Annotated in this window: 49 protein-coding genes (2 of these 49 running past the window's edge); 19 read left to right on the top strand and 30 right to left on the bottom strand. The window is 45.3% G+C overall.

The genetic code is table 11. The features are described 5' to 3' along the window. From ACQEXU_RS09025 to ACQEXU_RS09010, 4 genes are all read left to right on the top strand, one after another. A protein-coding gene (locus tag ACQEXU_RS09025; protein ID WP_367990560.1) for a YhfT family protein crosses the window boundary here: on the top strand, nt 1-1237 show its 3' portion. The gene continues 65 nt to the left of window position 1, outside the view; 1237 of the gene's 1302 nt are visible here — the last part of the coding sequence; its start codon lies beyond the left edge, outside the window; the stop codon is at nt 1235-1237. 65 nt (nt 1238-1302) lie between these two features. Beyond that, a complete protein-coding gene (locus ACQEXU_RS09020) occupies nt 1303-2463 on the top strand; it encodes a YhfX family PLP-dependent enzyme (protein WP_427010542.1) in 1161 nt (386 codons plus the stop codon). Between the two features lies 1 nt (nt 2464). Beyond that, a complete protein-coding gene (locus tag ACQEXU_RS09015) occupies nt 2465-3694 on the top strand; it encodes a phosphopentomutase (RefSeq protein ID WP_427010541.1) in 1230 nt (409 codons plus the stop codon). A gap of 120 nt (nt 3695-3814) precedes the next feature. Then, nucleotides 3815-4327: a DUF2867 domain-containing protein gene (locus tag ACQEXU_RS09010; protein WP_427010540.1), complete on the top strand. Its 513-nt coding sequence runs from the start codon at nt 3815-3817 to the stop codon at nt 4325-4327. A gap of 147 nt (nt 4328-4474) precedes the next feature. On the opposite strand, the gene ACQEXU_RS09005 is transcribed toward ACQEXU_RS09010, so the two are convergent. Continuing rightward, the gene (locus ACQEXU_RS09005) at nt 4475-5059 is read right to left on the bottom strand and encodes an isochorismatase family protein (protein WP_427010539.1); all 585 of its coding nucleotides are present in this window, start codon (nt 5057-5059) and stop codon (nt 4475-4477) included. A gap of 14 nt (nt 5060-5073) precedes the next feature. Then, nucleotides 5074-5910, bottom strand: a complete 837-nt coding sequence (locus ACQEXU_RS09000; protein ID WP_427010538.1) for a pirin family protein — start codon at nt 5908-5910, stop codon at nt 5074-5076. A gap of 107 nt (nt 5911-6017) precedes the next feature. On the opposite strand from ACQEXU_RS09000, the gene ACQEXU_RS08995 reads away from it, so the two are divergent. Continuing rightward, nucleotides 6018-6926 carry a LysR substrate-binding domain-containing protein gene (locus ACQEXU_RS08995; protein WP_427010537.1) on the top strand — a complete coding sequence of 303 codons (909 nt, stop codon included), beginning with the start codon at nt 6018-6020 and terminating at the stop codon, nt 6924-6926. A gap of 101 nt (nt 6927-7027) precedes the next feature. Here ACQEXU_RS08995 and ACQEXU_RS08990 read toward each other — a convergent pair whose 3' ends face one another. Beyond that, entirely contained in the window at nt 7028-8098 is a 1071-nt protein-coding gene (locus ACQEXU_RS08990) for a permease (RefSeq protein ID WP_427010536.1), read from the bottom strand. A 222-nt stretch (nt 8099-8320) separates the two neighbouring features. On the opposite strand from ACQEXU_RS08990, the gene ACQEXU_RS08985 reads away from it, so the two are divergent. The 3 genes from ACQEXU_RS08985 (at nt 8321) to ACQEXU_RS08975 (ending at nt 9990) form a co-directional block, all read left to right on the top strand. Beyond that, a complete protein-coding gene (locus tag ACQEXU_RS08985) occupies nt 8321-8617 on the top strand; it encodes an ArsR/SmtB family transcription factor (protein ID WP_367990574.1) in 297 nt (98 codons plus the stop codon). After that, entirely contained in the window at nt 8601-9173 is a 573-nt protein-coding gene (gene sigZ, locus ACQEXU_RS08980) for an RNA polymerase sigma factor SigZ (protein WP_427010535.1), read from the top strand. Before ACQEXU_RS08985 ends, sigZ begins: the two co-directional genes overlap by 17 nt. 127 nt (nt 9174-9300) lie before the next feature. Beyond that, complete coding sequence (locus tag ACQEXU_RS08975; protein ID WP_427010534.1) at nt 9301-9990, top strand: glutathione S-transferase family protein; 690 nt, start codon at nt 9301-9303, stop codon at nt 9988-9990. Nucleotides 9991-10090: 100 nt separating this feature from the next. Here the strand turns inward: ACQEXU_RS08975 and ACQEXU_RS08970 are convergent, their stop codons facing one another. Continuing rightward, nucleotides 10091-10978, bottom strand: coding sequence for a LysR substrate-binding domain-containing protein (locus ACQEXU_RS08970; protein WP_427010533.1), 888 nt, complete (start codon nt 10976-10978; stop codon nt 10091-10093). A 113-nt stretch (nt 10979-11091) separates the two neighbouring features. Between ACQEXU_RS08970 and ACQEXU_RS08965 the strand changes: the two genes are divergently transcribed. The 4 genes from ACQEXU_RS08965 to ACQEXU_RS08950 are packed head-to-tail and all read left to right on the top strand — an operon-like array spanning nt 11092 to nt 15576. After that, the gene (locus tag ACQEXU_RS08965) at nt 11092-12429 is read left to right on the top strand and encodes a 6-phospho-beta-glucosidase (protein WP_427010532.1); all 1338 of its coding nucleotides are present in this window, start codon (nt 11092-11094) and stop codon (nt 12427-12429) included. Between the two features lie 2 nt (nt 12430-12431). Then, complete coding sequence (locus ACQEXU_RS08960; RefSeq protein ID WP_367990584.1) at nt 12432-13199, top strand: ChbG/HpnK family deacetylase; 768 nt, start codon at nt 12432-12434, stop codon at nt 13197-13199. Nucleotides 13200-13201: 2 nt separating this feature from the next. Further along, nucleotides 13202-14656, top strand: coding sequence for an N-acetylglucosamine-specific PTS transporter subunit IIBC (nagE, locus tag ACQEXU_RS08955; RefSeq protein WP_427010602.1), 1455 nt, complete (start codon nt 13202-13204; stop codon nt 14654-14656). Nucleotides 14657-14664: 8 nt separating this feature from the next. Then, nucleotides 14665-15576, top strand: coding sequence for a hypothetical protein (locus ACQEXU_RS08950; RefSeq protein WP_427010531.1), 912 nt, complete (start codon nt 14665-14667; stop codon nt 15574-15576). Between the two features lie 69 nt (nt 15577-15645). Here ACQEXU_RS08950 and ACQEXU_RS08945 read toward each other — a convergent pair whose 3' ends face one another. Then, nucleotides 15646-16143 carry a hypothetical protein gene (locus ACQEXU_RS08945; RefSeq protein WP_427010530.1) on the bottom strand — a complete coding sequence of 166 codons (498 nt, stop codon included), beginning with the start codon at nt 16141-16143 and terminating at the stop codon, nt 15646-15648. Nucleotides 16144-16466: 323 nt separating this feature from the next. On the opposite strand from ACQEXU_RS08945, the gene ACQEXU_RS08940 reads away from it, so the two are divergent. Beyond that, nucleotides 16467-16688 (top strand): hypothetical protein, encoded by a 222-nt coding sequence (locus tag ACQEXU_RS08940; RefSeq protein ID WP_367990590.1) that lies wholly within the window; start codon nt 16467-16469, stop codon nt 16686-16688. A gap of 68 nt (nt 16689-16756) precedes the next feature. Here the strand turns inward: ACQEXU_RS08940 and ACQEXU_RS08935 are convergent, their stop codons facing one another. From ACQEXU_RS08935 to agaR (ACQEXU_RS08890), 10 genes are all read right to left on the bottom strand, one after another. Then, entirely contained in the window at nt 16757-17611 is an 855-nt protein-coding gene (locus ACQEXU_RS08935; RefSeq protein WP_427010529.1) for a tagatose bisphosphate family class II aldolase, read from the bottom strand. Next, nucleotides 17602-18795, bottom strand: a complete 1194-nt coding sequence (gene nagA / locus ACQEXU_RS08930; protein ID WP_427010528.1) for an N-acetylglucosamine-6-phosphate deacetylase — start codon at nt 18793-18795, stop codon at nt 17602-17604. The genes ACQEXU_RS08935 and nagA overlap by 10 nt, the downstream gene beginning before the upstream one ends. Further along, nucleotides 18785-19219: a PTS galactosamine/N-acetylgalactosamine transporter subunit IIA gene (agaF, locus tag ACQEXU_RS08925; protein ID WP_427010527.1), complete on the bottom strand. Its 435-nt coding sequence runs from the start codon at nt 19217-19219 to the stop codon at nt 18785-18787. Before agaF ends, nagA begins: the two co-directional genes overlap by 11 nt. Before the next feature lie 62 nt (nt 19220-19281). Continuing rightward, nucleotides 19282-20166 (bottom strand): PTS N-acetylgalactosamine transporter subunit IID, encoded by an 885-nt coding sequence (gene agaE, locus ACQEXU_RS08920; RefSeq protein WP_427010526.1) that lies wholly within the window; start codon nt 20164-20166, stop codon nt 19282-19284. Next, on the bottom strand, nt 20156-20932 hold the full coding sequence (gene agaW, locus ACQEXU_RS08915; RefSeq protein WP_427010525.1) for a PTS N-acetylgalactosamine transporter subunit IIC: 777 nt from the start codon (nt 20930-20932) through the stop codon (nt 20156-20158). Before agaW ends, agaE begins: the two co-directional genes overlap by 11 nt. Nucleotides 20933-20950: 18 nt before the next feature. Next, nucleotides 20951-21424 carry a PTS N-acetylgalactosamine transporter subunit IIB gene (gene agaV, locus ACQEXU_RS08910; protein ID WP_367990602.1) on the bottom strand — a complete coding sequence of 158 codons (474 nt, stop codon included), beginning with the start codon at nt 21422-21424 and terminating at the stop codon, nt 20951-20953. 38 nt (nt 21425-21462) lie between these two features. Further along, on the bottom strand, nt 21463-22620 hold the full coding sequence (locus tag ACQEXU_RS08905) for an SIS domain-containing protein (RefSeq protein WP_427010524.1): 1158 nt from the start codon (nt 22618-22620) through the stop codon (nt 21463-21465). Then, nucleotides 22617-23930: a D-tagatose-bisphosphate aldolase, class II, non-catalytic subunit gene (locus ACQEXU_RS08900; RefSeq protein ID WP_427010523.1), complete on the bottom strand. Its 1314-nt coding sequence runs from the start codon at nt 23928-23930 to the stop codon at nt 22617-22619. The genes ACQEXU_RS08905 and ACQEXU_RS08900 overlap by 4 nt, the downstream gene beginning before the upstream one ends. 9 nt (nt 23931-23939) lie before the next feature. Beyond that, nucleotides 23940-24716 (bottom strand): transcriptional repressor AgaR, encoded by a 777-nt coding sequence (gene agaR, locus ACQEXU_RS08895; RefSeq protein ID WP_427010522.1) that lies wholly within the window; start codon nt 24714-24716, stop codon nt 23940-23942. A gap of 432 nt (nt 24717-25148) precedes the next feature. Continuing rightward, on the bottom strand, nt 25149-25919 hold the full coding sequence (agaR, locus tag ACQEXU_RS08890) for a transcriptional repressor AgaR (protein ID WP_367990610.1): 771 nt from the start codon (nt 25917-25919) through the stop codon (nt 25149-25151). A gap of 537 nt (nt 25920-26456) precedes the next feature. On the opposite strand from agaR (ACQEXU_RS08890), the gene ACQEXU_RS08885 reads away from it, so the two are divergent. Next, nucleotides 26457-30275: a discoidin domain-containing protein gene (locus ACQEXU_RS08885; RefSeq protein ID WP_427010601.1), complete on the top strand. Its 3819-nt coding sequence runs from the start codon at nt 26457-26459 to the stop codon at nt 30273-30275. Between the two features lie 97 nt (nt 30276-30372). On the opposite strand, the gene ACQEXU_RS08880 is transcribed toward ACQEXU_RS08885, so the two are convergent. From ACQEXU_RS08880 to ACQEXU_RS08840, 9 genes are all read right to left on the bottom strand, one after another. After that, on the bottom strand, nt 30373-31773 hold the full coding sequence (locus ACQEXU_RS08880; RefSeq protein ID WP_427010521.1) for a leukocidin family pore-forming toxin: 1401 nt from the start codon (nt 31771-31773) through the stop codon (nt 30373-30375). A 2-nt stretch (nt 31774-31775) separates the two neighbouring features. Beyond that, entirely contained in the window at nt 31776-32291 is a 516-nt protein-coding gene (locus ACQEXU_RS08875) for a hypothetical protein (RefSeq protein WP_427010520.1), read from the bottom strand. A gap of 612 nt (nt 32292-32903) precedes the next feature. Continuing rightward, nucleotides 32904-34316 carry a glucuronate isomerase gene (gene uxaC / locus ACQEXU_RS08870; RefSeq protein ID WP_427010519.1) on the bottom strand — a complete coding sequence of 471 codons (1413 nt, stop codon included), beginning with the start codon at nt 34314-34316 and terminating at the stop codon, nt 32904-32906. Nucleotides 34317-34382: 66 nt separating this feature from the next. After that, nucleotides 34383-35696: a TRAP transporter large permease gene (locus ACQEXU_RS08865; RefSeq protein ID WP_427010518.1), complete on the bottom strand. Its 1314-nt coding sequence runs from the start codon at nt 35694-35696 to the stop codon at nt 34383-34385. After that, entirely contained in the window at nt 35693-36340 is a 648-nt protein-coding gene (locus ACQEXU_RS08860) for a TRAP transporter small permease (RefSeq protein ID WP_427010517.1), read from the bottom strand. Before ACQEXU_RS08860 ends, ACQEXU_RS08865 begins: the two co-directional genes overlap by 4 nt. A 22-nt stretch (nt 36341-36362) precedes the next feature. Then, nucleotides 36363-37331, bottom strand: coding sequence for a C4-dicarboxylate TRAP transporter substrate-binding protein (locus tag ACQEXU_RS08855; RefSeq protein ID WP_427010516.1), 969 nt, complete (start codon nt 37329-37331; stop codon nt 36363-36365). Nucleotides 37332-37912: 581 nt separating this feature from the next. Continuing rightward, the gene (gene agaR / locus ACQEXU_RS08850) at nt 37913-38683 is read right to left on the bottom strand and encodes a transcriptional repressor AgaR (protein WP_427010515.1); all 771 of its coding nucleotides are present in this window, start codon (nt 38681-38683) and stop codon (nt 37913-37915) included. Nucleotides 38684-38798: 115 nt separating this feature from the next. Further along, complete coding sequence (locus ACQEXU_RS08845) at nt 38799-40553, bottom strand: SgrR family transcriptional regulator (RefSeq protein WP_427010514.1); 1755 nt, start codon at nt 40551-40553, stop codon at nt 38799-38801. 406 nt (nt 40554-40959) lie between these two features. Next, nucleotides 40960-42690: an amidohydrolase gene (locus ACQEXU_RS08840; protein WP_427010513.1), complete on the bottom strand. Its 1731-nt coding sequence runs from the start codon at nt 42688-42690 to the stop codon at nt 40960-40962. 197 nt (nt 42691-42887) lie between these two features. Between ACQEXU_RS08840 and ACQEXU_RS08835 the strand changes: the two genes are divergently transcribed. Both ACQEXU_RS08835 and ACQEXU_RS08830 read left to right on the top strand, forming a co-directional pair. After that, nucleotides 42888-44324: a coniferyl aldehyde dehydrogenase gene (locus tag ACQEXU_RS08835; protein ID WP_367990632.1), complete on the top strand. Its 1437-nt coding sequence runs from the start codon at nt 42888-42890 to the stop codon at nt 44322-44324. Nucleotides 44325-44701: 377 nt separating this feature from the next. Next, nucleotides 44702-46732, top strand: coding sequence for a DUF885 domain-containing protein (locus tag ACQEXU_RS08830; protein WP_427010512.1), 2031 nt, complete (start codon nt 44702-44704; stop codon nt 46730-46732). 56 nt (nt 46733-46788) lie between these two features. On the opposite strand, the gene ACQEXU_RS08825 is transcribed toward ACQEXU_RS08830, so the two are convergent. Continuing rightward, nucleotides 46789-47013 (bottom strand): hypothetical protein, encoded by a 225-nt coding sequence (locus tag ACQEXU_RS08825; protein ID WP_367990636.1) that lies wholly within the window; start codon nt 47011-47013, stop codon nt 46789-46791. A gap of 291 nt (nt 47014-47304) precedes the next feature. On the opposite strand from ACQEXU_RS08825, the gene ACQEXU_RS08820 reads away from it, so the two are divergent. Beyond that, nucleotides 47305-47937 (top strand): SDR family NAD(P)-dependent oxidoreductase, encoded by a 633-nt coding sequence (locus ACQEXU_RS08820; protein WP_427010511.1) that lies wholly within the window; start codon nt 47305-47307, stop codon nt 47935-47937. 416 nt (nt 47938-48353) lie between these two features. Here ACQEXU_RS08820 and ACQEXU_RS08815 read toward each other — a convergent pair whose 3' ends face one another. After that, the gene (locus ACQEXU_RS08815; RefSeq protein WP_427010510.1) at nt 48354-49037 is read right to left on the bottom strand and encodes an N-acetylmannosamine-6-phosphate 2-epimerase; all 684 of its coding nucleotides are present in this window, start codon (nt 49035-49037) and stop codon (nt 48354-48356) included. Between the two features lie 236 nt (nt 49038-49273). Between ACQEXU_RS08815 and ACQEXU_RS08810 the strand changes: the two genes are divergently transcribed. Then, nucleotides 49274-50881, top strand: coding sequence for a PTS transporter subunit EIIC (locus tag ACQEXU_RS08810; protein ID WP_367989245.1), 1608 nt, complete (start codon nt 49274-49276; stop codon nt 50879-50881). A 229-nt stretch (nt 50882-51110) separates the two neighbouring features. Here ACQEXU_RS08810 and ACQEXU_RS08805 read toward each other — a convergent pair whose 3' ends face one another. After that, a complete protein-coding gene (locus ACQEXU_RS08805) occupies nt 51111-51752 on the bottom strand; it encodes an HD domain-containing protein (RefSeq protein WP_427010509.1) in 642 nt (213 codons plus the stop codon). A 1182-nt stretch (nt 51753-52934) separates the two neighbouring features. Beyond that, complete coding sequence (locus tag ACQEXU_RS08800) at nt 52935-53837, bottom strand: LysR family transcriptional regulator (protein ID WP_427010508.1); 903 nt, start codon at nt 53835-53837, stop codon at nt 52935-52937. 148 nt (nt 53838-53985) lie between these two features. Here ACQEXU_RS08800 and ACQEXU_RS08795 point away from each other — a divergent pair, with 148 nt between their 5' ends. Next, nucleotides 53986-54705 carry an SDR family oxidoreductase gene (locus tag ACQEXU_RS08795; RefSeq protein ID WP_427010507.1) on the top strand — a complete coding sequence of 240 codons (720 nt, stop codon included), beginning with the start codon at nt 53986-53988 and terminating at the stop codon, nt 54703-54705. 376 nt (nt 54706-55081) lie between these two features. Here ACQEXU_RS08795 and ACQEXU_RS08790 read toward each other — a convergent pair whose 3' ends face one another. After that, nucleotides 55082-57517 (bottom strand): molybdopterin guanine dinucleotide-containing S/N-oxide reductase, encoded by a 2436-nt coding sequence (locus tag ACQEXU_RS08790; protein WP_427010506.1) that lies wholly within the window; start codon nt 57515-57517, stop codon nt 55082-55084. A gap of 15 nt (nt 57518-57532) precedes the next feature. After that, nucleotides 57533-57671, bottom strand: partial view of a NapC/NirT family cytochrome c gene (locus ACQEXU_RS08785; protein WP_367989250.1) — the 3' end only. Its footprint extends 956 nt past the window's final position; only the last 139 of its 1095 coding nucleotides appear in the window; the start codon falls outside the window, past its right edge — the gene reads right to left on this strand; it ends in the stop codon at nt 57533-57535.

Genomic DNA, 57671 nt, shown 5'->3' with positions numbered 1-57671 from the left:
GAGTGCGGCCGTTTTCCACGATGGCATTCGCCCTATTTTACCTCAACTATTTGAGGGCAATATGACCCGCCGCGACGCAGGCTCTGTCGCTTTTGGTCTCTCCATTGGCTTTGTTGCCTCTGTCGGGATCTCATTTACCCTTTCTACCGGCCTGCTGAATCCGTGGTTGTTGTTTTTGCCCACCGACATTATCGGTGTGCTGGTTGGTAGTCGCATACTTGCTGCAGTCGGTGGTGCCATATGGGGTATTCTGGTCGTAACCTCATTGACGGCTGTGAATACAGTGCTGACAGGGCTACCGATTGACGCACTTGGTGCACTTGGTGAGCTGGGCACGCCAGTGATGTCTGCCTTTGCTCTGTTTCCTCTGCTGGCTATTTTGTACCAGTTTGGTTGGAGAGCAGGTGCAGTTGCAGCTGCCGTCGTCTTGCTATCGCGTCTACTGGTCATCAAATTTACAGGTATTTACCCTGAATCAATCCAGATCTTTGTCGGTATGTTGATGCTGATTCTTATCGCAGTGCGTAAAGATCTCAGTGATCGTAAGAATGGCATTGAGCCACCTGATATGTCAGGCATGCACAGCATTTTTGATGAGCGCACCAAACGAATTGTGAAACACTTGCCATTTTTGGCGGTAACTGGCGCTTTGATTGCCGCTGTTTCTAACGCAGGTATTTTTGCAGGCTCTGAAGTATCGATCTACTCATTGGCAGATGCGTACAAAATGACTGATCCGGCAGAACAAGATGCGGCTCTTCAACAGGTTGCTTTGTCTGAGTTTATGCGTGGCCTTGGCTTTATTCCTTTGATCGCCACTACGGCACTGGCAACCGGTGTTTATGGTGTGGTCGGAATGACGTTTGTGTTTGTCGTGGGTTACTTGTCACCAAATATCGCGGTCGCTGCAACATTGGGCGCGGTCACCATTTGTATTGAAGTCATGTTACTGCGTAGCGTAGGTCGTGTGCTGGAGCAATTCCCATCTATTCGTAATGCGTCCGACAACATTCGTAATTCAATGAATACCCTGATGGAGTTTGCTCTGTTGATTGGTGGTGTCTTGGCAGTAATGAAGATGGGTTCAACCACCGGCTTCACCATTTTTGCCATGCTCTACTTCCTCAATGAAGTGATGGGCCGCCCGGTACTTAAGATAGCAGCACCCGCTGTAGCTGCAATTTTGACCGGTATTGTGCTCAATCTACTTCATGTCGTTGGACTGTTCTCCGTTTAGATTTATCTGGCGTCGGCTTCCTCCCCCTAATTTGGAGCTGACGCCCTTTTCATTGGAATGTCGTTATGTTTGTAAACGCTTTACAAAAGCACAATCCAGCCTTGATTGATGCTGCGTTAGCTTTGCACAAGCAAGGTGAAATATTGCCAGACAGTTACGTATTGGATCTGGATGCATTTATTAACAATGCCAGAACCATTAAAGCCAAAGCCGACAAGCACGGCATTGCGCTTTATGCCATGACCAAACAAATTGGACGAAACCCATATCTGGGACGCTTGTTGGTCGATGAGCTTGGCTATGAAGGCATTGTTTGTGTGGATTTTAAAGAAGTTCGATTGTTTGCGCGTCACGGAATTAAAATCGTCCACGTTGGTCACTTAGTGCAGCCACCGCAGGCAATGCTGGACCAACTGATGAATGAAGTCCAACCTGACGTAGTAACGGTCGTAAGCATAGAAAAAGCTCAGGCACTCTCGCAAGCGGCGCAAAAGGTCGGTCGAGTTCAGAATATCTTACTGAAATTTTATGCTCCGGGAGACATGCTTTATACCAATCAGGAAACGGGCTTTCCCCTACATGATATTGAGTCAGTGGTTGCAACCATTCAAGCCTTACCGGGGGTGAAGATCACCGGTTTAACCCATTTCCCTTGCCTGCTGGCGGAGTATGATCAAGTTGTGCCCACATCCAATGCTCATACGGTGGCAAATGCGGCAAAACAATGTGAAGCATTGGGAATTGAACTGCAACAGATTAACCTGCCGTCGCTGACTTGTAGTGCATCGATGGCGACGTTGGCTCAACTCGGCGCAACCCATGTGGAGCCGGGCCACGCGCTCACAGGAACAACGCCACTGCATCAGTTTGAAACCGCCCAGCCAGAGCGTATCGCGATGCTCTATCTGAGTGAGATCTCCCATCACTATGAAGGGCAAAGCTATTGCTTTGGTGGTGGCTACTATCGGCGTGGTCATGCTGAGCACGCATTGATATGGCCAAAGTCCGGAGCTCCAGCTCAGAAATGCCATGTGCGAAATGATGAGCAGGCCAGTATTGACTACCACTTGCGCTTGACTGCACTGGCACCGGTTGGTTCGCCAGTCATCATGGCGTTTCGGACTCAGGTGTTTGTTACTCGCAGCGACATTGCCATTGTCGCGGGTATTCAAACTGGTCAGCCGCATTTAGTTGGGGTTTGGGATGCATTAGGTAACGAGGTGTAGCATGGCAAGGTTCATTGTAGTGGTTCTCGATGGTTTTGGTGTTGGAGAAATGCCAGATGTGGCAATGGTTCGTCCACAAGACCGTGGTGCCCATACCGCAGCTAAACTGCTGGAACATTTCCCGCTGAAACGGCTGCCAACGTTAGAGCGTTTAGGGTTAATGAATTTGGTACCCGGTACCAGCAATAAGATGCAACCTAACTCAAATGCCAATATCGGTATGGCGCAATTAGCCCATCATGGTGGTGATACCTTCATGGGGCATCAAGAAATCATGGGAACTCGTCCTGAAAAACCACTCGAAATGCCGTTTCAACAAGCGATTGAACCTATTGAAGAAGCGCTGACGCGAGCGGGATTTATCCACCAACGTGTATGGCGTGATGGCTTAGCAGCATTGATGGTGCAAGAAGCCGCAGTTATTGGTGATAACCTTGAAGCTGATCTAGGGCAGGTTTTTAATCTGTGCGCCAATTTTGACCAACTCAGCTTTGATAAGGTTAAACAGATCGGTGCAGTCGTACGCGGTGCCAATCCTGTTGGGCGTAATATCGTCTTTGGTGGCCATATCGGTGGTGTTGAACCCATTCTAAATGCATTGGAAACCCGCTGTGACGCGAGCGGGAATCCCGCTTTTATTGGTACCAATACGCCGGATACCGGTGTGTATGAGAATGGATTTGAAGTGGTACACCTTGGCTATGGGGTCGATCGCCTAACGCAGGTGCCGTATCTGCTCGACCAACAGAATGTGCACACTTGGTTGTATGGCAAGGTGGCTGATATCGTGCAAAACCCAGATGGCACATCATATTGTTCATTGGTGGATACCAACACCTTGTTTGATTTGCTGACTCAGGATTTAGCCAAATATCAACATGGATTTTTCTGTCTCAATGTACAAGAGACCGATCTCTCAGGGCACCAACAAGACCCAAGGCAGTATTGGAAAGTCTTGGAACGTGCAGATGCAAGGTTGGCTCAAGTGCTGGAGCAAATGAATCAAGAGGATGTTCTGGTGGTGATGGCTGACCACGGGAATGACCCATTTATTGGTCACACGCGTCATACTCGTGAACAGGTGCCCTTGTTGGTAGCTCGTCATGGCCTTAATGGGCGACGTTTAGGCCTTCGGTCAACATTGTCGGATGTTGGTGCCAGCGTCGCTGATTTCTTTGGTGCCAAATCCCCACAAAATGGCCAATCATTTATGCAACAGATCATGCCATAGCATAGGTTTAGTTGCGCGAATCTGCTTGCCATAGATACAAAAATTTAACCTTTGGTACTTCTGGCTATAGGCTGAGCTGGTTAAAAATGCCACTATGTTTCTTTTACGGAGGGCCAGTGGATGACCAAATCTGTTCAAAGTTTTCTTGCACCAGAAATTCCTAATGCATCGTTTGTTGATAGCTTTTATCGTGTGATGGAACTACCAGAAAAGGTAGAAGCGGTGGATGTGTACTTGCAATTGATGATTCGAACGCCTGAGTGGGTTGAAACACTGATGTCTTGGCGTAATAGCATCGTGTCGAAGATGGGGTTAAAGCACTTAGGAAACTTGAGCGATTTTACGCCAGATTTGACCAAGTCAGAGTATCAAACTGGCGATAAAATGGGCATCTTCACCCTGCGTCACATCTCTCCTCAAGAAGTAGTGGTCGAAGACAGAGATAAGCATTTGAATGTGTCGATATCACTTTATCTTGAACCACTTTTAGATGGAAAAACTCGCATTTACGTGACGACCGTGGTGCAGGTGAACAACTTGCTGGGTCACATTTACATGTTATTTGTCGCGCCAATGCATAAATTGATTGTGCCAGCTTCACTGCGGCAACTGCCTTATTTTCCATTGCCCTAAGAGTACTTTGTGAAACACAGACTTATAAGTATGGATCGACACTGAGCTGAGAAGCTTTATGAATAGACAATATTACGATTAGTCGCTTATCGGTGTATTAGGCCGCTAAACAATCTCTCTGTGTAGCGGCATGTCGGCTGAGTTAGGCTATGATAATACTTCTTCAAATAACACTTGTATCAGCTTTCTACCATTGTGGCTGTTCCAGTCTTGTGCAAGCTCTGCAATTAACTGATTCGTAGAGGTTAATGTAACGCCATGACTTTCCATTCGTCTTAGCGCTGTTTCATCCGCTAACGTTGTTGGAGAACCAGAACCATCGACAACAACTTGTACGTTGTAGCCGTTTTGTACCGCTGTAATTGCAGGATAAACCACACATACGTCAGTGGTGATACCCGCTATGATGAGGTTTTTTCGGCCAGTGGCCTGCACCGCTTGTGCAAAGTTGTGATCTTTCATGCTATCGACAATACCAGCACGAAGAATTCGGTTCTCATATGCTTCTGGCACAGCTTGAATTAATTCATCAAACAAAGGTCCTTGAGCTTGGTCTTCCATGCTTGAGGTCAAAATCAACGGCATTTCTGTCGCCTTAGCTGCACGCGCCAAAGCAACGGTGTTTTTTTTAATAGCTTCAAGGCTTGTCGAGCCAACCCAGCCCATCGTTCCTATTTGGTGGTCGATTAATAGCATGGCTGAGTTTTCTGGAGTAAAGGTCGTTGTATTCATAATTAACTTCTCTTTTAAGGGTGAGTGGTTTGTACTTTTTGCAAGTGCAGTTGCTTAATTCTTTGAACACCTGCGATTAAGTTCTTTGTACTGCTGTGAATGGAAGAGCCATTGCTGACGAATGCTTGTTGTAACGGTGTGCCAGAGATAAAGAGGAACTCCGCTTTTTGCTGTGTTGCTTTGATATCGATTGGTTCCATATTTTTTTCGAAAATACCGAGTTCACCTGCTGATATTTGTTTATTGCCTATTTCTATAGAGCCATGGAGTACAAAAACAAATGCAGTCGTTTGTGAATTGTTTTCGTTATGTTGCCATGTGTCTTCTGCATCACTGTTGATGTGTAAATACGTCATATCGACAGGCGCTTGAGCGGTACTGTGTACCCCGTTATGTGTTCCAACTAATACCTTGGTTGTGGAAGTTGGTGTTTCAACAATAGGGATGCCATTTTGGGGTAGTGTCGAATAAGTCACTGGCCCCATCTCTTGTTTTTCTGCTGGAAGAGCAACCCATAGCTGAAATGCGTCAGCTACATGGTGAGTGGGATGAATGATCTCTTTATGGAGTACGCCTGCACCAGCCGACATAATTTGAATTCCCCCCGCTTCTAGAAAGCCAGAGTGCCCCCCTGTATCTTCATGGGCAATCCCCCCCTTTTGTGGATAGCTGATGGTCGCTACCCCTGAATGACCGTGAAAACCGAAGCCAGTAGCTTGTTCAATATGCGGAATATAGAAATGATCCCAAAGGACGAAAGGGTTGAGATCTGCAACATTAGCAGAGGTCATATAACTATGTACGGGGCCATGCTTAAGCCCATCTCTTATTGCTTGGATTTGTCTACTCATATCATACATTCAGAATTTAAATATCTTAGATGCATGGTATGACAGAGCCTATTATTTGATTAGATGGTATATTTAATTTTCTTAATCCCATTTTTGTAAGCAATGAAATGAACCTGAATGACATTAAGGTGTTTATCTATGTTGTTGAAGCCGGTAGTTTTGCCGCTGCTAGTAAAACTTTGGAGATGCCCTCGACAACAGTAAGTCGAAAGGTACAGATGCTTGAAGCTGCACTCGGTGTAAAACTGCTCCATAGAAGTACTCGAAAGCTATCATTGACTGAAGAGGGGCAGCTTTACTTTCAGCGTTGCCGCCAACATTTTGCTGCGTTAGAAGAGGCGAATGAATGGATACAAGACACTCAACAGGAGCCTAAAGGAAAAATTCGTATCACGTCGCCAGTGGATTTTGCCATCAAATATGTTCATCCGTGGATTGTCGATTTTATCGATAGGTATCCGAATGTCGCTGTTGAGCTGGATACATCGGATGAATATGTAAACATGATTGAGGATCGAGTAGATATTGCATTTCGTTCGGGAACACTGTCTGACTCATCACTAATTGCGCGAAGACTTGGACCAAAACAAAATGTGTGTTGTGCAAGTCCGGAATTTCTCAAAACGATAGGAAACATTGTTGTACCAGAAGATCTTGAGCAGGTTGGCTGTATCGTTTACGGAAAGTCTTTAGCTCAGGCTCGCTGGCATTTCATCAAAGGTGGGCAATCCATTCATATACCAGTATCAGGTAAGTATGCGACGAATAGTATGAAATTAGTGGTAGAAGCTGCGTTAGAAGGGGTGGGGATAGCTTACGTACCGATTACATTAATAAATGCTTATCTGAAAAGTGGTCAATTAGTTCAGGTGTTAGCAGATTACGATACACCTAAATCCAACATGTTTATTATTTATCAATCCCATCGATATATGGCTAAACCAGTTCGGCTCTTCATTGACCATGTAATGAATAAAGTTACTCAAGCAGACTTTATGGAAATACCGAATTCATAGTGAATATTCTTCATGATGTTTGATTGGAGATTGCCATTACTGGAAAACAAAAAGAGCGCATCATAGTGATGCGCTCTTTTTGTTAGTTAAGCGAATGTGTTTTAGCCGAAGATAAAGCTATACAAGAAACCAGCACCAATCGCCATGCTTAGGATGACAGTGACAAAAGCAATGATCATTTGGTTTTTGAAAATTGACTTCAATAAAATGACTTCCGTTAAGCTCGCGCCAGCACTACCAATGATGAGCGCCATGACAGAGCCAAGTGCCATGCCTTTTTTCACCAATGCCGCACTCAGTGGGATCACTGCTTCTGCACGAATATACAGAGGAATACCAATCACCGCGGCCACTGGAATGGCATACCACTTACCTGCGCCTGCGTATTGAGCAATGAGGTCCGTAGGGACAAAACCGTAGATAAAGGCACCAATTGCAATACCCAGCATGAGATATGGGAATACTTGTTTAAAATCTTTCCATGTAGATAGCCAGATCTTCATCCAACGAGAAGGTGCTTTTGGTGTTGCGACCAAGGTGGCCTCCCCAGCCGTTGAGCAACAAGATACTTCAACTGTCGGCTCTGGTTTTGCTGAGCAGCAACTGGTTTGAGGCGCAGGTTTAGTGTCGCCACAGCCAGTTGGCGCGCAAGAAGATGTTTGTTTTGGTTTGCTGTCACCGCATGATGATGTTCCGCAACTGCTGGCGGAAGCCGCTTCATAGGCTTCTGGTTTAACGTAGCGCTCAAAGCCCAGCTTTTCTAGCAAGATTCCCGCAGAAATAGAAACGCCTAGTGCAACCAAGAAGTAGAATAGGGCGACTTGCCAGCCAAATGTGACCACAAAGAGCCCGATGATCACTGGGTTGAGTAGTGGGCTGGCAAACAAAAACACCATCATTGGGCCAAAGCCAGCTCTGGCACGCAATAGTCCTTTAAGGAATGGAATCGTTGAGCAAGAACAAAATGGGGTAATTGCCCCCAAAAGTGCAGCCACGAAATAGCCTTTGCCGTTACGCGAGCTCAGGATAGATTGGATTTTCTCAGCGGTCAGAAACTCCTGCAATACGCCCACAATATAGCTAATGGCTAGAAACAAAATGATCAGTTCAGTGGCAAGGAATGCGAACATGCCTGCCGCTTCTTTTGCCATCAGAATGAATTCGTTACTCATAACATAACTCCAAAACTTGAGGTTCAGAATGAGCATGTTGCTCATTTCTATTATTCTCGAATTATAGAAATTATAAGATAATGATCAACTAATATTTCGACTTTTTTCGAAATGATTTTGTTTTTATATAAGTTTCAAATGCTTAACTATGAATAAAGTGGCAATTGAAAATATATTATATTTCCACTATTATCGAATTATTCTTTGTTGAGGATTTTCACTATGGAATTAGAAGCCGTTGCAAAAGCGCTGAAAGAGTTAGGGCACCCAACCCGGCTCTCCATTTATAAAAGTGTGGTGAAGGCAGGTTATCAAGGTATTGCTGTGGGGGGGTTACAAGATAGCCTTAGCATTCCAGGGTCTACGCTATCACATCATATTTCGAGCTTGGCATCGGCGGGTTTGATCACCCAGCGTCGTGAAGGGCGAACCTTATATTGTGTTGCTGAATATCAGTGTCTCGATAACGTGATTGGTTTCCTACAAGATGAGTGTTGTAGCGATGAAAAATGTCAATGAATCTGTCGATTTTGATTCGATCTGGAAACAGTATCAGAACAACCTAAAACGATTTCTTCATTCTAAAGTCAGTAACAGCAGTGATGTGGATGATCTGTTTCAAGACATCATGCTCAAAACCCACCAGAACTTGGCAACGGTGAAAGACACAACCAGCATCAAACCTTGGCTGTACCAGATCGCCAACCGTGCCATTATTGATTTTTACCGTAAGAATGCGAGGCAACAGCGTCTTGCAGATGTTGATGCATCAGAGCTGTGGTTTGAGCAAGAGCCCGAAAGCATAGAACAAGCGATGTCAGAATGTGTTGCGCCGTTTGTTCAGGCATTACCGACCCAAAGCCGTGAGTTAATGAAAGCCATAGAACTGAAAGGGCAGAGTCAAAAGCAGCTGGCAGACAGCCAAGGTATTCGCTATTCCACATTGAAATCACGGGTACAAAAAAGCCGCAATGAACTTAAGCAGCTGTTTGAGGATTGCTGCTCGTTCTCGTTTGATCGCCAAGGAAATATGATTGAATGTAACGAGAAATCAAAGGGTTGCTCAAAGTGCTAAATTTATTCTTAAAAAATTGATGCTTTTTTTCGTCTTTCTTTTTTGTTGTTCGTCTTAAGAGATGTAACCAAAGTAAAGTTGCCGAGCGGCCTTTACTGTATTCACAGAATAACGATGAGAAACCGTCATGATTAAAATTGTAAGTTTTAAAATTTGCCCATTTGTCCAACGCGTTACTGCTGCATTAGAAAGCAAACAGATCCCGTATGAAATCGAATACATTAGCCTGAGCGATAAACCGCAATGGTTCCTTGATGTGTCACCCAATGGGCAAGTGCCTCTGCTACTGACAGAGTCTGGACAAGCGCTTTTCGAATCGGATGCCATTATTGAATACATTGATGATGAATTTGGACCGCTAGAGCAGCTCAGTAACGAGCAAAAAGCGTTGGATAGAGCTTGGGCTTACTTGGGTGCTAAGCAGTATATGCCTCAATGTGGCACCATGCGTTCTAAAACCAAAAACACATTGACTGAAAAGGTCGCCAATCTTGGTAAAGCTTTTGCGAAAGCCGAAGCTCAATTAACAACTGGCCCTTTCTTTAAAGGTGAGCAGTTAAGTAAAGTGGATATCGCTTGGTTACCTGTACTACACCGCGCACACATTATTAAAGCGCATACTTGTTTTGACATGTTAGCGGGTTTCCCTAAGGTGCAGGCGTGGCAACAAGCGTTACTTGCAACTGGACTTGTTGAGAAGTCGGTAGCAGACGATTTTGAAGCGGCGTTTACGGGTTTTTATTTGTCAGATGAAACCTACCTAGGCAAAGGTGAGGACTGCAAAGAAAATCAAAGCTGTGGCACCAACTGCTGCTAATTGATGGTGATGACATAAAGTAACCAAGTGCTCCCTTTTCTCTGTGTTCTGATAATGAAGGCGTGAGGAGAGGGAGTTTTTGTCTGGCACATTCACCAAGTTACGGCTGTTTGTCCGTAAATATCTCGGTGTTTAGCCAATTCGCAAACAGCTTGTATGTTGATCGATGCTCCATCCCTTTGACTGAGACTAACCAATAGTATTTATTCGTCAGAACGGCGTTAAACGGAGCAACCAACACGCCGGACTGGATTAAATCTTTCACTAACGTCCATCGACAAATCGCCAGCCCAATCCCTGAAGTCGCCGCAGAAATCACGCTATGAAAATCATCAACCAGAAAGTTGGTATTGTTGGTTGCAACGTGCTCTCCGTCATCTAACCACTGTATCCAATTAGATGAATTTACGTCATCGATAAGGGTTAACCCAGAAAACTCCTTCGAATCTGAGCTCAGTCTTTTCTGTTTGGCATACTCAGGACTACAAACAGGAATGATACTTTCTCGTTTCACCTGTTGGCTGTGGAACTGATGAATTCTATCGGCATAGACAATCGCCAAATCCATCGACTCATCATTAAATGTTTGAGGCACGGTAGATGTCACCACTCGCACATTTAGCTGTGGGTATTGCTCAAGAAAACGAGGGAGAGCGGGAATTAACACTCGCGATGCGAAGGAAGGGAAAGTTCCAATACGTAATTCTCCGGAAGGGGTGGGATCTTTTAAGTCGGAGATCACATTATCAATCTCTTGATATGACTGAGTGACCGCGTTGAATAGAAGTTTCCCTTCCGGTGTTAAGGCAATTCTACGGATATGACGAATGAACAATTTACAACCAATTTCATCTTCCAGCTGCTTGATGCGGTAGCTTACCGCGCCTTGAGTGATACCAAATCTGCGTCCTGCTTCCGTGAAACTCAAGGTTTCTGCTATCGCCAAAAATAGATAGATATTGTTGTGATTTGCACTGGTTCTTAACATATCGTCCTCCTTTCATGAATTAACTGTGTTAATTCATGAGGCTCAAAATACAATTTGATGGTTTGTTATGCAATCATAAAATTAATTCATGTCACCGAAATAGGTATTTCAACATGAATAAATTATTAAAAGTTGCTGTCATTGGCGCAGGCTCAAGCTACACCCCTGAACTGGTCGAAGGATTACTAAAGCGCCAAGATACGTTGCCGATTGGTGAGCTGTGGCTGGTTGATATCGAAGAAAGCTGGTGGAAAGCGGAGATCATCTATGGCTTAACCAAACGCATGGTTGAAAAAGTGGGTAGTCAGATGAAAGTGCATTTGACGAGTAACCGGGAAGATGCGCTAACCAATGCGGATTATGTATGTTCTCAGTTCCGTGCAGGTTGCCTTGAAAGCCGAGTTAGAGATGAAAATATTGCTGCTACTCACGGCATGATTGCGCAAGAAACTAATGGCATTGTCGGTTTGGTTAATGCTTTCCGCACGATTCCAGTGGCTCTGGATATTGCTCGTGAAATGGAAGAACTGTGCCCTGATGCGTGGCTGCTCAACTTCACCAATCCATCGGGCATGGTGACCGAAGCTATTTTGCAAAACAGCACAACCAAGACCATTGGCTTATGTAATGTTCCAGTAAACATGGAACGCGGTGCAATGGAGTTACTTGACGCTGAAAGTGATGACTTCTTTATTCAGATCGCCGGGTTGAACCACCTAGTGTGGGCACGGCAGATTATCCATCACAATCAAGACAAAATGCAGTTCATCATTGATCAAGTGCTCGCAGGTAATGACAAAATGCGCCCTCAGAACATTGCGCAGTTTACATGGTCTAGCGCTTTACTGAAAAACATGAACATGCTGCCTTGTTCATACCTTCGTTATTACTACGCCAGTGAAGATATCTTGGAAAAAGAGAGTGCCACAAACAGCCAAACAAAAAATAGGGCTGATGTGGTGAAAGAGATCGAGCAAAAGCTCTTTGATGTTTATCGCAATGAAGCATTGAACGAGAAGCCGAAAGAGCTTGAACTTCGTGGTGGCCAATACTACTCAGAATCTGCCTGCAAGATCATGAATGCGATTCACAACAATACTGGCGAAATCATGCACGTGAATACCGTCAATAACGGCACGATTGCTGGTTTGCCTGATGATTGTGTGGTGGAAGTCAGTTCGATAATCCGCAGCTCAGGCGCGCATCCACTGAATGTTGCTCCCTTCCCGCAAGACACCTTGCGTCTATTGCAAACAATGAAAACATTCGAGCAGCTCACCGTTCAATCTGCGATTGCGGGGGATGTCTCATTGGCGCTTCGTGCGCTGACCATTAATCCGATTGTAGGAACTGGCCTCAAACTGGAAAGGGCGCTGAAAGATATACTGACGCAAAATGCCCCTCAACTTCCTCAATTCAACCCCTCTGATTTTGACGTTCTTCAAGGGTAAACATGAAATTGATCATTAATGCCGATGATTTTGGATTAACCAAAAGCGTCAACAAAGCGATCGTGGAGGCAATGACCCATGGCGTGGTCTCCTCCACGACATTGATGGTGAATCAATCAGGGACGTTAGATGCTGTGGACTTAATTGCAACCCACCAACTGAAAGGCGTCGGATTGCACGTTAATTTAACGTTAGGCAAACCTGTTTCAGATCCGAGTGATATCCCAACCTTGGTTGATGACTCTGGGCACTTTCATTGCCGACAGTATCTACTGGACAATGCGGAGCGAGTTAACTCTGAACACGTCTTTCTTGAAGCGATGAATCAATACACCAAAGCGATTGAACTGGGTGTGGCGGTTGATCATGTTGATTCACATCACTTCTCTGCGTTTCTGCCGAATGTCAGAGAGGGTTTTATCAAGTTCGTTAATGCGATTAATTTGCCAACAAGAAGAGCAGATTACTATGTACGTGATCTTTCCTTGTTGAAGGTAAAAACCACAGACCGATTTAGTGCTGAGTTCTTTGATGAGAAAGCCACTCTGCATGATTTAAAGCAAATCATTTCCGAATCGAAAAACGAAGGTGGAATGGAGGTGTTAGAAGTAATGGCCCATCCGGGCTATTCCGATGCTTCGCTTGCAGCGCTTTCATCATATACAGAGCGCCGTGAGCAAGAGCTTGAAATCTTACTATCCGGCGCACTGAAAGACTGGCTGTATCGAGAGCAAATAGAGTTAATCAACTTTGAAGGATTACAACAATGAAAATCAATCTGTTTGGATATCTACAAAAAGTTGGACAAGCATTGATGATCCCCATTGCAGCGCTACCCGCAGCTGCAATTTTAATGGGGATTGGATACTGGATTGATCCAACTGGGTGGGGACACGACAATCAAATCGCAGCTTTCCTGATTAAGTCAGGAGGCGCGATCCTTAAGAACATACCCATTTTGTTTGCGGTCGGCATTGCCTTTGGTATGTCGAAAGACAGAGACGGCTCTGCGGCATTGTCAGGATTGCTGTGCTGGTTGGTAGTGATGGCGCTGTTACAACCGTCGAACATGGCAATGATCAAGGGCATCAATGTTGAAGAGGTACCGGCTTCATTTAATAAGGTGAACAACCAATTTCTCGCTATTGTTGTTGGTATTGTCGTTGCTGCTATTTATAACCGTTTCTCAGAGACTCAACTTCCTAAAGCGCTTTCCTTTTTTAGTGGCAAACGACTGGTTCCAATCCTGTCTTCAATTGCTGGCATCTTTATCTCGGGCTTGTTTATGGAAATTTGGGACGGTATGTTCAGTGGTATCACCAGTTTTGGTACTTGGATGTACGCCCAAGACTCCATAGGTGCGGGGCTGTTTGGTTTCTTCAACCGAATATTGATACCGACAGGACTGCATCATGCACTTAACCCCGTCTTTTGGTATGACGTTGCTGGTATCAATGACTTACCGACTTTCCTTGGCGGCGCTCAATCCATCGCAGACGGAGCTGGGCAACCCGGTGTGACCGGTCGTTATATGGCAGGCTTTTTCCCAGTAATGATGTTCGGCTTACCTGCTGCTGGTCTTGCGATGTATGTTACGGCGCATAAAAAGAACAAAACTCGTGTTGCTTCATTGGTTGTTGCAGCGTCATTTGCTTCCTTTTTTACTGGAGTGACTGAGCCCTTAGAGTTCGCATTTATGTTTGCGGCACCTGTGTTGTTTGTTCTTCATGCGGTATTGATGGGATTGTCGATGTATATCGCGTCTTCAATTGAGTGGATCTCGGGGTTCGGTTTTTCCGCGGGTTTAGTGGATTTAGTTCTCCAAGCACGCAATCCATTAGCTACAAACTGGTACATGTTGATCCCACAAGGACTTGTTTTTGCCGTCATTTACTTTGTTACTTTCCGTTTCGCGATTCTTAAGTTTGACCTTAAAACCTTGGGTCGTGAGAGTGAATCTAAAACCACCGCAGAACCTGCGCCGCAATCTAGCCTATCTGACTTAGCTGATGGATATATTCAGGCGTGTGGCGGTAAAGACAACTTAACGGAAATCAATGCATGCATTACCCGTTTGCGCCTTTCTGTTACGGACAAGTCATTAGTGAACGATGACGCGATTCGAGCGCTTGGTGCAATGGGCATCGTGCATGTTGGTGAGCAAAACCTGCAGATTATTGTTGGGCCTCAGGCCGAACCGATCAGCTTACTTATGAAAAAAGCGTAGGGGCGTCTATGTCTGGCAACACTTTTCTTCGGCTACCTGTAACACTGATGTCCACTGTGATGAGTGTTGCTGGACTGGCGCTTGCGATAAAAAAATCAGAAATTGACTTGCTTAACTCCGCATCGACAATGATTGCTGCGGTTGCAGTAATCCTTCTGTTATGTGTCACTCTGAGTGTTTTGATTCGTTATGTTGTTAAATCCAAACACCATATTGAAGAGATGGAAAACCTCATTAGCCGGAACTTCATGTGTTGCGGCACGATCAGCTTATTTCTAATTTCAGGTCTGCTACACAGTTCACTGATATGGCTGTGTGGGGCGGCAATTCAACTGCCGTTGCTCATGTTTATTGTTATTCGTTGGATATACAACGACAAAAAACTGATGCCAAGTATCAATCCCACCTTTCTGATCCCGCCGCTGGCCAATGTTGTGTGCTCTGTTTTTGCGCCTGTAGAGTATCGGGAGTTTGGTTTTTTTATGTTTTCTTCCGGAGTCATGATAGGGGCTTCTGTTTATCTGGTGGTGCTTCATCGGATGATGACAGGAAGCGCGATCCCCAAATTGCTTTATCCGACCTATTTTATTTTGCTTGCAACACCTTCGATGTTTTTCTTGGGGTATCAAAACCTGACTTATGGCGTAACGATCTTGGGGATGGTGTTCTATGGTTGGGCGTTGGCGGCGTTATTCGGTTTAGTGCTAAATGTCAGTGCGTTTAAACAGCTTGATTTTAGTTTGGCGTTTTGGGCGTATGCATTCCCATTGGCGGCTTTCACCTCTGCCACGTATCAGTTTTTAAGCTTGGTCTCTGGTCCGAAATGGGTAGGGCATAGCGCGTTGTTGGCCACTTTTGTGGTTTATTGTTTCGTGCTGATTAAAACCAGCCAGAATAGAAAGGTATTGTTGTTGCACTAGGAACAACAATACCGAGAAGTTTGATGGAGCGAAAGATTTGTAAAAAGGTCAGTGTGTTTAACTCTTACCTTAAAAACCGCCTGCCCATTGATCAAATGTGCAGATATTATCAAGCTCTTGCTGGCTTCTTGGAGCTGGGTAGTACGGCAGTCTCAATAACTCGTCACTTGGCAGTAATTGCCAGTCTGGGCTAATTTTCATTCGTTTTAGTTTGTTGTCGATCTTTAAATACATATAGTAGCCATCAGTGTTGGTGTTGGCGTAGCTTGCAATAGTTGCAGTGTTGCCACAAGGCAGTTTTACACGACGCCCTAGCGGAAAAAGTTGATGGAGGGCGAAGCTGACTTGTGCATCTTCCAATAAGCCTTGTTTGAATCTTGCCAACCCAATCGCGGTTGAGGTCGCTCTTGGTGACCAACCCGTTATGGCTAACCCTTTTAGTGAATCTTGAAACGGCTTCCCTTTGGCAATGCCTTCATTGCTAATGAATTGGACGGTGACAACATCGTCAGTTTGTTCAAGGATTTGCAAAAATTGTTCGCCAGTTTTGTCAGCCAGTAGACGCATAATAAGAGTTTGAGTTATCTGATGGTTGGGCTTAGTGAAACGGATTTTTATACTGAGGGGATTGATCTTCGTTAACTTGCCCTGAGATCGCAGAATCAATATTAGGTCAATCGCAACAATGAATCACTTACATTCATAGATGTCTCACTAAAACTTGCAGTCGAATTGTGAGCGAATCACATTTTGACAACTTACTCAGAATCCATGCTGTGGTGGGCTAGCGGATAGTTCATTGGCTGCTAGATTGAAACAATAACGTTTGTTGGAGCAAATCAAAGGAAGGATTTGTGAGTCAGCGATGACGTTCGGGCAAGGAGAATACAATGAACGATTTCTTTAAACAGGCACGCGGTAAGCGAAAGAAGCATCAACAACAAGAAAAGCCAATCAATCTTCAGCTACAAGCGGATTGCCAAGAGCTTGATTCAACATTTGAGGCCACTCTAACAGGGCGACAGCTTGAGAAAGAGCTAAAAACCAAACGGCGTCAAATTGAACAACTTAAACAGAGCCACCAAGAGCGAGAGCAAAAGTATTTTAAGTAGTGGCAATAAAAAAGGGGCTGCTCGGACAGCCCCATTGGGTAACACCTATAGGGGGTTGGTGTTAAAAACTAAAGCTTGCCTTCACTGCCACACATATTGATTTTGTCGATCACCACTTGTTTCATCGCGGCTTTTCCTGGTGTGATGTACTTACGTGGGTCGTTGGCACTTGGGTGCTCGGCAAAGTGTTGCTTCACCGCATCAGAAAATGCGATTTTGAGCTCGGTGGCGACATTCACTTTACACACACCCAAATCAATACAACGTTTGACCATATCATCGGGAACGCCAGATGCTCCGTGCAACACCAATGGAATATCCACCACCTGACGAATTTTTTCTAAGCGATCAAAGTCGAGTCTAGGTTCTGCTTTGTAGAGCCCATGCGCAGTACCAATAGCAACAGCAAGTGAATCAATGTTGGTGCGACGAACAAACTCAGCCGCCGAGGCAGGGTCTGTTAAAAGTGCATCGGCAGCATCGACAATCAAATCATCCTCTTGCCCGCCAAGACGACCTAACTCAGCTTCAACGCTCACATCAAAACGGTGACAGAAGTCCGTCACAGAGCGAACGATTTCAATATTTTGCTTAAAGGCATGATGTGAGCCATCAATCATGACTGAGCGAATGCCGTGCTCTACCTTATTTTGAATATCGTTAAGCTCTTCGTGGTGATCTAAATGTAGCACTAGCGGCATGGAATGTTTGTGAGCCGCCTCTTTACAGATACTGACCAGATAGTCAGTGCCGGCATAGTCGTAAGTGCCCGGTGTGCCAGCCAAAATGACAGGAGAGCCCATTTCAGATGCGGTTTCGACAATAACTTGAACCGTTTCAAGATTATGGATGTTAAAAGCAGGAACAGCGTAACCGCCTACCTGAGCACGTTTAAGCATTTCACGAGAAGAAATCAGATACATACAGCCTCCTGGCTTAGCGTATGGTCAGCGTCGAATACAAGATTGCCGCCCACCCAAGTTTTTAAAACAGAAAATTCAGAATTCAAGGCCACCATGGAAGCGTGTTTACCCACTTCCAAAGTACCGTATTGATGCTCTAGCCCAAGAGATTGAGCTGGTGTCAACGATGCCAGTAACCATGCATCTTTAAGCGATAAACGCAGCCAGTCACGAACATTGGTCACTGCGTTGTTTAGGGTAAGGGTGCTGCCTGCTAGGCTACCCGTGTCGGTCCGGGCAATACCGTCGTGTACCTTGACCATATATTCGCCGAGAGGGTACTCGCCATCTGGCATATGAGTGGCACACATGGAATCGGTAATGAGCGTTAAGCGATCTTGGCAGCAGCGATAAGCCACGTCGATTGCCGCTGGATGGACGTGATGACCGTCCGCAATCATTTCGACGTAACTATTGGGGTGGCATAATCCCGCGCCCACCACACCGGGATCGCGATGGTGTAATCCGCGCATGCCGTTATAGCAATGCACAATGCCATCAGCGCCAGCATCCAGTGCTTGCGTGACTTGGTTGTAGCTGGCATCACTGTGGCCGAGCATGACCTTTATACCGCGTTGCTTTAGGTGTGAAATAGCTTCGAGCGCTCCGGGCTTTTCAGGTGCGAGTGCGACAGTAAGCAATTGGCCATCACAATAAGAAATCCAGTTATCCAGCTCTTCTGCAGACAGCTCTCTAAACCACTCTGTTGGATGTGCGCCACGATTTTTTTCGGTGAAGTAAGGGCCTTCTAAGTAAGCGCCGAGTAACTCAGCGCCATCAACGCCCTCTGCTTTGCTTTTCGCCACTTGTTGAAGTGCCGCTTTGATCTTCGCAACCGGTGCGGTAACGGTTGTTGCAACAAACGCCGTTACTCCTCGGGTTGCAAAAAAGCACGACATGGCATTGAGGCTTTGATGGCTGGCATCCATCACATCACAACCGACAGCACCGTGGACGTGGGTATCAATCATACCGGGTAGTAGTGATACGTCGCCAAGATCAATGATGTGCTGGTGGCGAGAAGTACAATAGGGCTCTATCGCAGCGATGACGCCATTACTTCCCACGCTCAAGATGGCATCTTGCAACCAGCGTCTACCGTGTAAGATGCGAGAAGCCCGATAGTGTTTCATGTTAGATGCCATCGTCGCAGGTTTCCTGTGTCTTGCTTTGCTGCAATTCGTCGGCGAGCGAGGTCATCCCTCGGTGGCCACATTCGAGGGCTTGCTGACGAAACTCAAATAAGTTGAGCTCATCGCGTTCAAGCAGCATTTCAGCAACCATTTGTAAATTTGTACCAGTTACGACTTCGATATCATTTCGCTCTTGGCTGAGCAAAGAAGCGGTGCGAAAAGGCGTACCACCGAGCAGATCGGTTAAAAATACGATTCCTTCACCGTTATCATGCAGTGAAATGGCATCACGCATTGCACTCTCTAACTGTGGTGTGGTCATGTCGACCGGAAAATCGATGGCCTGAAATTGCGGTTGCTCACCGATGACTTGATGAATTGCCTTTTCGATGCCAGATGCAAACCCACCGTGGCCTGAAAGAATGACTGCAATCATATGTTTTCTCCCAAATACGGGGCCGACATTCCGGCCCCAGAATCTTGCTGTTTAATTAGGCGTTAAAGGAAGCCAGCAAAGCGGCCAACAATGCCTAACGCCACAGTGATACCGATGAGACGAAGTGGGCTCCAGCCACGCTTAACTAGTGCATACATGCACAAGGTGTAAACCAGTGGTAAGAAGGCTGGCATCAGCTTGTCGATCACGTCAGCTTGCAACTTAACCACGGCATCACCTGCGGTGATTTCAGCGGTGGTGGATAGGCGAACATAGGTCGCGACCAAAGCGCCAATGACCGTCATACCTACCATTGAAGCGGCATGGCCGACTTTTTTGGTATTGGCTTTAATGACCGGGATGGCAGCCACACCCATACGGTAGGCGTAATGGGCTAAACCAAAACGCAAACCAAAGTGCACCACGTTAAACAGCACAATAAAGAACACTGCGCCCATGATGGAGCCTTGTAAGGCGAGGTCAGCACCAATACCACCACAAATCGGCAGCAGCGTGAGCCAGAACATCGCGTCACCAATACCACCCATTGGGGCACCAACGGCGATTTTGGTACTCTGGATACTGTTGATGTTCTGTTTAGAACGCTCCATCGCCAATACGATACCCATGACGAAAGTTACCAAGAATGGGTGGGTATTGAAGAAGCCCATGTGGCCCTGCATCGCTTTGGAAAGGTCCGCTTTATTGGTATGGATCTTTTTCAGTGATGGTAGTAGGCCGTACAGCCAACCGGAAGCCTGCATACGCTCAAAGTTAAAAGAGGCTTGCAGCAACAGTGAGCGCCACGCCATGCGGTTGATGTCTGATTTAGTGAGCTCAGCACCAATCTCTTTATTTTCATATTCGTCTGCGGCTACACCCGGCGCTGGTTTTACTGTTGCGTCGTTGGCCGATACTTTTAGTGCATTACTTACATTAGATTCCATCTTCTAAGTCCTCTGCTTGAGTGGCCGCTGGGGTTGGTTCTGATTTACGCATAAAGTCGATGATTGCCATGGCAGTTGCTGCTGCCGCAATCGCAAGGATTGGAAGTTCTATCCATGCCGCTGCAACAAAGCCAAGGATGAAATATGGGATGTAGGCATTCTTCATCATGATTTTCATCAGCACAGCGAAACCGATAGCAGGCATAATGCCGCCGGCAACGCCAAGGCCATCAATCAACTCTTTTGGTAGCGCTGCCACCATGGTGCCGGCGTGCTCGGCACCCAGATAAATTGGGAGGAAAGCGCAAAGGAAGTAGAAAGTGCCGAGTACTGCCAATGCCATGTAGTTCACGCGTTCAATACCATCGGTATCGGCGGCTTGTGCATACTCGTCACACTTGGACATGACCGCAGACATCAAGGAGAACAATAGGGTGATGCCCATTTGTACGGCAACGGCAAACGGAACGGCAACCCCGACCGCCACATTCGGCTCAACCTTGGTGGTGATGGCGAACGTGGTACCAACAATGGTTCCGATGATCACGTTTGGTGGCTGAGCACCTGCCAGCGGTGCCAGACCCATCCAGATGAGTTCAAGCGTACCACCGACCAAAATGCCGGTTTCTAGATCGCCCAGTATCAGTCCGACTAACGGACCCAATACCACCGGACGGTGGAAGTGGGTCAGACCGTTAAACAGATCTAAACCAGCGAAGAAGGCAAGGATGCCAAGCATTAATGCTTGTAATAGTCCTATTTCCATAGCGGTTGTCCTTATAAATTAAATGAGTGTATAGAGGTCAGTTGCACTTTCTGTTGGCACGCCCTGAACAGAACAAGTCACGCCGAGTGCTTTTAGTTTTTCAAATTCCGCCACGTCTTCGTTGTCGACCGAAACGGTTTTGGAAATTTGCTTTTTGCCGTCTGTGTAGTGCATGTTGCCAACGTTAATCTTGTCGATTGGCACGCCTGCTTCTACCAGCTTGCGAAAGTCTTCTGGGGTGCGTGCAACCAACAAGATGCGTTGTCGGTCTGCCGCCTTATGAATAGTGTCGATGGTTTTTTGTACTGACCAAAAACGGATCGCTATCCCATCAGCCAAAACCATTTCCATTAGGTGTTGTTGCATGTCGTCTTCGGCGACTTCATCGTTCACCACCACAATGATGTTGGCATCGGCAAAGCCGACCCATTGCACACCAACTTGGCCGTGAACAAGACGCTCATCAATTCGACTCAGTACAATATTTGGCATAATCGTGTTCCTTCAATTCATTCTGAAATTTGTAATGGTTATGGTTGATAAGGGTGAATGGTGACGCCTTGCACCACGCGGTTAACTTCGCCCGTAGGGCAGGGGTTATCTGGCCCGAGTCCAAGTACTAGCGATTTTTCAAAGGCCAGCATTTGGCTAAATAAGATGTATGGGAAGCACAACCAAGAATCGCCTAAATTCAGTTGGCTGAGTTCAAAGACCAATTCACCTTCCATCGCCCCCTCGCTTAAAGCGACGTGCTGAAGGGCTTGGTTGTCGCGGCGAATTTCGTGGTATAAATCGAGATCATATTGACGGGTATAGGCTTCACTCGACAGATACTGGACAACCAAAGCTCGGTTGTTGATGGCGAATTTTGGTCCATGACGAAACCCTAATGAGGAATCAAAACTGGTCATGACTTGTCCAGCGCTGAGTTCCAGAGATTTCAAGGAAGCCTCGCGAGCCAGCCCCGCAAACCCGCCACTTCCTAGTGTGATTAAGCGTGAATAGGGCATTTGAGCCAGTTGCTTGGTGGCTTCATTCCATGGCAGCAACTTCTCTTCACAAAGTGCAGCAATGGTTTCAATGCTGTGTGTTGCTTCTCGGATGGGCATCTTCCCAAATAACACCAAGGTAGACATCAGCATGCAGGTAAAGCTGGATGTCATTGCAAAGCTCTTGTCATTAGACTTGGTTGGCATCAATTGGCAAAACGCGTTTTCTGCCACGTTGGCATGTTGAGATAATGCGCCTTCACCATTACAGGTCAAAAATAGGTGGTAGCTCTCATCAACCAGTTGATCGACCAGCTCCACGGCAGCCACACTTTCTGGGCTATTTCCTGAACGTGCAAAAGAGACGAGTAAGGTTGGTTGTCCCGGATAAAGGAATTGCGATGGATTAGAGACCAAATCCGTTGTTGGAATTGACTCGACGCGAAAGCCGCTGTCAATTTGGATAAAGGGTTTCGCAGCATCACCGACAAATGCAGATGTGCCTGCGCCAGTGAGAATAATGCGAAGATTACGTTTATTCAGTAATGGTGCTAAAAAGGCATTCAAATCAGATTCTGCTGAGGCCAGAATATTCGCCAGTTCGCGCCAAAGCTTCGGCTGACGTGAAATTTCTTGCGCGGTATGAATTGCATTGTGCTCTTCAAGCCAAGAGAGGGTATAGCCAAGAAATGTGCTCATTTGGTGGGCTCCTTAGAGGCAACGGTATTATTGGAATAACAGGCATGGGCATAGACGTCCGTCACTTCCATCACTTTGTGGATCACAATGTCAGTCGGAGTATTACGAATCTCTTGTTGTGTGATTGCTTTTGCTTGGTTGGGCAAAAACTGACTGAGTATGGTCACAGGGACGGGTTGGTCTCGTAAATTATCAAAGAGTGTCTGTTGGGCTCGTTGTACTTCAGGGTGAGTCCAGTAGTAGCGGATGCGATCGCTTAAGCTGTATGCGCAATCAAGATAGTGCTGGTGGCCACGACTTAGATAATGTTTTTGCCAATGCTCCGGTTCTTCGTGCATGATTTGCTCAATCGTGCCGCGAAGGTGAGAAGAATGGTGTGAGCCAAGCCATTCAAGTTCTGCTCGGTCAAGCCCAAATAGTGCTTCACGCAGGGCAAAGGTTAAGGCTGGGCCAACCTTTAAGATGGCGAAATGATCGCGTACTAACTCATGATATGCGTTGTTTTTTTGGTAATCGGTTGAGTGGGCTTCAAATACCAAATAAGGTTGCATCTCGACCATTTTGGCAAGGGGTTGAGCCAACTCACTTTGATAATGATGAATTGTGTGGTGATCAAACTCGACACCGGGTTGAACAACCAGACCGATGACACGCTCCCAAACGTACCCGAGTCCCATGTCACTAAAGGCTAAATGATGGGCGTTCAATGTTTCCTGTGCTTGGCTTGGGGTAGTGACTTCAACGCCTTCTTCTTCCAAGGATTCCAGTGCGCCGCCCGGAGTCGGTACTTCTGTGCCTATTACGTATACTGGCGCTTCACCACCGATGTCCTTCCATGTCGTTTCTGCAATGGCGCATAGGCGTGCAGCACGTTCAGCCATCAGAGTTTCACTCAAAGGTAGCTCATCATCGGCGCATGGCATGGAGCAATCGAGGTGAATTTTCTTAAATCCAGCAGCGACATAATCCATGATGAGACGTTCAGACAGTTGCATCGCTTCTTCTGCTGAGAACTGTTGCCAGCAGTTTGGACCTAAATGATCACCACCAAGCACCACGTTTTGTTGTGGAAAGTCATGCTTATCGGCCAGTTTAAAAACTTGTTCTGCAAAGCGCTCTGGTGTCATTCCGGTATAGCCACCAAACTGATTGACCTGATTGGATGTGGCTTCAATCAGCACTAATTGCTGGTCTTTTTTTGCTTGAAGAATCGCTGCTTCCAGTACGATGGGGTGCGCAGAACAAACGGAGTAAATCCCGACGTTCTGTCCTTGCTTATGGGCTTGAATAAGAGAAAGTAACAAATTCATTTTGTTGTCCTAGTTAATGATCTGATCAGCCAGCACCACGTCAACACCAAGCGATAGAAGTGCTTGATGGATATGATGAGGAATGTGGCTGTCGGTAATTAGGGTGTTGATCTGGCTGGCGGCTCGGATCATGCAAAAACTTTTACGGCCAAACTTACTTGAGTCGGTTACCGCAATGATCTGACGGGAAACGTCGCACATAACTCGGTTAATCTGCGCTTCATTTGGATCGGGTGTCGTGATCCCCGCTTCCAGATCGAAACCATCAACACCAAGGAACACTTTGTCGAATAGGTAAGCGCGCAGTTGGCCCTCACCATGTGAGCCGGTAAGCGAACAGGAAGCGGCGCGTAAACGCCCTCCGAGTACATGCAGGTCAATGTTATCCAGTAGGCTCAATTGATAGGCGGTGTTGAGTGCATTGGTCATCACCACCAAATTACGTTTGTCTGCAAGGTATTCAGGCATTGCGGTAATGGTGGAACCGGAGTCCAGTAAAATGGCTTCGCCATCGTTAATCATGCTGGCGGCAACTTGAGCAATACTTTGCTTGATATCTCGATTGAGCTGGCCTTTACAGTGTAAAGGCTGATCGAAAGCGAAGTTTGGGTTCAGGGTTGCGCCGCCGTAACAGCGAAAAACACACCCTTGTTTCTCCAGTACATTGAGGTCGTGACGAATGGTGACGGTCGATACGTTAAACCACTTGGCAAACTCATCAACCTTACCCATCTGCTTTTGGCGTATGTGAGTCATGATCATTTGTCTACGCTCTGAACTGGTCATAAAACCCTCGCTTTAACTACAAGAAAGTTTTCTTTCGTTTTCTTTCTTTTGTTGGTTGAAGGTATTTAATCAGGCGCAGAAAAATAAAAATGAAAGGCAGATCACGGAAGGTCGACTTTCGCTTTTAAGGCCAAAAACCTTTCACTTTGAGAAAAGTGAAAGGTTTTACAGCGAGTTTTATCAAGAGAAATGACAATAATATCCCGTAGCAAAAGTAATTTCGTCTTTGAAAGTGAAAGATTGAATAAAAACGCTGTGAAAGGTAGCTTTTGCTTTTGGTGTTGATAAAGATCACAAAAACAAAAGTTGCCTGCACAAAGCGATATAAAGCGAAAGACAAGGAGAAGCTGATTAAGAGAGGGAAATAACAATTAGCGATCCATCCATCTGGATGAATCGCAAATAAACGGGAGTTTGAAGGGGGTTAGGTGTTCACACTAAGATGACAGGAATTCCAAGCTTCTTTAAGCCCTGTAAATAGTTATCGGGAATGCCACTGTCTGTAATGAGTTTGTCGATACGAGAGGACTCAATGATTTTGTGCAAGCTGACTTTGCCGAACTTGGATGAGTCAGTCACCACGATGATTTCATCGGCTATTTCACACATTTTACGGTTTAACCGAGCTTCTTTCTCATTGTGTGTGGTAATGCCACGCTCTAGGTTAAAGCCGTCGACACCGAGGAATAGCTTATTAAAGTGGTAGTTGTCTAATAAGGTTTCAGCTTGAGCACCAAAGAAAGACATCGATTTACGCCTTAACTCACCACCGACTAACATGACTTCGACCCCTTCTGCTGGGAACAGTGTATTGGCAATATTTAAGCCATTGGTCATAACAACCAGATCGGTAAAGTCTTGCATCGCCTCGGCTATCTGGCAGGTTGTGGTGCCAGAATCGAGGATCACCGTATCACCACTGTCGATAAACTCGATCGCTGCCTGAGCGATTTTTTGCTTGATGTTTTGGTGGTGCAGATTTTTGTCAGTAACAGAATGTTCGGTAGGTCGGACAACGTTGTCTTGCAGGTAAGCACCACCGTATGCGCGGGTGACAATGCCCTGCTTTTCAAGGGCAGCTAAGTCGTTTCGAATCGTCACGGCAGATACAGAAAAGCGCTGTGACAAATCGCTGACTTGGACACTACCATGGCTTTTTAGCAAAGCGATAGTTTGCTCACGTCTTTCACTTGTGTTTTTCACGCATTACAGTCTCTCGTTCTTTTATCTTGTTGAATTATATCGTTATAAATAATAAATGAAAGTTAATTTCTTTCGTTACGTTTTGAAATGCTGTTTCTTTTTATATTTTAGCTATTCTTTATTTACGATTGCTTTCTGTTTTGTTCTGCGTCTGGTCGTTTATGAAGCATTTGGTACTTACATTTCGTTATTATTGGTACTTTTCATTCTAGTGAATGTATGTTCAGAATCTATTGTTACCACTACTTAAATCATAATTAAGTACCATTATTGGTTATTTTTAGTTTTCTTTTGCTTTATTTTTAATCAGTTTGGTTTTGTTGTGTGATCTTTGTGCTTTCTTGTTCTTTCGTTTCGTTTTATTTGTGTTTTTGTACTCACAAAATACAACGGAGTGAAACCGTGAAACAAAAAATACATAAACCCTTACTACTAGCTTCTTTGATCTCAGCGGCTTTATTCAGTGGCTCGATATCCGCAGCACCGTTGGCGGCTTTGGATGTTGCTTCCTTAGAGCATGAGGGAAAGCAGTTACGAATGGTGACTGAGAGTGGTCAGCATGTCCGAATTGATATGGTTAGTTCGGCAGTATTTCGTATTCAGGCCAGTAATAATGATCAGTTCCAAAGTATCAAAGTTGATGCCCTGAGAGATCAGTGCCACAAACATGCCTTCCACTGTGATGCGAAAGGTGAGCCACAAAACTTACCCGATATTGTTATTGGTGATGAACAAGGGGATATTGACTATACCGTAAGCAACCAGGGTGATTACCACTTAATACAAACCAGTAAGTTAGCGCTGCGTATTTATCATTCTCCGCTGACTTTTGCACTCTACAAGGCTGACAATCAGACCCAACTATGGCAGGAGGTGAAACCGATTGAGATTGGGGCTGCTGTCGATGGATTTGAACGTGGAGAGCTAAAACTTACTGAAGACGATAAAAAAACAGTTCAGACACTAACCAGTGATCCTAAAGAACATTTCTATGGTGGTGGCCAGCAAAATGGTGAGTTTGAGTTTAACGGCAAAATACTCAAAGCTTCTTACTCGGGCGGTTGGGAAGAATTTGATCGACCAAGCCCAGCACCGTTTTATATGTCAGATAAAGGTTATGGTGTTATGCACCATACTTGGCGTAATGGTGCTCATGACTTTCGAGCCCTTGATCAACTGGTTTCCAGTTACAATGAAGACCGTTTCGATGCCTATTACTTCGTCGGTGATTCCTTGGGTGACATCGTCAACGAATACACTAAACTTACTGGACGACCACACTTGCTCTCTCGTTGGGCTTACTACCTTGGTGATGCCGACTGTTACGAAAATAAAGTGGGTTCATACCCTGAAGGGTGGCCTGCCGACCCGGGCAGCACCATTGATGTAGTGAAGCAAGTGGGGGTTCCATATAAAACTCACGATATGCCGGTAGGTTGGATTTTGCCAAATGATGGCTACGGCTGTGGTTACTCCGACTTAAAAGGCACAATTGACGAGCTAGACGAGCTTGGAATTAAAACGGGCTTATGGACTGAAAAGTCACTAAATAAAATTGATCAAGAAGTCACTGATGGTATCGGTGTTTATAAGTTAGACGTGGCATGGACTGGCTCTGGGAAATTATATGCCCTAGCCGCCAATGATAGTGCTCATGACGGTTTAATGAGGAACTCCGAGACTCGCGGTATGATTTGGACCGTAAGGGGCTGGGCTGGGATTCAACGCTATGCCGTGACTTGGACTGGTGATCAAGCCGCGAGTTGGGATTACATTCGTTGGCATATTCCAACCTTTATTGGCTCGGGCTTATCTGGGCAAGCCTATGCGTCTTCCGATGTGAACGGTATCTTTGGCCATGGGATAGAAACCTTTACTCGTGATGTTCAATTCAAAGCCTTTACCCCGGTATTGATCTCGATGTCTGGTTGGGATGATAAAGAGCGTAAACATGCTTGGTGGCATGATGGTGAATACAACGGTAAAAAGTATCGTGATATCAACCGTAAGTTTCTTATGCTGAAATCACAGTTGATGCCTTATATGTACACCTACGCTTATGAAGCAGACCAGACAGGTGCACCATTGATGCGCGCGATGATTTGGGAGTTCCCTGATGACCCACGTCTAAAGAGCGAAGAGTTCAAGTACCAGTATATGTATGGTGAGTCACTGTTGGTGGCACCTGTGTATCAACCGATGGCTCAAAATAATGGCTGGTATAAAGGACTTTATTTACCAGAAGGTGAATGGGTCGATTTCTGGGATGGTACTCGTACAACTTCACCTGAAGGCGGTATGGAGTTAGCGCATTACCCAATTACCATTGATAAAATTCCAGTATTGGTCAGAGCGGGAGCGATTATCCCAATGTATCAAGGGGCTCGCTCTGATGCGCTGCAAGCGAAAGATCATCTGATTGTTCAGCTTTATCCTCACGGCGAATCTTCATTTACCCTATTTGAAGATGATGGTGAAACCCGTGCCTACAAAGAGAATAATGCCTACGCCGAAACACAAATTACTGCAACTGCTCCAGTGACTGGTGAAAATGGTGACATTTCTATCACCATAAACCCAGCAACAGTTCACAAAGATTATGATGGGTTAGTGACAGAACGTAGCTATCACTTCCAAGTGTTCTCTTTAGTAAAACCATTGGGCGTTGATGCGGGAGGTGCGACGTTAACAGAGCTTGACTCATTGGAAGCATTAGAATCAGCGCAAGAAGGCTGGTATTTCGATGCCACCGACCGTCATGGTCTAGTGCACGTTAAAGTGGGTAAGCAATCGGTTTATCAAACCTATTCAGTCACGCTTGATATTGATGAAGGCGCTGATGTTCCACAGACTGCTGGGTACCCAGAACCTAGCTATGTGACGGAGTTTGATAAGAGCCAAGTGACGGTAGTGAAGCCGTTACCTGATCAGGAAAATCATGAGTTTACTCATGCACTGGATGGTGATGTTGAGAGCTTATACCACTCACCTTGGGAGCAAGAAGGTGATGAAGATAAAGTTCCAATGGATTTTGTTCTTCAATTAGGCGGGTCATTTAATGTTAGCGGGCTGACTTACTTACCACGTGAAAATGCAGGTAATGGCACCATCACCGAATATCGTGTTTACCTCTCTTCTACCAATGGTGATTGGGGAGAGCCAGTTGCTGAAGGTGAGTGGCCGAAGAATAAAGAGCTCAAAATTGCCCAGTTTGCTGAGCAGGAAGCGAGCTTCGTCAAATTTGAGGTGGTCAAAGCGGTTGGCGATTTTGTGTCTGCCAGAGAATTTGACCTCATTGCGACTAAGAAACGAACACCAACCAAAAAAGTGGTGCTGACAGAGGACAGAGTTAATACTCAAGGCGATGTGGTCTTCGGGAGTGCTGTCAATGGCGGTGAGATGACCATGAATGGTGTGACATTCGAGTCCGGTATTGGTATGGAAGCGCCAGCTACGGCTGAGTTTAGCCTTGATGGATCTTGGACTCGATTAAACGCGGACGTTGGCATTGATGATAGCTGTAAGGTTGCTGACAACAAGGTCAAGGCTCTTATTTACGCTGATGGCGCAAAAATTTGGGAGTTTGAACTAAGTGGCCCTGCGGTGGTGAAACCAGATATTGACCTATTTAATATCAGAAAAGTGTCGTTACAGGTTGTAAATAGCGATGACAGTGATGTTGGGGATTGTGTCAACTGGGCCAACTTAAAACTCACTGGGCCAGAAACTGCATCATTCAATGATTTTGATCGCTATCTGATTACATTTGTTGAAAAACCAAAAGCACAGCCGAGTGAGGAAATAGAAAAAGCCTTTGATGGTGATGTGAATACTATGTATCACTCTCCTTGGAAGCCTAAAGATGATTCTGAAAAGGCGCCGCAACACTTTGTCATTGAACTTGGCCAGGACTACATGGTGAATGGTTTTACCTATCAAGCACGACCTGGAGCTGGTAATGGTGCTATTGGCGACTACCGTTTATCGCTTTCTGAAGATGGTGATAATTTCAGTGAAGTCGCTTCGGGCGAGTTTGAAAAACGTGATGGTGTACAAGCAGTTCAGTTTGAAAAGACTAAAGCACGCTACCTGAAATTTGAAGCACTAAATGGTACGGGTGGTTTTATTTCCGCTGCTGAGTTTGGAGTGATTGCTGAGCGTGTTATATCAGTTGAGCCGGATCTTCCAACCAACCCTGAAACTCCGACCAACCCAGATGCGCCAAGTGCGCCGGTATCTCCAGTGAAACCAATCAGCGGGGATACCAGTACCATAACACAAGCAGATGGCGGTAGTGCGGGTGGTTTTGGCATTCTTGCACTGGCAGTGATGGGATGGTTGCGTCGTCGTCGTTAAACATGCTTCACTCATACTTGGCGCCCGCAAGGGCGTCCTTTTTAACTTAGAGCTAAGCCCACCGCAGACAGCGGTGGGCTTGTTCGTTATTAAGGAATTACAGTGAAATATTGGTGAGGCGAGGTTGGATTCTGCTATCGCTCTCTTCACCTGCTGCTTTCACCGTCAGGACTTCACCGTTGGCAGGCACGTTCATCACGTATTTGGTTTTGCTGCCATCTTGATAGCGGCTGACCAGTTTGTCACCTTCCCAGAACCACTTCTGGTTCAGTGACTGGTTACATGATTCGACCGCAACGATCAGATCGCCACGCACTGCCATACACTGGTTGGGACCAACACGGCTACGGTAACGCTCGTCGGTGTCTAACCCCCAAATCTGTGACCAGTTTCGTTCTAGGCAGCCTTGCGCCGTGACGGTAGGACCGCTTGCTGTTGCACAGGTGTTGTTGGCGTCAAGCGACTGAAGAACTACGTGTGCTTGTGCTTCAAAAGAAGGGTGCGACCAATCAATTTCAACATTTTCGACAAAGCGATAGGGTATCCAGCGTTGGCCATTTGCCATCCCAGCTTGCAGTAAGCCTGGTGGGATCACTTTTCCGTACAATACTTGTGGTTCAAACGCGGCTTCTAGTTTGAAAACAGTGGTTCCTGTTTGCTCTACTGGTGCCTCATACAGCGCTTCACCATTGGGTGTAAAGTTGGCGTAGGCAATCGGGTTGATCTTTTGTTTGTCATACACAAAACTGTTGCCCCAAAGTGCATCGTTCCAACCACAGCCATAGACGCCAGAAGCACCAATTCCCGAATTACAAGGATTGCGGTCAAACTCAAAGGAAACGTCGAAATCTGGACCAGAAGTTCGGTTCACGATCTTGTAGTCTTTTGTGTCATACACCAGAGTACGAGAGCGGGTATAAGTATAGGAAGCACTGACTTCTGCTTTTCCCTTTGGCCCTTTGTCTCCACTCTCAACACCCGCAGTGCCGGAGACACCAATATCAAATCCATCGGTATCTCGGTGTTGGTATTCACGGTTTTCGTTGTGCGGCAAGTTACGTAGCATCACAGGTTTATACCCAGCGATGGGTGAGATTTTAATTTGATAGCTTCTGGCAAAACCACCTAAATAATCGTAACGATTTGCCCAGCTTTGAAACCAAGAATGCCCTTGTTTAAGGTTATCGCTTAAGTGAAAACCTGCACCGGGCTGGTCGTTGTCTATTGTAAAGTGAACGTATTTTTTGTTTCCGGTAACTTTACCGCCAGATGAAGACGGAACGGAACGCATCTGAGCCAGATTAAAACGAATATCAACGGAACCTTTACCATCGCAAAAATCGAGTTTTTCTGAATCTTCTTCGTATGCTTTTTGGATATTACAGGTTAAACCTGATCGGGTAATATAAATGCCTTTGGTGACGATAGGAACATACTGTTCGGCGACAGCTTGAGAGGTGATCAAAGCTAAGGCTAGTGGGAGTAGTGTTGTTTTCATGATTATTTATCTCCAAAACCAAAACGTTTGAGTACATAGATAAACGAACGAAGCGTACTTTCTTTGATCTGTTCTTCACCCATATTTTCGCTTTCCACTTGGGTTAAAATGACATTCACGACGGATTCGCCATTTAACTGACCAGAAACTAAATATTCTGACGTCATACCCACTCCGGTAAGCTGTTTGCTCAATTCAGTTCGTTGTTCCTCTGCCGGAATTGAAGAGAAATCAAGTACGGCCAGTTTGTTTGTTACGAGTGCTTGTCGAAGCGTGGCGATGTCGTCATCATTCATTAAGCCGATATTGGCGTAAATGAGATCACCCTGATTAGATTGTTTTCTGTAAACCTCAATATCCTGATTTAAATAAGTGGCAAGTTCAGTAGAAATTGTATTTTCACCACCCATAATTAGTATTTGAGAATGAACAGACATAGAGAATAAACATAGTCCAATAGAGATGGTTTTTATTGTTTTAGGAAAATGTAAAAATTGACTTTTATTAAAAATATGCATAAGGGTACCTTCCCAACTGATAGGTTATTTTTAGAATAAATAAACCCTATAAGTAATATGAGAATATAAATGTTAAATTGTTTTTAATATAAAACTCACCTTGATATACAGGGAGCCTGACGTTTAATAACAAGGATCTATTTGAGTTGCGATTCCTTCTAGTTGGTTGATTTGAAAGCAGTCTATCGGATTGGATAATAATGAATTGAGATTCGTGTCACATAAAAATGTCGCATAAGCTATTGGTTAAACAATAAAATTTAATTTAGATCTTGTTAATATTTCATGAAGCATTGCTACTCTTAGATAAATCTCGGTGTTTTTATTTTCTTAGACAAAAATAAATTTATTAAACAGTTTCTATTTCTTGGACTAAGTTCAACTTTTTAGTCTTAGATATATCCTTATATATATTAAGTATTTAATTGAAGGTTCATAACAAGCTAACGCTAATATTAGCTGCTATTAACTAGGCCATTATTTTAGATTTAAAGTGGCTGGATTATATTCTAGATTATGGTTGGCTATTGATTTGGGGGAAGTGAACGAGGAATGATTACGTGGGATTGGGAGGAAGCGCTGAGTGCCTAACACTCAGCACAAGTCATGTGGTTAAGCCCTTTGTTCAAAGTAACGCTTAGCATTGTTGAAACAGATATTTTCAATCAGCGGACCGAGAAGAGACATATCATTGGGGACTTCTCCATTTTCAGCCCAATGACCGACCATGTCACACAGAATACGGCGGAAATATTCATGACGGGTGTAAGACAAGAAGCTTCTAGAGTCGGTCAACATGCCGATAAATTGGCTCAGTAATCCTAACTGAGAAAGCTGTAGTAACTGTCGTTGCATGCCGTCTTTCTGATCGTTAAACCACCAACCCGATCCGAATTGGATTTTACCTGCGATTCCACCACCTTGAAAATTACCAATCATGGTCGCGATCATCTCATTATCACGAGGATTCAGGCAGTAAAGGATAGTACGAGGCAGTTGGTTGGACTGATCCATTTCATCGAGCAGGTGGGCAAGCTCAAAGGCAAACGAGCGGTCATCAATTGAATCAAATCCGGTGTTGGGTCCTGTGAGCCGATGCATGCGAGTGTTGTTATCTCGTAGCGCACCAATATGTAGCTGCATTACCCATCCAAGCTGAGCATAACGTTGACCTAACCATACTTGTACAGCGGTTGAAAACTGGGCTTGCTCATATTCTGTGAGCGGTTGATGGTTTAAACGGCGGGAGAGAATCGCATCTAAATCTTCGTCTGAGGGTATGGGTGCGTAGCGCACGACCTCAATACCATGGTCTGCGCAGCGGCAACCATGTAGATTGAAGTGCAGCAGGCGTTTATCTAAGGCCTGCCGTAAATCGTCAAACTGACGGATCTCAATATCAGCGAGTTCACCAAGCTTGTGCAGGTACTCGACAAAGCCAGCTAACTCTATCTTAAATGCGTTATCGGGCCGCCAACTTGGCAATACCTGTATGTCAAAGGTGTCATCTTGAGCAATGGCACGATGGTGTTCGAGTGAGTCCAATGGATCATCGGTTGTGCCAGCCATCACCACATTCATCTGCTGCATGATGCCGCGCGCACTAAATTCTGATGTGGCGAGTTGTTCATTGCACTGGTGCCAAATGTGCTCGGCAGTTTGTGGATTGAGCAAGGTGTTTGTGATGCCAAACGGTCTGCGCAGCTCTAGGTGCGTCCAGTGGTATAACGGATTTCCTAATGTCTGAGGGACGGTTTTCGCCCACGCGCAGAACTTGTCGTAATCACTTGCTTTGCCTGTTATGAAATGTTCCTCAATCCCGGCAGAACGCATACCACGCCATTTATAGTGATCCCCTTCGAGCCAGATCTGTGTCAGGTTGCCAAATTGTCGATTTTGCGCCACATCAGCAGGGTTTAGATGGCAATGGTAGTCGTAAATGGGTTGGTGACTGGCATGCTCATGGTATAAGCGTTGAGCTGTTTTCGTTGAAAGCAAAAAATCTTCGCATAAAAACCGTTTCATTCTATTTTCCTTTTGCCTGTGCCAAACAAAGCGTGTTGTTTTGATGGATGTATTCAGTGCTCATTGTTAGCCATATGCCAAATTAGGGAGGAATAGCACCACATCCGGTAGGAGGATCAGCACCAGAATCAGTAAGAAAATGGCTAATAAGAAAGGCACAGACTCTTTGATATAGCTTTTTGTCGGGCAATCTAAAATTGAACAGGCGGTAAACATGGCCACACCGACCGGCGGAGTCATGCCACCAAGGGTGACGATGGTCATCATCAGAATACCGAAATGCACCGGATCGACTCCCACACCCTGAACGATTGGCAGGAAAATTGGCGTTAGAAGTAATACGTTGACGGTGGCTTCCATAAACATGCCGATGATCGCTAAGAAGGTTAATATCACGATCAGGAGAAAATACTTGTGTGTGGTGATACTCAAGATTTCTTGCGACAGATATTGGGGGATTTGATTGTTGACGATGATGTAGCCGAAAATGCCAGAAAAGGAAATGATCAACATGATCACGGCATTGTCGACAACGGTTTGTTGCAGCACTTCAACGATTTTTTGATAATTCAGTTCCTTGTAAACAAATAACCCAATGAAAAAGGCGTAAAAAACAGCAAAAGAGCCAGCTTCTGACGGTGTGAAAATGCCAAAACGAATCGTGATGATCAGTAAGACAGGAAAGAGCAGCGCCCAGAAGCATTGAATGAAGGTTTCGAAGATTTTTTTCGGTGGTGTTCTTTCTTCCTGCTCACGGGCGTAGCCTCGTTTGTTGGCCACAATACTCACGGTGACCATCAGAAAGATGGTCATCAGAATGCCGGGAACAATGCCAGCTAAAAATAGACGGCCAATGGAGACTTCACCGACAAACCCGTACAGAATGAGTCCAATACTTGGGGGAATGGTTGCGGTGATAAGGCCACTTAGGCCGATGGATGCCGCAACAAACCCTTTTGAGTATTTGCGCTTGAGCATGGCGGGGCCAAGGATTTTGGATTGCATCGCGACGTCAGCAACGGCTGAGCCGGACACGCCACCCATGATGGCACTCAACAACACCGTGACATGGGCAAGTCCACCAACAAGGTGAGCGGTGAGTGTGGAGCAAAACGCAATAAGGCGTCGGGTAATGCCTGCCGCATTCATTAAGTTGCCGGCTAGCACAAAAAATGGCACGGCGAGTAACGCAGGGTTTTGCGAAGCCAGTACCATCTTTTGTACCGGAATGATCAACGAGGAACGGCCATCCATCACGAAAAACAGCAGGCTGGCAATCGCAATGGCAAATGCCAAAGGCATTCTGAGGATCAGAAATAACGCAAAGCTGATAACCAAGGCACCCATAGGAGAGATGATTGAGCTGATGAAATCCATCATTGTTTGTTACTCCACTTAGCGATCATATGGGTCAGTTCAGTTCGAATCATCAATAGACAACCAACGGGAACGGAGGCGATTAAAAAGGCATAACTTAACGGCTCTGACGTTCTGCTTAGCTCTACGTTAAGTAAGGTAAAAATAAATGTGAGGATGATGAAGAGTGCTAAAGTCAGATAAGTCCAAATATGCTGTTTGCCGTGACGAAGAAAATCAAACAGGATAAATAGAAGTGCCACTAGGGTTAGGCCGATAGTGAGGTTGAATTCGCTGACGATGAGGGAATCAAATTCTCTTCGGCTTCGTTGCATTAAATACCAACCATAGTAGGTAATGAAGCCTAAAAACCCAACGATAACCACTGACCAAATGTCGGCGATAGCACGTCGCCAAGCATCCGGTAATTTCTCTTCAAAAAATTCGACGCCAATGTGACGTTTGTAACTGAGCGCTAAATCGCTACCCAGAAAAATAACCCAGCCAAATAGCAGTTGGCTTAAATCGGACATCCACGCCTGTGGATGCCCGACAACACGTAGTAACGCAGCAGAGAAGACTAGGAAGGCAATCAAGAGCAGCGCTAGACAAGCAATGTTTCCCTCCCATCTCAGTACTTTTTGATTGAGTTTTTTTAGATACCACATACTTCCTAACCTTCTACTGGTACTACTTCAGTGCTTCTTGAAGCTGCTGATACTCTTTTTCATAGCCTAGTTTTTTAAACACGGACTTTGCGTTGTTGATAAATGGTGTTTTGTCCACGGCAATGAACTTCACTTTGTAGTCTTGTTGCAGTGTGCGTTTGTAGTTTTCAATCTGTTCATTCACCATGTTCGAAGCGTAAGCCCCGGCTTTGACAGACTCTTCTTTTAAGATCATTTGGTAGTCTTTTGGCAGCGATTTGTACCACTCTTCACTGACTACAAGGGCCGTCATCAACTGAAAGTGTTCGGTTTCAGCGACATACTTAATGGTTTCTTGCAGGCTGCTGGAAATCACTGCAGGTAACTGCGCTTCGAAACCATCTACCGTACCTTGCTGCATGGCTGGGTAGGTTTCTGCCCATGGCAATGCTGTCGGAGTGGCGCCGAGTGAGCGAATGGATTCTGACCAAACAGCTGCGCCGGGAGTTCGGATGAGTAGGCCGTTTAGGTCTTCAGGTTTGTTCACTTCCTTATTAGTAAAGAAGCTGCGGCTGCCTTGGAACCAGTTAAATGAAAGAACGTGTAGGCCTTCTTTTTCCAGTTTCTTTTCCCAGCTCTTGAAGAGATCTGTTTCAACAATGCGCTTCATTTGTTCATAGTCTTTGGCGGCATAAGCAATACCAATGACGCCAATTTCCTTAGAAAAGACACTTAAACGACCGCTATCTGTAATAGCTGCAACGTTTTCACCGAACATAGCCTGTTCTTGAACGTCTTCCATCGAACCAAGCTGACCACTTGGGTAAATTTCAATTTTGAGCTTGCCATCGGTTCTGGATTCAACGGCTTTTTTGAGTTCGACGCTTCCAGCATAAAGGGGATCTTTTTCACCCACTGACATCGAAATTTTTAACGTATAGTCTTTTGCCATCGTGGAGAATGGCATAGCGGCAGCAAGCAAAAAGATGCCGAGTTTCTTATTTAATCTCATGGTCCAATACCCTTTGTTTCACTTTTATTTGTGGAGCTCTGCTCATTGAGCCTACCCATGAGCCAAATGACTTCTGGGATGTACCGAATGCAGAACGTTTCCATTGGTTCTGAATTGATTGAAAACACCGCAGGCGGTGACTAGCCTTTCGATGCTTGATAGAGCCAAGGTGCTTCAACCAACTCATTCACTCTTTAGTCTTCTTATAATGAGTTGATGATATTTTAATCAGAGTGTTGGTTTGGTTCTAAGATCGAGATCTCATACCAAAAAATAATATTGGTATGGTCAATTTTTTGTGAAAGAGAATAATTGGTGTGAATCGAAACAAGATGCTGTTCTTAAATAAGGTGAATACTCGTTTGTTCTGTATTTTTTGTCTTTAAAATCAATTTATTACTATTGATGCGTTATGAAGATTTGAAGGTTTTACACTAGATATATCAGTGTTATTGAAAGGAATAGTGTTGGGTTTTGGCTGTGAGAAAGCACTCTCTATATATCTACTAATTTATCATTAGTGATGTTTGCTGAGTTGTAAAATGAATTGGATGTTAAATTGGTCTGTACAATATTTATAGTTAAGCATCAACTAAATGGATGTCGATGCCTGCTTGTGTTAACGCGTGATAGTAATCTTGAGGAATGCCACTGTCGGTGATCAGAATGTCGATTTCCTGAGTGCCAGCAATGACGCAAAAGCTCTGGCGATTAAATTTTGATGAGTCGGTAACGGCAATTACCTGTTGCGCAGCTTGTACCATCTTCCGGTTGATTGCGGCTTCACTGGCATGTGGCGTCGTGATGCCTGCAAGTTTGTCAAAACCATCCACGCCAAGAAACAGTTTCTGATAGCGGTAGTTACCGAGGAAGTGCTCACCTGTTTGGCCATTTAAGGAGTACGAGTTTTCACGAATGGTGCCGCCGGAAACCATGACTTGTATATCTGGTTGATTGGCAAGTTGATAAGCAATGTGGATACCATTGGTCATCACAACCAGATTCTTTTTCCCTTTTAGATTTAAAGCAATTTGCTCTGTGGTTGAGCCTGAATCGAGAATTAGGGCGTCACCCGTTTCAATGAGGCTGGCTGCGTAGCGGCCAATGGCAGCTTTAATATCTGTGTTTAATTGTTTCTTATCTTTAAGTGGTTGCTCAAAGGCAAATTTATGGTTGAGCCTTGCCCCTCCGTAGCAGCGCGTGACGCAACCTTGCTTTTCTAGATGGTTGAGATCACTGCGAATGGTCACCGCTGAGATCTGAAACTTTCTGGCAAACGCTGTGACTTCGCCAACACCGTGCGTTTGAATGTATTTGAGAATGGCGGCACGGCGTTGTTTGGTCGGGTTCATGATGACAACTCTGAATCGTGATAGATAACTGAACTAATAATTACTTATAAAATAGACTGATTTTATAAGATGAAAAGCGGTTCTGGTTGAAAATCATGGTGTGGTAACAAAAGGATTAATCGGTAGACCAAACATTGCGGATGTCGGGCCAACCCCAGTTAGTGAGGGCGACATCTTTCAGCACATCGTGAAAGCGTAGGGTCTGACGGTGATGAAACAGTGGAATTAACCAATGATGGCTAACCATGGCTGTTGCGATGGGCTCTAGAGTGTCTAAATACTGTTCGAGTTCGGTTGTGCTGCGTAACTGTTCTAAGCTTTTACGTAGCCATTGATGTGCCGATGCGCCAATACAATGATGGAGCACTGGGTTATTGTACAAACTATTAAATGCAGAAGCCTGCCGAGTATCGTCTAGATTGATATTGGTGATCACCAAGTCCTGTTCCAACTCACCATTTCTTGCGAGTTCGGTGAGCTCTCGGTAGCTGTAATTGTGGATAGTAACGGAGACACCTAAGCCCTGCAGGAGTGCTTGAATCGCAGTGGCGCAATGTACCAGTGCAGAATAGTCATACACTGCAATTGAAAGCTTTGCGGGTAATGGCACGGGTTCAATATCCGGCATTCTAATGGGGCTCCAACCAGGTAGTAGGTTATTGGCATCGACACAACTAAACAGGTTGTGTTGTTTTGTTAGCAACACGCGCACGTTACTGGGGGACAGAAGCTGAGTCATCGAGTGGCGTTGACTGGCCGTTAATGCGTTAGTTTTGCTTTGGTTAAATAGCGCAAACAGGCATCCTTCCTCAACACGACATTGCTGGATGGCACTATTGGGATTGTCGCCCCCAGATTGTGACAAGTAATAATTGCACTCATTGCTGGGTTGGCCATGTGGATGATTGGTTTCGATCTTTTTTGACAGTGAATCGGGTTGTTGTAAGTGCCAGATGGTGACTTTGTCGGTGAGTGCGCGGCAAGCGTAGTATCGTTCAAAAGCCTGTAGACACAAACGCGCTTCGGAGTGCTCAATCACTTCAAACACACCGCTGCCGATAACATTCTGAGCGCTGTCTTGCTCAATGACTTGGGTACTGGGTTGAATGGAGTATTTTACGCTCGTGAGCAGCCCGCCAAATCCTTTGTCTGGCATTGATAAGTGAAATACCACTTGATTAGGGCTAGGAGCACTGATTGTGGCTAAATGGGCCAGCTCATCACAATAGTTGGGTAGATCTTTCAGTTTATTAAATAGTGCGACGATGCTTTGAGCGTCTATCAAAGTGCCGTCGTGAAAGGTGAGCCCCGGCTTGAGATAAAAGCTCCATTGCCAGTTTTCGTTATCGTAAAACCAATGGTGTGCCAATTCTGGTTGTAATTGCCCCTGTTCATTGCAGCTGATGAGACAACAGTAGACTTGACGCAGCAAGTAACGCTCACTGGAGCGGTGCCATAAGTGCGGTACCAAACGCTCAAATGGGCGTTTATAAGTGAGCTGTATATGCAGCTGTCCTTCTCGTATTGATGCACCTGATGTGCTTTGCAACAGACGGCCAAAAATGCGTTTGTCTTGATCAAGGAGAATCAGTGCTTTCTCGTATTGTCCCGCGCGAATTCGTTCGGAAGCTAACTGCTCTTTTAAACGGGCCAGTTCAACATGCAATACCAATGTGGAGCGTTGATTTCGGCCTACTTTGGGTTGCCAGCTTAACCAGTTAAGGTGCTGCATTTCATGTAACAGGTTTCGTGCGTGGCGTGGGCTGGTAAATAATGTCTCGGCTAATTCAGATAGCGCGGTTCTGATCTCTTGATCTACGCCTAATGGACTGAGTCTGGCGTAGTAACGCAGCAGTTTGAGATCAGACATATCAGGGCTCCATAAACGGTCAATCTTTGATTTTATAATAAGTCATGAAGCGTAACGGAGAAAAATGTCATAAATTTTGTTCCTGTTTTACTGGATTTTATGCATATATCGGTGCTATTTGGATAAGAACAGCTTAAATAGGGTTAAGAACTGTAAAAATCTGACTGTTTTTCGCTTCCGGTTTTGACGAGATACTATGGTTACCAGCTCTTAAAATGCATTTTGATTTGATATTGAAGTGGTTGTTTTAAGAATGGTGCTAAGACAGCAGCATCTTTCTGGTTCATGCTCCATAACACCCCCGCGAACATTCCTGTTAGATGCTGCTTTTCAAATAAAAAAAAGCCAACCCGAAGGTTGGCAAAAGTAACTATGTAGCAAGTATTGTACAAAGTTAAGGACTAATTTATTTATGCTCAGTTCGTTGCCACACTGGGTGGCCATCTTTAATGGTTGTCATGACCTGAATATTTTTAATTTCCATCGGGTCAACTTTCAGTGGATTTCTATTAAGAATGACCAAATCAGCATCTTTTCCTGTGGATATACTGCCTTTATGGTTTTCTTCAAAATTCTGGTATGCCGCATTGGTGGTGATCGCTTGTAGCGCCTGATAAGGCGTAACTTTTTGTTCTTCGCCAATGGTTTTGCCATTGCGAGTCACTCGGTTTACACCAGCCCAAACCGTCATCATCATATCGGGGATAACAACAGGCGAATCCGTATGGAACGTAAATGGCATTTGACGACGTGCCGCTGAGCCTGCCGGGTTATTGCGTTCGCCTCGCGCTTTACCCAATACCGAGCCGATGTAATAGTCACCAAATAGGTATGGGTGTGTCATTTCAAACGATGGAATGACATTGAGCTTTTTCATCTCATCCAATTGATCTTCACGAACTGTTTGCGCGTGGATCATCACTGGGCGCCAGTCTTTAGAAGAGATATCGCCAAGTTGCTCAATCGCATTCAACATCTGATCGCCTGCAGCATCACCGTTACAATGCACAAGCAACTGCCAGTCGTTCTCCCATGCCACTTGAACCAAGTGGTTGACGGTTTTATCGTCGAATGCTGGGTATCCAGTAAACTTGCTGTCATGACCGTGAGGCGGCACATAGTAATGCTCTGAAAGATGCGCCGTTTTCCCTGGTAATGAACCATCTAAGCTTAGTTTTACCCCACCAATACGTAGGTGGTTCTGGTAACGACTGTATTGCTCAAATTTAGGTAGCCACTCACGGTTAACCATTTCAATTGCAGGGTAGGCGACTACATCGAGATACAAACGCTCATTTTCCTGCGCAAGGTGCAGTAACTCAAAGTCCATCGGCGTGGTACGGCCATCCTGAGTTGTAGTAACTCCGAAACTAGCGTAAGAGCGCTGAGCTTCATCTAACTGCTTCAGGCGTTCCATATTGTCTGGTTGCGGCAATTTAAGCATGACTGGCCACATAGCTGACTCTTCCAAAACGCCGTTTGGTTCGCCGCGAACACCACGTTGAATTACGCCGCCTTTAGGATTTTTACTGGCGTTAGTAATGCCAGCTAATGCCATCGCTTTCGAGTTAACGACACCAATATGACCCGAAGAATGAATGATCAAAATTGGGTTTTCAGTCGAGACTTCATCCAACAACTCTTTATGTGGATGGTTAGGCAAAATCGAGGTGTCATAACCTGTGCCCACCACCCATTCACCCGGTTTGATGTGGTTGTTTTTGATGTAGTCTTTGAGTGTTTGTTTTAAGTTTTCAAAAGTGTCAGACGTACCATAAGGTGGCGCAGCAAGGTTAGCGTTTGATAATGACACCGCTAACTGCGAGATATGTCCGTGTGCGTCAATGAACCCTGGCATCAGGGTCTGACCTTTTAAGTTGACCAGATTTGTTTGGCCAAATTTATAAGGCATGACGTCATCTTTCGAACCAGCAAAGAGGATCTTGCCATTTAAGGTGGCTACCGCTTCAACATAGTTTGGAGTTTCTCCATCCATGGTTAAAATATCACCACCGAAGTAAATGGTATCGGCTGCCGTTACCTGTGCAGGCGCTGCTATCGGTTTTACTGGTGGCTCGGCGTTACATCCAGCCAACAAGCCGGTAGCAATGCTTAATGCAATGATTTTTTTGTGCATTGGGTATGGCTCCTCTCTACTTTCGGGAGGCATACTTTAGGAAACAGGATGTAATTTCACCTAGTTCAAAAGTGAGACACCTTCTGGCTCAGACATAAATCTGACAATACTGACGTTGTTCGGACGGTTTGTAGGACAGCGACTACAATAACTGTTAAGTTGCTTTAGATATTATAAAAATTATCACGGAAACCGATATGGAAAGAGTCATTGATTTGAACCGTTGGCAAAGGGAACACGTAAAGAGTGAGCAAGAGCTACAACAAGTCTTTTTCGATGTTCGTTCACTGTACTATTCAGAACCATATTCAGATTATTCCTCACGGGTAAAACGTCTCAATCGATTGAAAAAGGCATTACTGGAGTATCAAGATGATCTGGTGGAGGCGCTGACGTTAGATTACGGTTTCCGTAGTGAGTTTGACTCGCTGATTTGCGATATTCTTCCTGCCGTTAGCCACATTAACTACACCCTCAAACATTTGCGGAAGTGGATGAAGCCAAACCGTCGCCATGCCGGGTTACTGCTTGCACCATCACGCGTTAAGGTAGAGTTCCAGCCACTGGGGGTCGTTGGGGTGATTGTCCCGTGGAATTTTCCCATCGTGCTGAGCATTGCCCCGGTTGTGACGGCGATTGCGGCAGGTAATCGGGTCATGGTGAAGTTAAGTGAGTACACCCCTCGGACAAACCAAGTATTAAGTCAGATCTTTAAAGTGATTGAGCAGCATGTTCATACCATTGAAGGAGAAACTGAAATTGCGGAGTATTTTAGCCGCCTGCCGTTCAATCATCTTATTTTTACAGGGTCAACCAAAGTCGGGCGTTTGGTTGCCCAAGCCGCCGCAAATAACCTAACTCCAGTCACCTTAGAATTAGGTGGTAAATCTCCCGTTATTGTCGGGAATGATGCGGAAATTGATAAAGCCGTGGATGCTGTGATGCTCGGCAAAGCGGTGAATGCAGGGCAGATTTGTGTGGCGCCGGATTACGTGATGGTGCCCCAAGGTAAAGAACTGACATTTATTCATACTTACCTGCGCCGCTATAAGGAGCACTTTATCAAACACGACAAAGCCCATGGTGTTACCCATATCATCAATGATATCCAGTGGGCTCGGCTGCAAAACTTATTGCAAGATGCCAGAAGCAAAGGTGCCAGTATTCATACCTTGGATGATGTGATTGTTGAAGGGCGCCAAATGATGCCTCACCTTGTCACTGGCGTAACAGAAGACATGTTAGTGATGCAGGAAGAAATATTCGGCCCAATTTTGCCTGTGATGGGATATCGACAGCTAAATGAGGCGTACAACTACATCAATTTACGTCCGCATCCTTTGGCGCTTTACCTGATCAGTGATGACAAAATTACTCAGCGCCAAATCATCGAGCAAACGCACAGTGGCGGCGTGGCGATCAATGACACCTTGCTGCATGTGGCGGCAGAAGACGCTCCGTTTGGTGGGGTCGGTGAATCGGGTATTGGTCGTTACCATGGCATTGAGGGTTTCCAAACCTTTTCTCATGCAAAGACGGTGCTGGTGACACCAAGTTGGTTGCCCCGTTCAAAATGGCTGCTGCGCTTTAAAGAGTGGGCAGTTAAGGCGCTCGATATCTTTTTTATTCGTTAATGCCTTGCATAAATAGCCAGAGAATCGCTCCTCTGGCTATTTTTTTGTGAGCTCGTTTAAATATCTGATAAATGGTTGTTTGAAGTCAGATGAAGCGCTAGCGTTATCTATTCATCTTTACAGCAAGGTTACGCCATAAAATCAAATCGTGATCGTCTTGAAGTTGAGAGCGAGCAGCAAGGAACGCCGGTTGTAACGGCAAAGCGAAAGCGCAGTATTGCGCCAGTCGATAATCATTCAGGGTGTGAATCTATGATGAGGGATTGGTTAAATATCCATGACGACGTTATGTGATCATCTGCGCAACAGCTGATAGGCGCATTGGTTAACCTCTTGATGTTACTTAGGTATGGTCAATTTGACAGAAAGGAAGCCTTATGAAAACACGATTTACCTTAACGCCTTTAGCTCTCATCACTCTCAGTCTTTCTGGATGTGGTGCATTGCAACCCTTCGACTCCAATCATGAACGGCTGTATGGCTTGTTTGACTCTTATCAACAAGAGCTCAGTACGCTTGATGGCAGCGAGTTTGGTTTGATTAATGATCAAATGGCGCTGGCGATCCAAACGCTCGATCGTGTTTATCTTGGCAAATTGGAAGAGATTAATCGCAATGCTTTGAATGATGAAGAAAAAGTGTATTACGATATTTTCCGCTTTGACCGTAAATTAGGCATCCAGGGCGCAGCTTTCCCCAATGCACGTTTCGGCAATTTTGATGTTCCGGTGACGCATTTCTATAACTACTTGGAATGGAACGCAGAAGAGGCAGGGAAGAAAATTGAGCCTAAAGAAGGTGAAGAACGAAGCCTTGCTGAGCTATATCAGTCGCAGTTGGACATTGTGCAAGAATATACGTCTTGGACGCGTAACTTACATACCCAGTACATGCAAGGGGCGCAAGAGGGGATCGAGCTGCCGAAAGTACTCATTGCTCGTTTTGTCGATAGTAGCCGAGATACCATTGCAGCAAATGATTATGCGCTGCTAAAACACGGGTTGAAGGACGTTCAGTCACACGCGGATCTTCCTGCTCAATTGGTAACCGATTACCAACAAGCGGTAGAGCAAGCGCAAGCTGCAACGCAATCGTTGCTCGAATATGTTGCAGGTGCGTACATGAAAACGGCTCGAGGTAGCGGTGAAAAAGGACAATTGACCGATACCCACATTGGTTGGGGAGATTTACCCAACGGTAAAAACTGGTACCAATGGCACCTTGACCGAAACAGTACCACAGGTAAGTCTGCGGCAGAGCTCAGTGCAATGGGCGAGCAATTAGTGGCAGATGCGAAAGCGGAGATGATCCGTGTGGCAGAGCTGGTGGTTAGCAAGCGTGGCTCTACAGTCACTGCGGATTATCGCGATCCTGTGACACGTAAAGTTGCGCCGCGCACATTCAAACTAACCCATGTGAATGGCAATATTAATCTCAATGAGTTTTTTGCTTTCCTCAATAGTGAAGCCTTCTTCTATGGCCGTGATGGGGCAAACATAACCGGAACTCAATATGAAGAGACGTGTAAAGCGGCGTCGAATCCTTCTGCCTGCGAGGCGGCACTTGGTGATTACTACTTGTTTAAAGACAATGCGAATCAGGTCGTTGGGCAATATTTTAAAGCCATAAAAACAGATTACCGCATTGAGCCATCGCCAGCGGGACGGGAAAAATACGATGGGGTAGCGTCCTATGATGACAACGTCTTCACACTCAATACCCATCCAGATTACAGCCTACAGAAATGGAATGTCTCCACGCTACTCTTGCATGAAGCGGCTCCGGGCCATCATTTCCAAAATGCCTACGCATTAGAGTACCCACCAGAGAACAAGCCAGCTTACATCGAAGATGTATGGTACACCGCTTATGGAGAAGGCTGGGCACTGTATACAGAATGGCTTGGTAATGAGATGGGGATTTATGGTGAATTAGATGCTCATGGTCGCCCAACCTTTAAGCAAGGCACGGGCATGTGTCTAGAAAGTAATGATTACCATACGTTTCAAGGTGGGATCTACATGGATGCAGAAGAATGTAATGCCTTACAGTACTTTGGTAGTCTAAATGAAGCGCAGCTAAGGAACATGCGTTTGGCGGTTGATACGGGCATTCATGCCAAAGGTTGGAGTATTCAGCAAGCGCGTGATTACATGAAAGCCAACTCCGCGTTAGGTGAAGGAGACATCGAGTCTGAAAGTTATCGTTACGCGGCCCATGTCGGGCAGGCGGTTTCTTATAAATCAGGCTATCTGGTGATTAAAGAGATGCTGCACAAAGCGCAACAAGAACTGGGTGATGACTTTGACTACGCGGAATTTCATGATCAACTACTGAAATATGGTCAGCAACCGATGGAAGTGGTGCGAGAAAACGTCAGTAATTGGATTGCATCGAAGCAATTGTAACTTAGCCCATCTATTTGTTTTCAGGATAAGGAGGAGCGCTTGCTCCTCCTTTGTCATTAGAAAGCGACCGCTTTTGCACTTGGTAAGCCGACAGGCCACCACTCCCGTGGCTCAGTCATGGTGGATACGCCTTCGTGATCCGTTTTAAACAAGGTGATTTTGTTTTTATAATGGCAAACAAATCGATATTGATGGCCGAGTATAAAGTGTTTTCTATCCTGATATACCTTGTGTTTGATGCCGCAACAATCACATGGGACGATAAAAATATAATATAGCATTCCTAATTAACCATTTAATAAATAAAGGGAAATCCTATTGGCTACATTTAGTGAAAATGTCACGAAATCATCATAAGACGATTGGTTAAGTTAGTTTGAGAGTAGTTTGGCATTATTTATTGCTTTTATACTTAACTTTCACTGTAATTCATTCTGTTTATAGTAAATGTAATTGAGTGAGTTTTGATTTAGTCGGTGAAGTCTCTAACAAGTTTCAAAGTTCTGGATAAAAATGATGGCAAACCGATCGTATTAAATACAAACTGTTATCATTAACAATAAGGAGAAATAATGAAAACAGTCGTTATTTGGGGAGCTGCGAGTGGGCTAGGCGCGGCGATGGTTGAGCATTTTTACTCCTGTGGTTTTAACGTGATTGGCGTTGCTCGAAATCCAGATATTAACCCACGTTTGAAAGCGTTAGGGATTGAGACATTGAGTTGTGATGCGACCAACTTAGTGCAAGTTAACCAAGTGGTTCAGACGCTATCCACGGAGTCTTATGTGATATCAACGATGGGCAGCTATCAAGCCGATGTGCCTGTTGATTATATTGGTCATCGTTATCTCATTGATGCGCTTGAAGCGCGCAATATAAAACGCTTTTTACTCGTGACGTCATTGGGGTGTGGTGATTCATGGCAATACCTTTCACCACGTGCCAAGCAAGGTTTTGGTGCAGCGGTAAGAGAAAAGTCTCTTGCGGAAACTTGGCTTCAAAGCAGTACGTTAGATTACACTATTTTGCGTCCTGGAGGTTTGAAGGATGGTGAAGTAACTCAGCAAGGTGAGCTCTCCCAGCACAAGGAAGTTCATGGGCTGATTTATCGTGAGGAAGTTGCTCGGCTTGCCTATGAATTGTTGCAAGATGAGGCTTCTATTGGTCAGATTTTTCAGTGTGTTGATCCATCAATAAATTATTAGGGTCTGTTGATCTTTCGCGGTTAAATTTTGTTCGAATTCTATGTCTTTTAATCGCGACGCAAGGTGTGATGCCTAGCATTCTAAGCAAATACCTTGCAACAAAGAGTAAAAGGCATAGAAACGAACCCTTTGGGCAGCATTTGTGGCTTATTTCTACTGCGTTATCGCTCATTGATGTAGAGCGACTACACCGAATAAGCTCTGCCTTGCATAAAGAACCCACAAATTTGCTTGAGTTTGTTGTGATCAAGCTCGGGTTTATAGTCAATAGCACAATCTTATTTAGTCTATTACCTGCTTACGAGCGCTAGTGAGATAAACCTCTAGGGACATCACAGTCTTGATACACAAAAAAAGAGAGACAAAACATAGGGGGCGTTTTGTCTCTCTGGCAGCGCACGAAGGTGCGAAACTGATTAGTTTTTTGTTGTGGCGTCGATAAACCAGCGAGTGGCAACTTCTAAACGAGTCAATGCGGAACCGACAGTCACACACAGAGCACCACAGTCGATGGCTTCTTTGCACAGCTGTGGTGTATTAAATCGTCCCTCTGCCATGGTGTTGAAACCAAGATTGACAAAGGCTTTGAGCAATGAGAAATCGGGTTCAATGGGAGTCTCAGCACTGGTATAGCCGGACAGTGTTGTTCCAATCAACTCAATACCATGGTGGTTAGCCCAAATACCATCTTCTAAGGTGGCGCAGTCTGCCATGCCAATGCATCGAGAGTTTTTGATTGCGTGAGCGATAGCATTGCGTTCTTCTGGCCGAACTCTGTCTGTTGCGTCGAAGGCAATGACGGTAGCACCTGCCTCTTCAAGTGCTTGGACATCTGTGACATAAGGAGTGATCCTGACGGGGCTGTCTTCTAGGTCGCGTTTTACAATACCAATAACGGGAATACGTACTGCTTGGCACACTTTGGTTACGCGTTCTACACCTTCTATACGCAGGGCGGGTGCGCCTGCATTTTCTGCCGCTTTTGCCATAGCGACGATGATGTTGTCGTCATCAAGCGGGCTTCCTACCACAGGTTGTATGGAAACGACGATGTTATTTGCCAACTGTTTTTTGAGCTCAGAAAGATCCCACTTTTTCATGTTTCGCCTCTATACGCTATACACGTTATTAGATGTTTTTATCTCTGAGGCTAGTTATACATATAAAAATTAGCTTCATCTATTTTGAAAATAATTTTTTAGCCATTGATCACAGATTTTCTCCATCTGATTTGAAGGAAATTTTTATTTGTGGTGATAATTAAATCAACAAAGGGACGTATTCATCTGTGAATGCAAATTAACACTATAAAAAACATAAGGTTATAGGGGGATACATGAACGGTATCTTTTCTGTGTTACAAAAAATTGGGCGCGCGTTTATGTTGCCAATCGCCGTCCTTCCAATGGCTGGTATTTTGCTCGGTGTAGGCGGAGCTTTTACCAGTGGACCATTAATTGAGACGTACAATCTCACCTTCCTTGCTCCGGGGACTCTCGCTAATCAATTTTTAATTCTCTGTTTTAAAGCGGGTCTGTTTGTTTTCTTGAACTTGCCGTTGCTGTTTGCCGTCGGGGTGGCGATTGGTATGGCAAACCAAAATAAAGAAACCGCAGCACTTTCGGCAGTACTGGGCTTTTTGCTGTTTCATACCGTGATTGGCGCAGTGTTGGGCTTTCAAGGACTTACGCCAGATACAACAACAGTAGAGGCGTTGATTGCTGCGGGCGCGCAAGCCGATGAAGCGGTTGGTTTAGCTTCCTTATACACCAAAGAATTGGGTATCTTTACCCTGCAAACTGGGGTATTTGGTGGTATCGCTTGTGGTTTGTTGTCTGCATTTGTGACCAACCGCTATTCCAATGTTCAGTTGCCTGACTACTTAGCGTTTTTTAGTGGTAACCGCCTAGTTCCTGTGATGACGATGCTATTCTTCATCCCACTGGCGTTTGCATTTCCATTCTTCTGGCCACCGGTATTCAAATCGATTGTATTTGCAGGTGAAGCTTTCTCTGCAATGGGCTACATCGGTACGTTTTTCTACGGCTCTTTGATGCGCTTGCTGAACGTTTTCGGTCTGCACCATGCGATTTATCCGCTATTCTGGTACACCGAGTTGGGTGGTGTTCAGGAAGTGGCAGGTCAAATGGTGTCTGGTGGACAAAAAATCTTCTTTGCTCAACTGGCGGATCCAACCACAACACACTTCAGTTCTGAAGCAACGCGTACCATGACGGGTGGCTTCTTACCTATGATGTTTGGTTTACCAGCGGCGGCATTGGCGATGTATCGTTGTGCGGATGACAAGAACAAAGCGAAAGTGAAAGGGATTCTATTCTCGGCAGCATTGACCTCTTTCTTAACTGGGATCACGGAACCGCTAGAGTTTACTTTCCTATTTGTTGCTCCTGTCTTGTACGCGATTCATGCAGTCCTTGAAGGTGTTGCTTATATGCTGATGCATATGTTGGATGTGGCAGTTGGGATCACGTTCTCACGCGGTATTATCGACTTTACATTCTTCGGTTTACTGCAAGGAACTGCGAAAACGTCGTATCAATGGATTCTGATTCTAGGTCCTGTTTATGCAGTGGTGTACTACTTCGTATTCAGCTTTATGATCCGCAAGTTTAACTACTCAACACCGGGTCGTAATGACGCTGAAAGCAAACTGTACACACGTAAGGATTATGACGGAAAAGAAAATCCATTAATCGATGAGATTGTGCAGAACTTAGGTGGTAAAGAGAACATCGCTTCGATTGATGCCTGCATTACTCGCCTAAGAATTACCGTAGTTGATGAGGCAAAACCAGCAGCAGATGACGTTTGGAAGTCACTGGGTGCCAAAGGCGTGATTCGCTCCGGTACGGGTATTCAGCTTATCTACGGTACACAAGCTGAAATTTACAAAAACCAGATTATAGAAAAATATCAATTATAGTTAGGGTACTTGTATCACTCTTCTGTTTGGGGCCTGTCCGGCCCCTTTTTTACATTGTAAATTAGGGACTGTTGATCTTTTGTGGTTAAATTTTGTTCGAATTTAAGCTCTGCCTTGTATAAAGAGCCCACAAATGGCTGCAAAAATCATCTCGAAAGATCAACAGAGCCTAGTCAATACTTGAGCACTTTCCGCTTCATTTTGACGGAAAAGCGTCTCTGTTTTGGTTTTACGTATCACTGACTTCGGATTTTAGCTGACGCAAGTAGTGATACATAAAATCAGTGCGATGGTCTGCTTCTTCGCGCGCCGATTTCGTATTCATGGCTAACGCAAGTTTAAGTAGCTTGGTGTACATATGGTCGAGAATAAATGTGCTGTCGTCGGGCTCGCGCTCGGCGCAGAAGGTATCCTCTGTGTTATACAGAGCGCGGTTTAGGGTTGCACCTACTTGAACACAGCGTGCAATACCGATGGCGCCTAAAGCATCAAGCCGATCAGCGTCTTGTACGATTTTAGCTTCCAAAGTGCGTGTCGGGACCTGTGCACTGTAGCTGTGGGCAACAATCGCATGACGAATACCATCAAGGTACTCTTCTGGGTAGTTGATTTTTTGCAAAAACTGAATGGCTTTATTTGCGGCGATGGTTGAACTTTGGTTTCTTTCTGGATGATCTTTTTCATAGGAAAAGCAGTCATGAAGATAAGCGGCTGGCACTACGACTTCCTCAATTGCGCCTTCTTTTTCGCAGAGAATTTTAGCGGCTTTAACCACTCTCAGTACATGGTTGATGTCATGGGCTAAATCTTGAGCCATCTCGGCTTGAATGAATTCGATAAATTGGGCTTCAAACTGTTCAGTTATTTTCACTCGCATCTCCTCAGGGGGTTGCCGTTTTGAACATCTTTTACTTGATACTACTGAGGCAAATCAGGCGCTTCAATGCCTAAAATCAGGGGATGTGGATACATTCAAAATTTGAAAAATAAACGATGACTCATGCTATATGTTGGTTTTATTAACCAAAAAGATCATGGTTTAGTGTGGAGTTATATTGGCTTGGATAGTGATAATTTGTGAGTTTTTGATGTTATTGAATTCAACCAAAAGTCGCCATCCAGTGAAGTCATCATCAGGCGCTTTAGCTATCTGATTTGTGGCATTTTTCTGCGATAAACCTTTTTAAGTTAGCTTAATCCCAATTCAATAGATCTTGCCTCTTGTCAGCAAGAGAGAGCGTCAATGTTGATGACTTTTTAAGTCGTCATTGGGCTATTTTCCAAGATTATTGGAAAAGGAATACAAGTTTGAATGGGGAAAGTGACTGCATTAATGAATGCAGTTCGCTTGGCAGGTAGTGGCTGGTTAGGTCTTTGAACCAGAGCTGCTTTGTGATGTGTCAGCCAGTTGAGAGTAGAGGTGTTATTACCGTTCTTGATTTAACTGACGAGTTAAGGGAACTGCTTTAACTTGTTGTAAATAGTGGGTATTTTTCTTTTGTTGCGGAGGGTTATCTCACTGTGGACGGCGTTTGGATAAGTGCGCTTGGCTCTATCTTTGCGGTTAGAGCTTTGCCAGTATCGATTTCCGCAATTGGCGCTTAGCAAATATGATCGCTTGTCTAGATTTGTCCGAACTTAACATGGAGCCAAGATTGAAGTGACGATACGTGCTCGAACGTGATGGCTGACATCGTCGTATCATCAACGTATTAATAGTGCTTGTTTTAGGTGGCTCGCATGGTCGCTTGAGGCGGTTTGGTGTTGTAAAGGTTGAGTACTGTTGCACGTCTTTTATTCCAAGCCTCGATGGTAGCTCAAACAAACCAGTTTTTGCTGAATGAATATCACGCAATTTTGATGGTGTTTTGTGTTGAAAAAGTAACCAGCATCACTCTTGTCGGCAAATCTAAGGGTATATTCAATTCTGTTGTTAAACTTTGGTCAGAGACTGTGTTCAGCATTGATGATTCTATAGTTTGGATGACAACTAACGCTTCCAAAGGCAGAAGCGTTAGTTATCTGGGTTGTTCTATTGAGAGCAGTGTTTCAATCAATGTGATTTCAGTTTATCGAACTGAGCTTTGGCAAAATCAATAAATGCTCTGAGTCGTTTTGGTTGGTAGCGGTCTTTATGGTAAATGGCAGAAAACTCGACGTGAGGGATATGCCACTGCGTAAAGACTTCTTCAAGTTGTCCTTGAGCCATTTCTTCGGTGCAATAAATGGTAGGAACACGGATGATACCGTTATTGGTTAACGCTCCTTTGACCAGAACACGCCCATTTTTACACTGTAAGCGACCTTTGATAGGCACATCGACTTTCTCTCCATTGTCATTGCTGACAAAACTCCATCGGGTGACAGAGCCAGTAAGACAGTGGTGCTGAGTTAAATCTCTAGGATGGGTGGGGCGACCTTGTTGTTTAAGGTAGGTTGGGCTGGCCAGTGTACTGATTTGGACATCCATGATCTTACGAGCAACAAACCCTGCGTCCTCTAACTTGCCCATGCGAAAGGCGATATCGAAATCGTCTTCGATCAGATCGATGCGGTGGCTGCTAAAGTCGAGGAAAATCGAGACATCAGGATGCAGCTCCATAAAGTCTGTTGCAATTTGCGCGATGAGCTCTTCACCCAAATACCCACCGACGCAGTTAATGCGAATTTCTCCGCGGATCGCTTCGATATCATCAACCGCTGCCAACAATGCTTGATCAATACTATGAAGCGCTTGCTCGCACTGCTGGTAAAATGCTTTGCCAGCTTCTGTAAGCTTCAATGTCCTTGTGGTCCGGATAAGTAATGTGACCCCCATTTGTGCTTCTAAACTGCTTATCTGGCGTGAAACGTGTGATCGAGAAACACTGAGTGCTTCTGCAGCCTTAGTGAAGTTGCCCAGTTGTGCAATAAAAACAAATGAGCGGATGTCAGACAAATTGACTTGATTAAGCATAGCGATGGCCCCGAGGATAACTTTCTTTATTGTTGCACCATGACAACAGTGTTTCAACTCAAGTGATATATATCAACAAAATGGATGGGAGTAATATCTTCTCCATCGCAGCAATGGCTGCTCTAACTGAATATTGAGGAATGAAAAGATGAAAAAACTGATTGTGATTACTGGTGCAAGTTCGGGTATTGGTGAAGCGATTGCTCGTCGTCTGAGCGATGAAGGGCACCCTCTACTTCTTTTAGCGCGCCGTGTTGAACGTTTGGAAGCATTGAACCTGCCAAACACAATGTGCGAAAAAGTTGATGTGACAGACAAAGCGACTTTTGAAGCCGCCATTGCCAAAGCAGAAGAAAAATTTGGTCCAGCTGATGCGCTAGTAAACAATGCGGGTGTAATGTTACTGGGTCAAATTGATACTCAAGATGCGGCAGAGTGGAAGTCGATGTTTGATGTTAACGTACTTGGCCTGCTAAATGGCATGCAGTCGGTACTGGCACCAATGAAAACTCGTAATTCCGGCACCATCATCAATATCAGCTCGATTGCAGGTAAGAAAACCTTCCCTGACCATGCGGCTTACTGTGGCACTAAGTTCGCTGTTCATGCGATTTCAGAGAATGTTCGTGAAGAAGTGGCGGCATCCAATGTACGCGTCACCACGATTGCGCCGGGTGCCGTTGAAACTGAATTGCTGTCTCACACCACATCACAAGCGATCAAAGATGGTTACGATTCGTGGAAAACAGACATGGGTGGCGTTTTAGCTGCGGATGATGTTGCACGTGCGGTTGTGTTTGCTTACCAACAGCCACAAAACGTCTGCATTCGTGAAATTGCCCTCGCACCGACGAAGCAACAACCATAAGCTCCAAATTACGTTCCGCGTAATAAAACCAGTCACTTGTGGCTGGTTTTACTCTTTAATGGTAAGAGATTATTGAACGGCAGTGGCATTAACATGTAACCGTCTAAATTGGCTCAGTATTATATGGACTACAAATCTAAGTATTCGACTTTTGCGGTACTCACCGTATCCGTTATCGGCAAGAATGCGGGGTAGTGGAAGGCGTCTTGATTTCAGACCTGAAGTTTGGTGCTTCCCCTTTAATCTATACTGTATTTGACCCTACGTCTCCTTAGGTCGTTTGCCAATCAGTTTGCGCTGGTTGGCTTTTTATTGTGGGCTTAAAAACAAAAAAGCGGTGCCTTAGCACCGCTTTGTATCGTGATATTAAACGGGGTTAACCGTTTTTAGGTGGAACAAATGCCGTTAGCTCTAGCTCAGGGCCTTGGTACTTTTCAATGCGTACTAGCGCTGAGTTAGCGGCACAGCCATTGGCAAGGCGTGAGGTTGGAATGTCCAGCGTTAAGACGTTAGCACCGCCGTTTTTACACAAGCCAGTCGCTTTATCTAGATCTGGCCAGCCACCTTCGTGGATACAAACAGAACCCTGTTTGATACGGTCTGTGACTTCAGCGCCAACCAGTACTTGACCACGTTGGTTGAATGCACGAACCAAATCACCACTCTTAATGCCACGTGCTTTAGCGTCTTCTGGGTGGATCCAAATAGGTTCACGATTGGCCACAGCATATTGCTCACGCAATTTCGCGTAGTTGAACTGGCTATGCAGGCGATGAGCCGCGTGAGCCGTCATCAATTGCAATTCGCCTTCTTTTGCACTTCCGGTGTATTCCGTTGGTGTCATCCACGTTGGGTGCGCAGGGCAATCTTCCAGTGCGTAGCCTTCGATGGTTTTCGAGAAGATTTCAATTTTGCCACTTGGTGTGCCTAGTGGGTTCATCACTGGATTTTCACGGAAGTCTGCGTAACGAACAAACTGGGCGTTTTTCTCGTTCCACTTCATTTCGATAAGCTGATTGTCTTCCCAGAACTTGCTGAAGTTTGGCATTGCAACGCGGGCAGCACGGCCACTCTTTTGTGCTGCTTTGTAGAAGCTGTAAAGCCACTCCATCTCTGTTTTGCTTTCGGTGTACACCTCACGGCCACCTTCGCCAAGTAAGCCCGCCATATCAGCGAAAACATCAAAGTCGCTGCGTGCTTCACCTTGCGGCTCGACCACTTGTTTCATTGGCACTAAGTGCTGATTACTGTAGTCGCCAGTCATGGTCAAATCGTTACGCTCAAACGAGGTGGTGATTGGCAACACGATATCCGCGTGTTTTGCAGCGGCTGTCCAGTACGGTTCTGAAATGACAACCAACTCTGGTTTTTGCCATGCTTTGATCAAGCGGTTAGTGTCTTGGTGGTGGGTAAAGTTACCGCCACCAGCCCACCAGATCATTTTAATGTCTGGGAAGGTCAGGTCATGGCCGTTGTGGTGGTATGACTGACCTGGGTTTTCCAGTGCTTCAACGATACGTGCAACCGGGAAGTTTTGCGTCGCCCCGGAAACCGACCAGTTACTGTCTGCGGCGATAGAGGCAGACATAGCAGGAAGTACGCCCGCATCACGTGCAGGGTTACCGCCGTTAGAGTAATGGTATGAGAAACCAAAACCACCGCCCGGTAGGCCAATTTGACCCAGCATGGCAGCGAGCACCACTAGCATCCAGTGACGTTGCTCACCATATTGCTGGCGCTGCATACCCCAGCCCGCCATCAGCATGGTGCGGTTTTTACTGAAGATGTCAGCCAGCAGCTCAATTTGTTTTGTTGGAACGCCACAAATGTCAGAGGCCCATTGTGCTGTTTTTTCTACGCCATCTTCTTTACCCAGTAGGTAAGCTTCAAACTTTTCGTAGCCAATGGTGTACTTGTTGATGAACTCAACATCGTGTTTGCCTTGCTTGATTAAGGTATGCGCAATACCCATCATCATAGCAACGTCAGTCATTGGGTGTGGTGCAATCCACTGGGCATTGTCACCAAAGAACTCGATGGTTTCTGAGCGAATCGGGTCGATAGCAATAACCGTCTTGCCAGATTTCTTCAATTCATGGAAGAACTCTAAGCCCTTAGTATCGCTCGAACTCCACGCAATTTTTAGCGTGTTAATTGGGTTTAGACCCCAAAGAACAACGACATCACTGTGCTCTAGCACCATAGGGTAGGTGGTTTGTTGCTCATACACTTCGATAGAGCCAACCACGTGCGGCATGATGATCTGCGCCGCACCAGTCGAGTAATCCCCAAGGTGACCAGAATAGCCGCCCGCCATACCCATATAGCGTTGCAATAGCGTTTGTGCTTTGTGAAGCACACCACTAGAGCGCCAACCGTAAGAGCCAGCAAATACAGACGCTGGGCCGTTTTCTTTACGGATGCGCATATGCTGCTCGTGGATCAGTTGATACGCTTGATCCCAACTTACGCGAACAAACTCGTCACTGCCACGCACGCCTTCAGGCGCGGTAGGATTGTTCAAAAAGCCTTTACGCACCATTGGGTATTTTACGCGAGCTTGAGTATGAACCTGATCAGGGCCGGTACTTTGCAGGCTGTTTGGAACCGTTTGTGCCAATGCATTGGTGGTCGAAACCAGTTTTCCATCTTGCACTTCACACAATAGCGGGCCCATACGACCAGCGGTAAGAATGCCTTTGCCACGTTTGTCTGAACTTGCGACAGACATCGGTGAGAAAGAGGTAAATGCCATTGCGCCAGCAGCCATGCCTGAGCCTTTCAGGAATCCACGACGTGTTAATTGAGTCATAATTATTTCTCTCTCTTAGTGACCAACCACATCTTTTGCGTGGTGCTGGAAGAACTTGGTAAGAATCTCTAGGTTCTCATCGGCAATATCGGTGCGTTCACCCATAGCTTTCGCAACCGGGCCCCATGCATTCACTGTGAAGTGATTGGCTGGG

This window comes from Vibrio sp. TRT 21S02, assembly GCF_050113675.1.
Taxonomy (GTDB): domain Bacteria; phylum Pseudomonadota; class Gammaproteobacteria; order Enterobacterales; family Vibrionaceae; genus Vibrio.
The sequence above is the reverse complement of the archived record's forward strand: the minus strand, read 5'-3'. Positions and strand labels throughout refer to the sequence as shown.

Coding starts and splice junctions, on each gene's coding strand:
- ACQEXU_RS08950 (WP_427010531.1), top strand. CDS start 14,665: ATGTCTGGCAACACTTTTCTTCGGCTACCTGTAACACTGATGTCCACT.
- ACQEXU_RS08875 (WP_427010520.1), bottom strand. CDS start 32,291: ATGCATATTTTTAATAAAAGTCAATTTTTACATTTTCCTAAAACAATA.
- ACQEXU_RS08815 (WP_427010510.1), bottom strand. CDS start 49,037: ATGAAAAAGTGGGATCTTTCTGAGCTCAAAAAACAGTTGGCAAATAAC.
- ACQEXU_RS08905 (WP_427010524.1), bottom strand. CDS start 22,620: ATGAGCACATTTCTTGGCTATACCCTCTCTTGGCTTGAAGAGCACAAT.
- ACQEXU_RS08995 (WP_427010537.1), top strand. CDS start 6,018: ATGAACCTGAATGACATTAAGGTGTTTATCTATGTTGTTGAAGCCGGT.
- ACQEXU_RS08860 (WP_427010517.1), bottom strand. CDS start 36,340: ATGTGGTATCTAAAAAAACTCAATCAAAAAGTACTGAGATGGGAGGGA.
- ACQEXU_RS08820 (WP_427010511.1), top strand. CDS start 47,305: ATGAAAACAGTCGTTATTTGGGGAGCTGCGAGTGGGCTAGGCGCGGCG.
- ACQEXU_RS08935 (WP_427010529.1), bottom strand. CDS start 17,611: ATGTATCTGATTTCTTCTCGTGAAATGCTTAAACGTGCTCAGGTAGGC.
- ACQEXU_RS08855 (WP_427010516.1), bottom strand. CDS start 37,331: ATGAGATTAAATAAGAAACTCGGCATCTTTTTGCTTGCTGCCGCTATG.
- ACQEXU_RS08885 (WP_427010601.1), top strand. CDS start 26,457: ATGGTGACTGAGAGTGGTCAGCATGTCCGAATTGATATGGTTAGTTCG.
- ACQEXU_RS08985 (WP_367990574.1), top strand. CDS start 8,321: ATGGAATTAGAAGCCGTTGCAAAAGCGCTGAAAGAGTTAGGGCACCCA.
- ACQEXU_RS08865 (WP_427010518.1), bottom strand. CDS start 35,696: ATGATGGATTTCATCAGCTCAATCATCTCTCCTATGGGTGCCTTGGTT.
- ACQEXU_RS08940 (WP_367990590.1), top strand. CDS start 16,467: ATGAACGATTTCTTTAAACAGGCACGCGGTAAGCGAAAGAAGCATCAA.
- ACQEXU_RS08800 (WP_427010508.1), bottom strand. CDS start 53,837: ATGCTTAATCAAGTCAATTTGTCTGACATCCGCTCATTTGTTTTTATT.
- ACQEXU_RS09020 (WP_427010542.1), top strand. CDS start 1,303: ATGTTTGTAAACGCTTTACAAAAGCACAATCCAGCCTTGATTGATGCT.
- agaF (WP_427010527.1), bottom strand. CDS start 19,219: ATGATTGCAGTCATTCTTTCAGGCCACGGTGGGTTTGCATCTGGCATC.
- ACQEXU_RS08845 (WP_427010514.1), bottom strand. CDS start 40,553: ATGTCTGATCTCAAACTGCTGCGTTACTACGCCAGACTCAGTCCATTA.
- ACQEXU_RS08990 (WP_427010536.1), bottom strand. CDS start 8,098: ATGAGTAACGAATTCATTCTGATGGCAAAAGAAGCGGCAGGCATGTTC.
- ACQEXU_RS08840 (WP_427010513.1), bottom strand. CDS start 42,690: ATGCACAAAAAAATCATTGCATTAAGCATTGCTACCGGCTTGTTGGCT.
- agaV (WP_367990602.1), bottom strand. CDS start 21,424: ATGCCAAATATTGTACTGAGTCGAATTGATGAGCGTCTTGTTCACGGC.
- ACQEXU_RS09005 (WP_427010539.1), bottom strand. CDS start 5,059: ATGAATACAACGACCTTTACTCCAGAAAACTCAGCCATGCTATTAATC.
- ACQEXU_RS08830 (WP_427010512.1), top strand. CDS start 44,702: ATGAAAACACGATTTACCTTAACGCCTTTAGCTCTCATCACTCTCAGT.
- agaR (WP_427010515.1), bottom strand. CDS start 38,683: ATGAACCCGACCAAACAACGCCGTGCCGCCATTCTCAAATACATTCAA.
- ACQEXU_RS08835 (WP_367990632.1), top strand. CDS start 42,888: ATGGAAAGAGTCATTGATTTGAACCGTTGGCAAAGGGAACACGTAAAG.
- ACQEXU_RS09015 (WP_427010541.1), top strand. CDS start 2,465: ATGGCAAGGTTCATTGTAGTGGTTCTCGATGGTTTTGGTGTTGGAGAA.
- ACQEXU_RS08960 (WP_367990584.1), top strand. CDS start 12,432: ATGAAATTGATCATTAATGCCGATGATTTTGGATTAACCAAAAGCGTC.
- uxaC (WP_427010519.1), bottom strand. CDS start 34,316: ATGAAACGGTTTTTATGCGAAGATTTTTTGCTTTCAACGAAAACAGCT.
- ACQEXU_RS08975 (WP_427010534.1), top strand. CDS start 9,301: ATGATTAAAATTGTAAGTTTTAAAATTTGCCCATTTGTCCAACGCGTT.
- ACQEXU_RS08880 (WP_427010521.1), bottom strand. CDS start 31,773: ATGAAAACAACACTACTCCCACTAGCCTTAGCTTTGATCACCTCTCAA.
- nagA (WP_427010528.1), bottom strand. CDS start 18,795: ATGGCATCTAACATGAAACACTATCGGGCTTCTCGCATCTTACACGGT.
- agaE (WP_427010526.1), bottom strand. CDS start 20,166: ATGGAATCTAATGTAAGTAATGCACTAAAAGTATCGGCCAACGACGCA.
- ACQEXU_RS08810 (WP_367989245.1), top strand. CDS start 49,274: ATGAACGGTATCTTTTCTGTGTTACAAAAAATTGGGCGCGCGTTTATG.
- ACQEXU_RS08790 (WP_427010506.1), bottom strand. CDS start 57,517: ATGACTCAATTAACACGTCGTGGATTCCTGAAAGGCTCAGGCATGGCT.
- sigZ (WP_427010535.1), top strand. CDS start 8,601: ATGAAAAATGTCAATGAATCTGTCGATTTTGATTCGATCTGGAAACAG.
- ACQEXU_RS08945 (WP_427010530.1), bottom strand. CDS start 16,143: ATGCGTCTACTGGCTGACAAAACTGGCGAACAATTTTTGCAAATCCTT.
- ACQEXU_RS08970 (WP_427010533.1), bottom strand. CDS start 10,978: ATGTTAAGAACCAGTGCAAATCACAACAATATCTATCTATTTTTGGCG.
- ACQEXU_RS08900 (WP_427010523.1), bottom strand. CDS start 23,930: ATGAATTTGTTACTTTCTCTTATTCAAGCCCATAAGCAAGGACAGAAC.
- agaW (WP_427010525.1), bottom strand. CDS start 20,932: ATGGAAATAGGACTATTACAAGCATTAATGCTTGGCATCCTTGCCTTC.
- ACQEXU_RS09010 (WP_427010540.1), top strand. CDS start 3,815: ATGACCAAATCTGTTCAAAGTTTTCTTGCACCAGAAATTCCTAATGCA.
- ACQEXU_RS08965 (WP_427010532.1), top strand. CDS start 11,092: ATGAATAAATTATTAAAAGTTGCTGTCATTGGCGCAGGCTCAAGCTAC.
- ACQEXU_RS08825 (WP_367990636.1), bottom strand. CDS start 47,013: ATGCTATATTATATTTTTATCGTCCCATGTGATTGTTGCGGCATCAAA.
- ACQEXU_RS08795 (WP_427010507.1), top strand. CDS start 53,986: ATGAAAAAACTGATTGTGATTACTGGTGCAAGTTCGGGTATTGGTGAA.
- ACQEXU_RS09000 (WP_427010538.1), bottom strand. CDS start 5,910: ATGAGTAGACAAATCCAAGCAATAAGAGATGGGCTTAAGCATGGCCCC.
- agaR (WP_427010522.1), bottom strand. CDS start 24,716: ATGACCAGTTCAGAGCGTAGACAAATGATCATGACTCACATACGCCAA.